The organism is Streptomyces sp. NPDC015125, from assembly GCF_043080045.1.
In the GTDB taxonomy this organism is placed as follows: Bacteria; Actinomycetota; Actinomycetes; order Streptomycetales; family Streptomycetaceae; genus Streptomyces.
Genome location: NZ_JBIBVF010000028.1, coordinates 1 through 57,067 on the forward strand (window position 1 = coordinate 1; position 57,067 = coordinate 57,067).

Consider the following 57,067-nt stretch of genomic DNA (forward strand, 5'->3'; position numbering starts at 1 on the left):
GACGTAAAGCGAAGCAGTCCGGACACCCACCCGCGCAGGCCCGTCACCGCACCCCAACAGCCCCGCGCAGCGGACCCGCCCCGCGCAGCGGCAACGCCCCGCGCAGCGGACCCGCCCCGCGCAGCGGCAACGCCCCGCGCAGCGGACCCGCCCCGCGCAGCGGCAACGCCCCGCGCAGCGGACCCGCCCGCCGCCAGGCGCAGGCGCAGGCGCAACGGCGAGAAGCACCCACGGCGGGAAAGCCGAAAACGCGTGCCGAGGCAAAGCGCAGCGGACCGGCGGGGGAAGCCGGAGGCTTAGGCCGGCTCGCGTCGGCGCTGCGCGTGGTCGCTGATGCGCAACAGCAGGGCCACCATCACCCAGTTCGCGACGAGTGACGAGCCGCCCTTGGCGAGGAACGGCAGTGCTTTGCCGGTCAGCGGGATCAGGCCGGTGACGCCGCCGGCGACCACGAAGACCTGGAGCAGCAGCGCTCCGGAGAGCCCGACCGCGAGGAGTTTGCCGAACGGGTCGCGGGCGGTCAGCCCCACCCGCAGGCCGCGCTGGGCGAGCAGCACGTACAGCATGATCACGGCCATCACCCCGGCCAGCCCCAGCTCCTCGCCGACGGTGGTGAGGATGAAGTCGCTGTTGCCGGCGAAGCCGATCAGCTCCGGGTGGCCCTGGCCGAGGCCGCTGCCCGAGATGCCGCCGCTGCCGAAGCCGAACAGCGCCTGCGCGGCCTGGTTGGAGATCAGTCCCGGCGGTCGCTGTTTCTCCGGCAGGAAGATGTCCATCGGATGCAGCCAGGCCATGATCCGGCCCTTGACGTGCGGTTCCGTGGAGCCCACGACCGTGGCGCCGACCGCGGCCATGGCCAGGCCGCAGAGCACCCAACTGGTGCGCTCGGTGGCCATGTACAGCATGATCACGAAGACGCCGAAGAAGATCAGCGAAGTGCCCAGGTCCCGTTCGAAGACCAGCACCAGCAGGCTGATCACCCAGATGGTGAAGATCGGTGCGAGCTGCCGCCCCGGGGGCAGTTGGACGCCCAGGACGCGGCGTCCGGCCAGCGCCAGGGCATCGCGGTTGACGGTCAGATAGCCGGCGAAGAACACCGAGATCATGATCTTCACGAATTCGCCGGGCTGCAGCGACAGCGGCCCGAGCAGGATCCAGCGCTTGGCGCCGTACATATCGGCGCCGAAGAAGGCCGGGGCCATCAGCAGCACCAGCGCGACCACCATGGTCAGGTAGATGTAGCGCTGCAGAATGCGGTGATCGCGCACCACCAGCAGGATCGCGATGCAGACCGCCACCCCGATCACCGTCCACACCAGCTGCCCGCTCGCCGCCTCAGCGATCTTGAGCCGCGGCGTCTGCGCATAGGTGACGTCCAGGCGGTGCAGCAGCACCAGGCCGATCCCGGTCAGCAGCGTCGCCAGCGGCAGGATCAGCGGATCGGCGCGGGGCGCGAAGCGGCGCAGGACCAGGTGCGGGACCAGCGCCACGAAGAACATGCTGATGGCGAAGCCGGCCAGCCCGCCGGGCAGCCGGCCGGTCATCGACAGCCCGGTGCAGGCGTACCCGAAGTCCGCGATCAGTACGGCGAGGGCAAGCAGCCATGCCTCGGTCCGCCGGCGGTCCGGTGCCTGGGCCAGCGCGGCGAACGTCATGGTGCGCTCGGCGTCACTCTCCCGCTGCCGGGCCGCCCGGGGAACGCTGGTCTGTCCACGCACGGGTCTCCTCCGCCACTGATCGTCAAGGCCGCGGGCCGGCCGGGAGGTGCCCGGTTCGTCGGCTCGGCAGTCGGGGAGGTAGACGAGGCAGCCGGTGGCGTGGTTGCGAGGGAAGGGGAAGGTGTGTCCGATTTGATGGGAATGTGCCCGTCGTTCGGCTTCTGCCCTGCCCCGATCCCGCCGTGGAAGGCCCTGGTCGGCGGGGTGCGGCCCGTCGGCGGCCACGACTTCGGACGGCCGGTCAACCGGAGCGGAGTGCAAGCGCACCCCGCCGCGCTGGCACTCCGCTTGACCGAGTGCTAACCGCGTCATAGTCTCGGCGTTGGCACTCTCCAGTGGGGAGTGCCAGACACACAGCGACGGGCAGGTCCGGCACCCGCGACGACGGATCGACCTGGTCGCCACCTCAGACAGTTAACCCCGTGAGATCTCCGAAGGGGGAGGTCGGATCGTGACGACCACCAGCTCCAAGGTTGCCATCAAGCCGCTTGAGGACCGCATTGTGGTCCAGCCGCTCGACGCCGAGCAGACCACGGCCTCGGGCCTGGTCATTCCGGACACCGCCAAGGAGAAGCCCCAGGAGGGCGTCGTCCTGGCCGTGGGCCCGGGCCGTGTCGAGGACGGCAAGCGCGTCGAGCTCGACGTCAACGTCGGCGACGTCGTGCTCTACAGCAAGTACGGCGGCACCGAGGTGAAGTACAACAACGAGGACTACCTCGTTCTCTCGGCTCGCGACGTTCTCGCGATCGTCGAGAAGTAAGTCACCCAGTTTTGCCGTGATCTGCGCCCCTGGTTCCCGCGTCTAATCAACCCGGGGCAGGGGCGCAGTTCGTTTGAGCGACAGCGGTCCCCACGTCGTGGCCGAGGATCGCAATGAGAGGACTTGAAGCAACCCATGGCGAAGATCCTGAAGTTCGACGAGGACGCCCGTCGCGCCCTTGAGCGCGGCGTCAACAAGCTTGCCGACACGGTCAAGGTGACGATCGGCCCCAAGGGCCGCAACGTCGTCATCGACAAGAAGTTCGGCGCGCCCACGATCACCAACGACGGTGTCACCATCGCGCGTGAGGTCGAGGTCGACGACCCGTACGAGAACCTGGGTGCCCAGCTCGTCAAGGAGGTGGCGACCAAGACCAACGACATCGCGGGTGACGGCACCACCACCGCCACCGTGCTGGCCCAGGCGCTGGTCCGCGAGGGTCTGCGCAACGTCGCCGCCGGCGCCTCCCCGGCCGCCCTGAAGAAGGGCATCGACGCCGCCGTCAAGGCCGTCTCCGACGAGCTCCTCGCGACCGCCCGTCCGATCGACGACAAGACCGACATCGCCGCCGTGGCCGGTCTGTCCGCGCAGGACAAGCAGGTCGGCGAGCTCATCGCCGAGGCGATGGACAAGGTCGGCAAGGACGGTGTCATCACCGTCGAGGAGTCCAACACCTTCGGCCTGGAGCTGGACTTCACCGAGGGCATGGCCTTCGACAAGGGCTACCTGTCGCCGTACATGGTCACCGACCAGGAGCGGATGGAGGCCGTCCTCGAGGACCCGTACATCCTGATCCACCAGGGCAAGATCGCCTCGATCCAGGACCTGCTGCCGCTGCTGGAGAAGGTCATCCAGGCGGGTGCCTCCAAGCCGCTGCTGATCATCGCCGAGGACGTCGAGGGCGAGGCCCTGTCGACCCTGGTCGTCAACAAGATCCGTGGCACCTTCAACGCCGTGGCCGTCAAGGCCCCGGGCTTCGGTGACCGCCGCAAGGCCATGCTCGGCGACATCGCCACCCTCACCGGTGCGACCGTCATCGCCGAGGAGGTCGGCCTCAAGCTCGACCAGGCCGGCCTGGACGTGCTCGGCACCGCCCGCCGGGTGACCGTCACCAAGGACGACACCACCATCGTCGACGGTGGCGGCAAGTCCGAGGACGTCACCGGTCGCGTCGCCCAGATCAAGGCCGAGATCGAGTCCACCGACTCCGACTGGGACCGCGAGAAGCTCCAGGAGCGCCTCGCCAAGCTCGCCGGTGGCGTGTGCGTCATCCGCGTGGGTGCGGCCACCGAGGTCGAGCTCAAGGAGAAGAAGCACCGTCTGGAGGACGCCATCTCCGCGACCCGCGCCGCGGTCGAGGAGGGCATCGTCTCCGGTGGTGGCTCCGCTCTGGTCCACGCCGCCAAGGTGCTGGAAGGCTCCCTGGGCAAGGAGGGCGACGAGGCCACCGGTGTCGCCGTCGTCCGCCGCGCCGTCGTCGAGCCGCTGCGCTGGATCGCGGAGAACGCCGGTCTGGAGGGCTACGTCATCACCGCGAAGGTTGCCGAGCAGGAGAAGGGCAACGGCTTCAACGCCGCCACCGGCGAGTACGGCGACCTGGTCAAGGCCGGCGTCATCGACCCGGTGAAGGTCACCCGCTCCGCCCTGGAGAACGCCGCGTCCATCGCCTCGCTGCTCCTGACGACCGAGACCCTGGTCGTCGAGAAGCCCGCGGAGGACGACGCGGCCGAGGCCGGTCACGGTCACGGGCACGCGCACTGACGTGAGCTGACACGGTGACGGTGGGCCTGCCGGCCTGCCGTGGACCGCATACCGAAGACCCGGTTTCCGCTGTGGCGGGGGCCGGGTCTTCGGGGTTTTTGGGGGCCCGGGGTGGTGTCTTCGGTTGCTCGCCCCGGGGGTGGTGTCTTTCGCCGCTCGCCCCCAGGTGTGTTGTTTCCCCGCCGCCCACCCCCCTTCGGGGGGTGGGCGGGTCTGGAGGGGGCCCCGCGTGAGGAGCCCCGTGTGAGGAGCCCCGTCCTGAGGCAGGGCGTACGAGGAGGCCGCCTCGCCTGAGGCGTGCGAGCCAGAGGGCCACCTCGCGTGAGGCCGCGCGGGCGCCGAGGCCCCCTCCCGTGAACGCCCGGGCGCCCGCGGTCCGTCGTGCTCATGCTGAACAGCGCCCCGGGCCCGTCGTGCTCATGGCGAGCGGCGCCCTCCGGCCCCGTTGCGCTATGCCGAGTGGTGCAGATGCTCCGGCAGCACCGGGCCGTTGAAAGGCCGGCCGTGTGCATAGCGTTCGAGTTCGTCCAGGGCGTGGTCGGCCAGGCGGTGGAGTTCGGTGCCCAGGGACCCCGCCACGTGGGGGGTCAGCAGGACGTTCGGGAGGTCCCACAACGGCGAGCCGGGCGGCGGGAGTTCGGGCTGGGTGACGTCGAGGACGGCGTGCAGGCGGCCGGAGACCAGCTCGGGGAGCAGGGCCGCCCCGTCGACCAGCGAGCCGCGGGCGGTATTGATCAACGTCGCGCCGTCGGGCAGCAGGGCCAGTTCGGGTGCGCCGAGCAGATGGCGGGTGGCGGGCAGCTGGGGGGCGTGCACGGTGACGAGGTCGCTGCCGGCGCAGAGGGCGTGGAGGGGGACCGGCCGCACACCGAGCCGGGTGGCGTCGGCGTCGGTCACGTAGGGGTCGTGCAGCAGGACGCGCAGATCGAACGGCCGCAGCAGCTCGATGACCCGGCGGCCGATGCGGGAGGCGCCGATGACGCCGACGGTGCGGCGGTAGTTGCCGGTGGTGCCGAGTTCGTGGTGCCAGTCGTGCGCGGTGCGCAGGCCGCGGTAGCGGTGGGCGGCGTGCAGCACGCGCTTGTTGGCGAACAGGATCGCGGCGAGGGTGTATTCGGCGACCGGGAGGGCGTTGGGGGCGGCGGCCGAGGTGACGGCGATCCCGCGCTCCCAGCAGGCGTCGGTGAGGTGGTGTTTGACCGAACCGGCGGCGTGCACGACGGCGCGCAGCCGTGGGGCGGCGTCCAGCACCCGGCCGGTGAGCTGTGGGGCGCCCCAGCAGGTGAGCAGCACCTCGGCGTCGGCGAGGGCGGCGGCGACGGCGGGGGTGGGGTCGGCCAGCTCGTGTGCGACGAGGTGCGGGTCGGTACGGGCGAGGGCCGCGAGACGGGTGTGGTGGCGGGTGTCGAGGAGCCGTTCGGCGATGCCGGGGCCCATCGACAGGAGCAGGGTGGGCCGGTTCGCCGCGCCGGGCGTGCTCACCGCTCTTTCGGCCTGCCGGTCGTGATGGTGTGCCGCCGTGGCGCCTGCGGCGGCGGGCGGGGGTGCGCCGGGTGTGGTGACGGCGCCGCGGGCCGGGGCCTTCGGCCCTCCCCGAGCTGCCGCCGGGAGGTCCCCGGATCCTCCGGTGGGTGGGGAGTGGGGGCCGGTGGCGGACGGTGGGGTCATGCGATCTCCTCCTCCGTGTTCCCTTGACGTGCGGCGTTCTCTTGACGTGCGGCGTTCCCTTGACGTCCGGTCAGCCGCACCTGAAGGATTCCCGGCGGTCGGCCGTCATTCCTCCGTCCCGGCCGGCCGTCATCCTCCGTCCCAGGGGACGCCATGCCCGAGCACCCCCACCACCTCCGCCCCCAGCACCCTCACCCCTTCCCCCTCCCGCCCGAGGACCGCCGCCGCAGCGCGTACACCGGCTGGACCCGCGCCCACTGGGAGGCGACGGCCGACGGGCTGCTCCACGCCACCGCCCCCTACGCCTCCCCGCGCCACGGCCTGATCACCCTGCCGGGCCCCCGTCCCAGCTCCTCCGGCCCCCGCTCGGACGGCCTCGAAGGCTTCGCCCGCACCTTCCTGCTCGCCGCCCTCAGAGTCGCCGGCAGCAACGGCCGCGACCCGCACGCCCACCTCTCCCGCTACGCCGAGGGCCTGGCCGCGGGCACCCGAAGCCCCACCACCGCACGGGAGCTGACGCCCGCGGACCCCGACTCCTGGCCCCGTATCGGCACCATCCGCCAGGCCCGTGTCGAAGCCGCCTCGCTCGCCCTCGGCCTGCGCCTGACCCGCCCCTGGCTGTGGGACACCCTCGACGACAGCGTCCGCGCCCGTGTCGCCGACTGGCTGCTGCCCGCCCTCGGCCCGTCCCCCGTGGACAACAACTGGTGGCTCTTCGGCCTCACCGTCGGCGGCTTCCTCCGCGCAGCGGGCATCGAGACCGTCCGCGCGCAGGCCGCCATCGACCGCGCGCTGACCCGTATCGAGGACTGGTACCGCGGCGACGGCTGGTACTCGGACGGCGACAACCGCGCATTCGACCACTACAACGCCTGGGCGATGCACTTCTACCCGGTCCTGCACGCCCACCTCGCCGGCGACCTGACGCTCCTGGCCACCTACGGCGCCCGCCTGCACGCCCAACTGGACGACTGCACCCGCCCCTTCGACGCCAACGGGGCACCCCTGCCGTTCGGCCGCTCCCTCACCTACCGCTTCGCCGCCACCGCCGCCCCGTGGCTGGGCGCCCTCACCGGCCACACCCCGCTCACCCCCGGTGCCACCCGCCGTCTCGCCTCCGGGACCCTGCGCCACTTCCTCGACCGGGGAGCCGTCACCCGGGACGGTCTGCTACCGCTCGGCTGGTACGGCCCCTACGTGCCGATGCTCCAGAGCTACTCGGGTCCGGCCTCCCCCTACTGGGCGGCCAAGGGCTTCCTCGGCCTCCTGCTCCCCGCCGGCCACCCCGCCTGGACCGACCCCGAGGCCCCGCTCCCGGCCGAAACCGCGGACACCGCCCGGCCCCTCGGCCCCACCGGCCTGCTCCTGCAGTCCACCGCCTCCGACGGCCTGGTCCGCCTCCACAACCACGGCAGCAACTCCACCCTCGCCGCCCCCGACCCCTACTACGCCCGCTTCGCCTACTCCACCCGCACTGGCCCCACCGCCGACGGCGAGCCGCTGTCCGACGGCGAGCCGCTGCCCGACCACCAGCCCCTGCCCGACAACCACTTCGGCCTGCTCCTCGACGGTCACCTCACCACCCGCGGCCCCGCCACCCCGCACGCCACCGGCCCCGACCGGGCCTCCTCCACCCACACCCCCCGCCACGCCGACGGCAGCGACCTCCCGGGCATCCGGATCCTGTCCGCCACCCTCGTCCACGGCCGCGCCGAACTCCGCGTCCACCTGGTCACCGGCGCCGCCCCGGGCACCCGCGTACGCCAGACGGGCTGGGCCACCACGCCCGACGGCCCCACCGCTCAACTCCACCCCGTCCACGGCTACGACACCCCGCCGCACCCCACCCCGACGGGGAGCACCCTGTTCGGCCCCGGCACCCGGACCGCAGTCCTGGAGGGCAGCACCACCTCAGGCCCCGGGGGGACCCTCTTCGTAGCCCTGGCCTCCCTGACGGGAGACCCGGATCCCGCCCCCGTACACACCCTGGCGACCACACACCTCACGGGCCACGGCATCCACGTCACCTGGCAAGACGGCACCCGCGCCCAGCTGGCCCTGCCCCGCCCGCCCACGGGAGATGACGGGCGGGAGGGGCAGGGCCCAGGAGGTAAGAGGTAAGCGGCAGTCCTGTACCGGACGTCACACCGCGTCAGCGGGGCCCGTACTTCCGCCCGGTACGGGACGTCAGGCCGCCCAGCACTCCACGAGGCGCCAGCTTCACGGCGCCCATGAGCGCCTTGTACCGCGGGTCCGGAACGGAAAGGGACTTGCCCCGGGTCAGATCCTTCATCGCGGCATCGACCAGCTTGTCCGCGTCCAGCCACATCCACCCGGGGATGTTGTCCGTGCCCATCCCGGCCCGCTGGTGGAACTCGGTCCGCACAAACCCCGGGCACAGCGCCATCAGCCGGACGCCGCTGCCCGCCAGATCCCGCGCGGCCCCCTGGGTGAACTGCACGACCCACGCCTTGCTCGCGCCGTAGGTGCCGCGCGGCACGAACGCCGCCACCGACGCCACATTGACCACCGCACCCCGCCGGCGGTCCCGCATCCCGCGCACCGCGGCCGTGGTCAGCCGCAGCACCGCCTCGCAGTGCACCTTCAGCATCGTCAGCTCGTCGGCCATCGAGACTTCGAGGTACTCGCCCTTGTTGCCGAACCCGGCGTTGTTCACCAGCAGATCCACCGGGTGCCTGGTGTCCGAGAGCCGCGCCTCGACGGCGGCGATGCCCTCCTCGGTGGACAGATCGGCGCTCAGCACCTCGGCCTCGATGCCGTGCCGGTCGTGCAACTCGGTGGCCTGCTCGTGCAGTCGCTTCTCGCTGCGCGCTACCAGCACCACGCTGTGGCCGTCACTCGCGAGCCGCCGGGCGAACGCCGCCCCGATGCCCGCCGTCGCTCCCGTGATCAATGCAGTCGTCATACCGGCACGCTATCCGCCCGGGGCACGCCACCCGAGCCCCTCCCCCCGGTGGCGCGGCCGCCCGCGCAGACGAGCAACCCGCCCTCCGGCAACCGGGACAAAGGCCCGCCGCCCCGGCCCGCTGCCGCCCCCGGCTCCCGGGGCGCCACCCGGCTCCCGCTGCCGGCCCGTCTCCCGGTGTCCTGATCCGCACTCCCGGAGCCCCGCCCCGCCCCCGTGGCCGCCCCCCTCGTGGCCACCCCGCCCCGCCCCCGCGGTCAACCCCCCTGCCGCTCCACGTACTTCAGCGCCGTCCCCCGGGCCTCCTCCGCGAGCGCCCCACCCGTCTCAAGCAGCCGCGGCAGCAGCTCCCGCCGGATGGTCAGCGCCTGGAACGCCAGCCCGATCGTCACCTCGTGATCCGGGCGGTGCACCACCTCCACCGCGTCCCCCGCACGGATCTCGCCCGCCTCGATCACCCGGAGAAACGCGCCGGGCACCGCAGCCTGGGTGAACCGCTTGATCCAGCCGTGCTCGCCCATCCACCCGTGGAACGTACGGCAGGGGATCCGCGGTGAGCTGACCTCCAGCAGCAGCTGCGGGCCGACCCGCCAGCGTTCGCCGATGAGGGCGCCGGTGACGTCGACGCCCGACGTGGTGAGGTTCTCCCCGAAGCAGCCGTTGGCCAGCTCGCGGCCCAGCTCCCGCTGCCACTCGTCCAGGTCCTCGCGCGCGTAGGCGTAGACGGCCTGGTCGTCGCCGCCGTGAAAGCGCAGATCGACCACCGCGTCACCGGCCAGCCCGCTGCCTGCGGTGCCCCGGGGGCCGGGGGCGGTGACCCGCACCGGGCCGTCCACGGGCCTCTTGTCGATACCCGTGCCGCCCTCCGCATCGGTGTGCTCGGACGGGGCGGGCCGTCCCAGATTTACGGTCAGCAGCTGCATACGGTGCTCCGTTGCTCGATCGGCGTGGTCCACGGGAAGGCCCGTGGGGGCGTCCCCTCTCACGTCTCACGCATGCCCTCGATCCGGGGCAACGCCGGCCATCCCGTCCAAAAGCATGGACTCCTTTTTCCCCGGCCAACCCAAGACTCGCTTATGCTCGAAACATGATCGAGGCCCGTCATCTCCGTGTGCTGCGTGCCGTCGCCACGACCGGCTCCTTCTCCGCCGCCGCGCGCGAGCTGGGCTGCACCCAGCCGGCCGTCAGCCAGCAGATGAAGGCCCTGGAACAGTCCGCCGGCACCCCGCTGCTGGTCCGTGCGGGCCGCGAGATGAGGCTGACCCAGGCGGGTGAGGCGCTCGTACGCCACGCCGTGGGCATCCTGGCCGGGCTCACCGCCGCCGAGGAGGAGATCGCGGCCATCGCGGGTCTGCGCGCGGGGCGGGTGCGGCTGGTGTCCTTCCCCTCCGGCAGCTCGACGCTGGTGCCGACCGCCCTCGCGAAGATGCGCGCCGCCCACCCGGGTACCCGGGTCTCGCTGGTCGAGGCCGAGCCACCGCGCTCCATCGAGATGCTGCGCAACGGCGACTGCGAGATCGCGCTGGCCTTCCGCTATCCGGAGGTGCGCGGCGCGGACCCGGCGGCCGGAGCGGAGTGGGACGACCTGGTGGTCCGGCCGATCCTGGCGGACCGGCTGATCGGCCTGGTGCCGGACGGCCACCGGCTGGCGAAGGCGGGCACCGCGCAGTTCGCCGAGCTGGCCGACGAGGCGTGGATCGCGGGCTGTCCCCGCTGCCGCCGGCATCTGGTGGAGGTCTGTGAGAGTGCGGGCTTCACCCCGCGCATCGACTTCGCGACGGACGACTATCCGGCGGTGATCGGCCTGGTCGGCGCGGGCCTGGGGGTCGCCGCGCTGCCGGAACTCACCCTGGAGTCGGTACGCCCCAAGGGGGCCACGGCGATACGGATGGAGCCCGCCGTGCACCGCGAGATCGTCGCGCTCACCCTGCCGGATCTGGCGAAGGTCCCCGCCGTCGGAGCGACGCTCGACCGGCTGGCGGATGCCGCGGGGCGCTGAGGGAACCGAGCGCCCCGCCCGGCCGTAGCTGCCGGGCAGCACCGTGGTGTCGAAAGCTTCCGGCCGACTGGTCACGTCGGGCCCCTTCGTCGGACCCGTTCGCCGAGCCCGTGGGAGAAGCCCGGCCGCACCGGCCCCGTGGGAGGGACCCGGCCGCACCGGCCCCGTACGGGCCCTGGATCCCCGTCGCAGCGCTCTCACCTGCCACCACCCCGCGGGCAGGCGGCTGCGCAGCCATGCAGAAACGTTTCTTCGGGAACGATGCGCTCCCGAAGGTCAGGCGCCGGAGACGCCCGCGGGACCGGTCATGGAGGACGCGGGGATCAGCCGGTGGCGGGCCCGGCCCATGAGCTCCTCGCGTTCGTCCTCCGTCAGGCCGCCCCACACCCCGTAGGGCTCGCGGACCGCCAGTGCATGCGCCGCGCACTCGGCCCGTACCGGGCAGCGCATGCAGACCTCCTTCGCCGATGTCTCACGCGCGCTGCGGGCCGCTCCGCGTTCACCCTCGGGATGGAAGAAGAGAGAGCTGTCCACGCCGCGGCAGGCGGCGAGCAGCTGCCAGTCCCAGAGATCTGCGTTCGGGCCCGGGAGGCGGGAGAAATCTGCCATTGCTTGTCCCCTCGAAGCGGTGCTGATTCGGCCTCGGTGCTCACGACGGTACATCTACTGTCGAAGTAGATGTAAATATGACTCATTGCGAATCTAGTCATAGTCACCATGAAAATGGAAGAAAGAGAGCCAAATAGGGCATAGGGTGCACGCGCGGATGCCGGTCGCCCGATGAGTCGTCTGCGTATCCGGCCCCTTACGGAGCGTGCTGAACTCGGTCGCCGAAGCCGTAACTCTTTCGGGTGACCGTCGTTGAGAGTGCGGAGGCGATTGGCAGAGGTAGCCGTCGGGCAGATGTCCGAGGCCGCCAATCGCACAGGTGACGATACGTACCAGCCTGGAGGCTCAAGGTGACGCGCATCAGCTGCGGAGGGCGGTCATGACATCCGTCCTCGTCTGCGACGACTCCCCGCTTGCCCGAGAGGCGCTCCGTCGGGCGGTGGCAACCGTGCCCGGCGTCGAGCGTGTGACGACCGCGGCCAACGGCGAGGAAGTCCTCCGCCGCTGGGGTGCCGATCGCTCGGATCTGATTTTGATGGACGTACGGATGCCCGGTCTCGGCGGTGTCGAGACCGTGCGCCGGCTGCTGTCCGCCGACCCCGGCGCCCGGATCATCATGCTCACGGTGGCCGAGGACCTGGACGGTGTCGCGCTCGCGGTCGCCGCCGGTGCCCGCGGCTATCTGCACAAGGACGCCTCGCGCGCCGAGCTGCGGGCGACGGTGACCCAGGCGCTCGCCGACCCGACGTGGCGGCTCGCCCCGCGCCGGCTGCGGTCCGCCGAGATGGGTGCCGCGCCGACGCTGACCGCGCGCGAGATCCAGGTGCTGGAGGGCATGAGTCACGGCCGCTCGAACGCCGAGATCGGCCGTGAGCTGTTCTTGTCGGAGGACACGGTCAAGACCCACGCGCGGCGCCTTTTCAAGAAACTCGGCGCCTCCGACCGGGCGCATGCGGTGGCCCTGGGCTTCCGCTGGGGACTGGTCCGCTAAGGCGTTGTGACGTGCAGCGATGCGGGGGAGTGAAGATCCCCGCCCGTCCTGCGGCGGGCGGGGCCGTGGGGTGCCCCGCAGGCCGCCGCGTCCTTCGGCGGTCCGATTCCCCGCGCGGTGCCGCATCCTTGAGGTATGGAGTTCCTCGGGGACGGGTCGGTCGGGCACGAGGGGAGGGCGCAGGACATGACAGCCGGCGCACCTGCCGCGCATAACGCTTCAGCGCACAAGTTCGGACCTGATGCCGCGGATCGTGCGGCGCCAAGGCACCATGGTCCGATGCGTGATGACGGGAAGCAGGAAATCGGCGCTCTCGTCGCACGTGCTGTCGAGGGGGACCAGCGGGCCACCCACGATCTGCTGGCTCATGTGCACCCCCTCGCCCTGCGCTACTGCCGCACCCGGCTGTCGAGACTGCCGGGTGACGCACGGCACTTCGTCGAGGACCTGGCGCAGGAAGTCTGTGTCGCGGTGCTCTGCGCGCTGCCGCGCTACCGCGACACCGGCAAGCCCTTCGAGGCGTTCGTCTTCGCCATCGCCGGCCACAAGGTCGCCGATCTGCAGCGCGCTGCGATGCGGCATCCGGGCAGCACGGCCGTGCCGTCCGACGAGATGCCCGAGCAGCCGGACGACTCCCTCGGCCCCGAGGAGCGGGCGCTGCTGAGCAGCGACGCCGAGTGGGCCAAGAAGCTGCTGGCGAATCTTCCGGAGAACCAGCGTGAGCTGGTCCTGCTGCGGGTCGCCGTCGGGCTGACGGCCGAGGAGACCGGGCAGATGCTGGGGATGTCGCCCGGGGCGGTGCGGGTCGCCCAGCACCGCGCCCTGAGCAGGCTGCGGGCGCTCGCCGAGCAGTAGCAGCTTCCCGCTGTCCACGGCGGAATATCGCCGTAGAAATACACAAGTGACAAGGCCCTCATCGCTCGTGGATTGGGACACTTCCTTAGGCCGTTAGCATGGGAGTCCGCGCTGAGGCAAGAGCATTGGGGAAGGTGTCATGAGTGACAACGTCGACGGTATGCCCGCCAAATTCGCCATGCTCGGGCTGACATACGACGACGTGCTGCTGCTGCCCGGCGCGTCGGAGGTGCTGCCGAACGCGGTGAGCACCGCTTCCCGGGTCTCGCGCAACGTCGCGGTGAACATCCCGCTGCTGTCCGCGGCGATGGACAAGGTCACCGAGGCGCGGATGGCCATCGCCATGGCGCGGCAGGGTGGCGCGGGCGTACTGCACCGCAACCTGTCCATCGAGGACCAGGCCAACCAGGTCGACCTGGTCAAGCGCTCCGAGTCCGGCATGGTCACCGACCCGATCACGGTCCGCCCGGATGCCTCGCTCGCCGACGCCGATGCGCTGTGTGCCAAATTCCGTATCAGCGGGGTGCCGGTCACCGATGCCGCGGGCAAGCTGCTGGGCATCGTGACCAACCGCGATATGGCCTTCGAGATGGACCGCAGCCGCCAGGTCCGCGAGGTCATGACGCCGATGCCGCTGGTCACCGGCAAGGTCGGCATCTCCGGCGAGGACGCCATCGAGCTGCTGCGCCGCCACAAGATCGAGAAGCTGCCGCTGGTCGACGACGCGGGTGTGCTCAAGGGCCTGATCACGGTCAAGGACTTCGTCAAGGCCGAGAAGTACCCGAACGCCGCCAAGGACGCCGAGGGCCGGCTGGTCGTCGGCGCGGCGGTGGGCGTCGGCGACGCGGCGTACGACCGGGCGCAGGCGCTGGTCGAGGCCGGTGCCGACTTCCTCGTCATCGACAGTGCGCACGGCCACAGCCGCGGCATCCTCGACATGATCGCCAAGGTCAAGTCCAACATCACCGTCGATGTCGTCGGCGGCAATGTCGCCACCCGTGACGGCGCCCAGGCGCTGATCGACGCGGGCGCGGACGGCATCAAGGTCGGCGTCGGCCCCGGCTCCATCTGCACCACCCGCGTCGTCGCCGGCGTCGGCGTGCCGCAGGTCACCGCGATCTACGAAGCGGCGAAGGCCGCGAACGCCGCGGGCGTACCGCTGATCGGTGACGGCGGTCTGCAGTTCTCCGGCGACATCGCCAAGGCCATCGCGGCCGGTGCGGACACCGTCATGCTGGGCTCGCTGCTGGCCGGCTGCGAGGAGTCGCCCGGCGAGATGGTCTTCATCAACGGCAAGCAGTTCAAGTCGTACCGCGGCATGGGCTCGCTCGGCGCGATGCAGTCCCGCGGCCAGGGCCGGTCCTTCTCCAAGGACCGCTACTTCCAGGACAACGTCCTCTCCGAGGACAAGCTGGTCCCCGAGGGCATCGAGGGCCAGGTGCCCTACCGCGGCCCGCTCTCCTCGGTCGCCCACCAGCTCGTCGGCGGCCTGCGTGCCTCCATGGGTTACGTCGGCTCCGCCGACATCCCCGAGCTCAAGGAGAAGGGCCACTTCGTCCGCATCACCTCCGCGGGCCTCAAGGAGAGCCACCCGCACGACATCCAGATGACCACCGAGGCGCCGAACTACTCCCGTCGCTGAGTTCCCGCGAGGGGGTCGGATGACTACTGAGGCGCGTCACTACACACGTCGCTAGCACGGCCCTACCGTGAAGCCCGCGGCCGCTCCCCGGCCGCGGGCTTCGGTGTGTCGGGGATACTGGAGCCGCAGACGTAGAGGGAAAGGCCACACACGTGACTGAGATCGAGATCGGGCGCGGCAAGCGCGGCCGCCGGGCATACGCATTCGACGACATCGCCGTCGTACCCAGTCGCCGCACCCGCGACCCGAAGGAGGTCTCGATCGCCTGGCAGATCGACGCCTACCGCTTCGAGCTGCCGTTCCTGGCCGCTCCCATGGACTCGGTGGTCTCCCCGCAGACCGCGATCCGCATCGGTGAGCTGGGCGGTCTGGGCGTCCTCAACCTGGAAGGCCTCTGGACCCGGTACGAGGACCCGGAGCCGCTGCTCGCCGAGATCGCGGAGCTGGACGGCCCCACGGCCACCAAGCGGCTCCAGGAGATCTACGCCGCGCCGATCAAGGAAGAGCTGATCGGGCAGCGGATCAAGGAGGTGCGGGACGCCGGCGTGGTGACCGCCGCCGCGCTGTCGCCGCAGCGCACGGCGCAGTTCTCCAAGGCCGTCGTGGACGCCGGCGTGGACATCTTCGTGATCCGCGGGACCACCGTCTCCGCCGAGCACGTCTCCTCCGCGGCCGAGCCGCTGAACCTCAAGCAGTTCATCTACGAGCTGGACGTCCCGGTCATCGTCGGCGGCTGCGCCACGTACACCGCGGCGCTGCACCTGATGCGGACCGGCGCGGCCGGTGTGCTGGTCGGCTTCGGCGGCGGCGCCGCGCACACCACGCGCAACGTCCTCGGCATCCAGGTCCCGATGGCGACCGCGGTCGCCGATGTCGCGGCCGCGCGCCGTGACTACATGGACGAGTCCGGCGGCCGCTACGTCCATGTCATCGCCGACGGCGGTGTGGGCTGGTCCGGCGACCTCCCGAAGGCGATCGCCTGCGGCGCCGACGCCGTGATGATGGGCTCCCCGCTGGCCCGTGCCACGGACGCGCCCGGCCGCGGCCACCACTGGGGCATGGAAGCGGTGCACGAGGACGTGCCGCGCGGCAAGCGGATGGACCTCGGTGCGGTCGGCACCACGGAAGAGGTGCTGCTGGGGCCGTCCACGGTCCCCGACGGCTCCATGAACTTCTTCGGTGCGTTGCGCAGGGCGATGGCGACGACGGGGTACTCGGAGCTGAAGGAATTCCAGCGGGTCGAGGTGACGGTCGCGCCACGGCGCTGACGCTTTTTGCTTCCCACGTTGCCGGGTGACCCGCCGTTTTTGTTGCTGTTGTCCTTTTCCCGCCTTCGGCGGGAGCGGGGTTGGTTGTGTGGGGTGGGGGAGCAGGAGAAAACCAAAGACCAGAAGCTCGGCCATGCCACGGCGCGGCCGAGCTTCTGGTTTTTGAAAACCTTTCCCCACACAGGGCGGGGGTCGCGTTCCCGGGCGGGAGGTGGTGGGCCGGAGGGGCCGGGTGTGCGGGCTTTGCTTCCAAAGGTCCGAATAAGGAGCAAAGGCGGAGCGCAGCGGAGCGTAAAGCGAAGCAGTCCACCCCGCAGGCCCCGGAGGCCCGCCACCGGCCCCACCACGGACAGCAAGCGGCCCCCGCCCAAACCCGCCACCCCGCCGGAGGACGGGCGGCTACAACCGATGGGCGGCACCCGTAGGAGTCGCCCCCCGCGTATCCAGCAACAACTGCGCCTTCACGGACAGCCCCTGAAGGTCGTACGTCCGGTGTGCCTGCACCAGCACCGTCAGGTCCGCGGCGGCCGCGGCTTCGTACAAGGAGTCGGCCCTGGGGACGGGCCGACCCAGCACGGTCCACTGGGGGACGTAGGGGTCGTGGTACGTGAGGTGCGCGCCGAGTTCCGTCAGGCGGGAGGCGATTTCGAGGGCCGGTGCGCCGGTCTGGTCGGCGATGTCCGGCTTGTAGGTGACGCCGAGCAGCAGGACGCGGGCGCCGCGGGCGGATTTGCCGTGTTCGTTGAGGAGGGTGGCGCAGCGCTGGATGACGTAGCGCGGCATCCGGCCGTTCACCTCCTGGGCGAGTTCGACCATGCGCAGCGGGTGACCCGGGGAACGGCCTTTGTAGGAGAGGTAGTTGGGGTCGACGGGGGCGGCGTGACCGCCCACTCCGGGGCCGGGGCGGAAGGACTGGAAGCCGAACGGCTTGGTCTCCGCGCAGCGGATGACGTCCCACAGGTCGACGCCGATGTCGTGGCAGAAGACCGCCATCTCGTTCATCAGGGCGATGTTGATGTGGCGGTAGTTGGTCTCCAGGAGCTTGGCGGTCTCGGCCTCGCGGGGGCCGCGGGCGCGTACGACCTTGTCGGTGAGGCGGCTGTAGAACGCGGCGGCGGCCTCCGTGCAGGCGGGGGTGAGGCCGCCGATGACCTTGGGGGTGTTGGCGTACCGGTGGGTGCGGTTGCCGGGGTCGTGGCGGCCGGGGGAGCAGGCGAGGTGGAAGTCGCGGCCGGCCGTGAGGCCCGAGCCCTCCTCCAGGAGGGGGCGCAGGAATTCCTCGGTGGTGCCCGGGTAGGCGGTGGATTCGAGGATCACCGTGGTGTGCGGGCGCAGCTGTGCGGCCAGGGTGCGGGCGGCGTCGGCGAGGGCGGTGAGGTCCAGCGTGCGGTCCTCGCCGAGAGGCGTGGGCGCGCAGAGGACCGCGGTACGGACCCGGCCGAGGGTGGTGGGGTCGGTGGTGGTGCGGAAGCCGGCGGAGAGCAGGCGGCGGAGTTCGGTGGCGGAGAGCGGCCCGTCGGCGCCGGAGAGGGCGGCGGTGTGCGGGTCGGGGTCGTATCCGATGGTGCCGATGCCGGCGGTGGTGGCGGCCTGGGCGAGGGGGAGGCCGAGGTGACCGAGTCCGATGACGGCGAGGTCTGCGGGCATGCTGCGGCCGTCCTTCCCGAGCGACTGCGAATGACGTGTGCGCATGACGTAAGCGGCTGGCGATCGCGCATAAGTAGACTAAGCGGATATTTGACCCAGAATAGGGATTGATGGATCAAGGCGGCGGGGTGTTGTCGTCATGAGCGGAGGGTGGATACCGGAACGCGGCGCGGACAGAATCGACGGACGGGGGGTGTGGCCCCGATCACAGCGGGAGGCAGCGGTGAAGACAGCGATACTGGGACCGGCGCAGCGGGCCGAGGCGCTCGCCCGAATGGCGGAGCGGGAGCTGGACGTTCTTGTGGTCGGCGGCGGAGTCGTCGGCGCGGGGACGGCGCTGGACGCCGCGACCCGTGGCCTGTCCACCGGACTCGTCGAGGCGCGCGACTGGGCCTCGGGCACCTCCAGCCGGTCGAGCAAGCTCATCCACGGCGGTCTGCGGTATCTGGAAATGCTGGACTTCGCGCTGGTGCGAGAGGCGCTGAAGGAGCGGGGGCTGTTGCTGGAGCGGCTGGCGCCGCATCTGGTCAAGCCGGTGCCGTTTCTGTATCCGCTGCAGCACAAGGGGTGGGAGCGCCCGTACGCGGGCTCGGGCGTGGCGCTGTACGACGCGATGTCCGTCTCGTCGGGGCACGGGCGCGGGCTGCCCCTGCACCGGCATCTGTCGCACAAGCGGGCCCTGCAGGTGGCGCCCTGCCTGAAGAAGGACGCGCTGGTCGGCGCGCTGCAGTACTACGACGCGCAGATGGACGACGCGCGCTATGTGGCGACCATGGTGCGGACCGCGGCCGCCTACGACGCACAGGTCGCCAACCGGGCGCGGGTGGTGGGTTTTCTGCGTGAGGGCGAGCGGGTGGTCGGCGCCCGGGTACAGGACGTCGAGGGCGGCGGCGAGTACGAGATCCGGGCACAGCAGGTCGTCAATGCCACCGGGGTGTGGACGGACGACACCCAGGCGCTGATCGGTGAGCGCGGGCAGTTCCATGTCCGGGCGTCGAAGGGAATCCACCTGGTCGTCCCCAAGGACCGGATCCATTCGACGACCGGGCTGATCCTGCGGACGGAGAAGAGCGTCCTGTTCGTCATCCCGTGGGGACGGCACTGGATCGTGGGGACGACCGACACGGAATGGAATCTGGACAAGGCGCACCCGGCGGCCTCCAGCGCGGATATCGACTATCTGCTGGAGCATGTGAATGCGGTGCTGGCGACTCCGCTGACCAGGGACGATGTGGAGGGGGTGTATGCGGGGCTGCGTCCGCTGCTGGCCGGGGAGTCGGATGCCACCAGCAAGCTGTCGCGCGAGCACACCGTGGCCCATCCGGTACCGGGGCTGGTCGTGGTCGCGGGCGGCAAGTACACGACGTACCGGGTGATGGCGAAGGACGCGGTGGACGAGGCGGTGCACGCCCTCGACCAGCGGGTCGCGGAGAGTGTCACCGAGGACATTCCGCTGGTCGGAGCCGAGGGGTACCGGGCGCTGTGGAACGCGCGGGCCCGGATCGCGGCGCGCGCCGGACTCCATGTGGCGCGCATCGAGCATCTGTTGAACCGGTACGGTTCGCTGACCGAGGAGCTGCTGGAGCTGGTGGTGGCCGATCCTTCGCTGGGTGAACCGCTGGCGGCCGCGGACGACTATCTGCGGGCCGAGGCGGTCTACGCCTGTACGCACGAGGGCGCCCGCCATCTCGACGACGTACTGACCCGGCGCACCCGCATCTCCATCGAGACCTTCGACCGGGGCACCCGCAGCGCCCGCGAGGTGGCGGAGCTGATCGCTCCCGCGCTGGGCTGGGACAACGACCAGATCGAGAAGGAGATCACGCACTACCGGAAGCGGGTCGAGGCGGAGCGCGAATCCCAGCGGCAGCCGGACGATCTGACGGCGGATGCGGCGCGGCTGGGGGCTCCGGACATCGTGCCGCTGTAGGCCTGTGAAGACCCCGTAGGGGGTGTCTCCCTAGGGGCGCCGGGGTGCGCAGAACTCCGCGGTCAGCACCGCCGTGCCGTGTGCCGGGTCGGCCAGGGTGTCGGTGTTGAGGCGGTAGCTGACGATGCGATGGCCGTCGGCGGTGCCCGCGGTCCGGACGTAGGAGCCGTTGATGTCGCCGTTGTGGCCCCAGACCGTGATGCCGCAGGGCAGCCTGGTCGCGTACAGGCCGAGGCCGTAGGCGCCGCCGGTGCTCTTCTCGTTGCGTATCTGGGTCAGCTGGCGCGGTGCCAGGAGCCTGCCGCCGAGCAGTGCGGAGAAGAACCGGTTGAGATCGCCCAGGGTGGTGACCATCTCGCCGGCCGAGCCCGCCCGGCTGGGGTCCAGGGTTGTGGCGTCCACCCGCCGGCCACCGGCCTGGGAGTAGGCGCGGCCGTGCGGCTCGGGCAGTACCGGGTCGGTGCCGGGGAAGGAGGTGTGGTCGAGCCGGGCGGGGACGAGGATGCGGCGGCGGATCTCCGTGGCGTACGGGTTTTTGGTGACCGCCTGGATGACCAGGCCGAGCACGAGGTAGTTGGTGTTGGAGTAGGCGTAGTGGGTGCCCGGAGCGGCCACCGGCGGGTGGCCGAGGGCGATCCGCAGCAGCTCGGCCGGGGTGTGGCTGTCGTAGCGGTGGGCGCCGAAGCCCTTGCCGAAGAGCTGCTGGGAGAGCCGGGGGTCCCGGGTGTAGTTGAACAATCCACTCGTGTGGTCCAGCAGCTGGCGGATCGTCACCCTGCGGAGGTCGCTGCGGTCGCCGTCCCCCCTGGCGGGCACGCCCGGTGGGAGGTGTGCGGCCGCGCTGTCGTGCAGGGACAGCCGGCCCTCGGCGACGAGCTGCAGGACGACCGTCGCGACCAGGGTTTTGGTGAGGCTGCCGGCCCGGAAGTGGTCCCGCGGGCCCATCGTGCGGCCGCTGCGCAGATCGGCCACGCCGGCCGTGGCATAGCGCGCGGCGGGGGAGCCCGCGCGGGTGGTGAGGGAGGCGGCGCCCGGGGCTCCGTCGTCGACCAGCCGGTGCAGCGCATGCCGCGTCGTCGCGGGCGGCCGGGTGGATGCCCCGCTCGCGAGGGCGGCCGGGTGGGGCGTACCGGTGCAGGCGGTCAGGGCGAGTACGGTCAGGGCGGCGAGGGCACCCGAACGGAGCAGTGCGCGGCGGCGGCCGGCGACCGGCGGCGCGGAGGGAAGTGCGGCGGTCGCGGCCGGGCGAGGTGAGCGCTTCGGCATCGGGACTCCCGTTCGTCGGGGCCATCATGACGGGTACGAGGTGTCGTCCGGCACAGACCCGGGCCTTCCGCATGGCCGCGGATGAGGGAGAATGAAGGCTCTGCCAGGGTGGGTTGTCCGAGTTGGGCCAGTTTGGTGATCGATGGGACGTCGAAGCTGCCAACTCGGCTGGATTGCAGAGGGGATTCAGTGGGCGACGAGGTCGAGATGGACGGCAAAGGGGGCAGGCTGCTCGCCGGGCGGTACCGGCTCGCCGATGTTCTCGGCCGGGGCGGCATGGGCACCGTGTGGCGGGCGCGCGACGAGGTCCTGGGCCGCACGGTCGCGGTCAAGGAGCTGCGCTTTCCGGGCGGGGTCGAGGAGGACGAGAAGCGTCGTCTGATCACCCGCACACTGCGCGAGGCCAAGGCGATCGCCCGGATCCGGAACAACGGCGCGGTGACGGTCTACGACGTGGTCGACGAGGACGACCGTCCGTGGATCGTGATGGAGCTGGTCGAGGGCCGCTCGCTGGCCGAGGTCGTCCGCGATGACGGCCCGCTCACCCCGCGCCGCGCCGCCGAGGTCGGGCTGGTCGTGCTCGATGTGCTGCGCGCCGCGCACGCCGAGGGCATCCTGCACCGCGATGTGAAGCCGTCCAACGTCCTGATCTCCGATGACGGCCGGGTCGTGCTGACCGACTTCGGTATCGCCCAGGTCGAGGGCGACCCCTCCGTGACCTCGACCGGCATGCTCGTCGGTGCCCCCTCCTACATCTCCCCGGAGCGCGCCCGCGGCCACAAGCCGGGCCCGCCGGCCGACATGTGGTCGCTGGGCGGCCTGCTGTACGCCTGTGTCGAGGGCGTTCCGCCGTACGACAAGGGCTCCGCGATCGCCACGCTGACCGCGGTGATGACCGAGCCGGTCGAGCCGCCGAAGAGCGCCGGCGCGCTGGAAGAGGTCATCTACGGCCTGCTGGTGAAGGACCCGGCAGGCCGGCTGGACGACGCCGGTGCGCGGGTGCTGCTGGAGGACGTGGTCCACGCTCCCGAGGCGCAGACGCCGGAGCCCCCGATGGACGCGACCCGGGCGATGGCGCTGCCGACGGTGCCCCGGGAGCGGGCGGAGCCGAAGGCCGCGCCGACGCCGAAACCGAAGCCGAGGACCACACCGAAGTCGAAGGCCGCACAGAAGTCGAAGCCCGCTCCGAAGCCGCCGGTGGCGGAGCCGGCGGCCGGGAACGCGAGCGCCGACGGCGGTGGCCAGGCGGGTGCCGAGCCGTCCGCGGCGGGTGCCAAGGCGGGCAAAAGCAAGGCCGGTGGAAGCAAGGCCGGTGGAAGCAAGGCCAAGGCCGGTGGAAGCAAGGGGGTCGGTGCCGGCGAGGCCGGCGCGGCGAGCGCACCGGTGCGGACCGAGCGTCCGCAGGCGAAGGCGGCCCGCTCGACGGCCGGTGAGGCGACCGGTCCGGACGCGGCGGATGCCGGCGGTACGGCGGGTTCGGCCGGCCCGGACGCGGCCCGTCCGGCGGGCGCCCGTCCCGGGTTCGACGCCGAGGCCGCCAAGGAGAAGGTGCGCGGCGCCCTGCAGTCCGTCCGCAGCGCCGCCGCCGCGATGGCGGCCCGTCCGGATTCCAGCTCCGGCGGCGGGAGCCGTCCGACGGCGCGTGCGTCGGTGACCGACGTCGTTCCGCGCCGCACGCTGATCATCGTGGCCGTGGTCGTCGTCCTGGCGGTGCTGGGCACGGTGCTGGCCGTCACCCTGGGCGGCGACGACTCGGCGCAGAAGAGCGGCAAGGCGTCCGGCAAGCCGGACAAGTCCTCGTCCGCGAGCCGGGCGAAGCCCTCGACGGATGCGGCCGGTGCGGGCGGGGACCAGGCAAAGGACCAGGCCCCGTCGAACCCGCAGCCGCCGAATCTCACCCCGGCCGAGGACAGCGGCGGCAAGGGCGACAACGGCGGCGAGGGTGGCAAGGGGGGCAAGGCCCTGCCGGGCGGCTTCGCCGAGCTCACCAACGACAAGTTCCACTTCCGTATGGCGATGCCCAAGGGCTTCCACCAGACCGACACCGCGGGCGAGGGGTCCGGCGCCATATACAGCGCCTCGGGCGGCTTCCCGCGCATCCAGATCGACTACAACGCCGAGCCCGGCACCGATGCGGCGGCCTCCTGGCGCAGCCTGGAGCCGGCCGTGCGCTCCTCCAGCGAGGACTACCACCTCATCGGCATCAAGTCGGTGAAGTGGCGGGACTATCCGACCGTCGCCGACTGGTCGTTCACCCGTCGGCAGAGCGGCGACAAGGTACGGGTCCTCGACCGCGGCTTCCGGGCCGATGACCACCACGGCTACGCCATCATGATCACCTGCAAGGCGGACGCCTGGTCGGACAAGGCCTGCCAGCAGATGATCACGACCGCGTTCAAGACCTTCGCGCTGAAGGACTGAGCGGGGCCGGTCGAGGGCCCGGGGCGGGGGGCCGGACGGGGAGCGGAGAGGTCGCGCGCGAAGAGGTTGCGCGCGGAGAGGTTGCGTGCGGAGAGTTGCGCGTCGTTGCGCCGAGCGGGCCGCAAGGTCCGATGCGGGCACGTATCGTGAGACAGCGAAGACCGTACGCATCCGCAATCGGCGGGACGACGACCGGAAGTGACCGGAGGCGCCAGCGCCGACGGGCGGCTCCGGCGCGACGGTAGACACAGCGCGCGCTGCGGGGAGGCGTCGTGGACGAGTACGCGGGAAGGGTGCTCGCCGAGCGATACCGCCTGCCGTTGCGGCCCCTCGGCGACGACGACGTCACCGAGACCCGGGCGTTCGACACCTTCAGCGGACAGGAGGTGCTGATCCGTCAGGTGCCGCTGCCGGAGGTCGTCGAAGCCGAGGTCGTCGGAGCGAAGGCCGTGGGGGCGGAGACGGCAGGTCCCGCCGAGCGGGGGCCCGGCGCCGGCCGCTTCGGTGCCGCGCGGGTGACGGCGGGGGGCACGGCCGGGGTTGCCGACCGCAGCCCCCGCGATCCCGCCGTACGACGCGCGCTGGAGGCCGCGACGACTGCCGCCCAGCTGGCCGACCACCCCCGGCTGGAGCAGGTCTTCGATGCTTTTGCGCAGGACGGCAGCCTCTGGATCGTCGCCGAACTCCTCACCGCCCGCCCGCTGTCCGCGCTCCTCGCCCAGCGGCCGCTCTCCCCGCACCGCGCCGCGGAGATCGCCGCGGATCTGCTCGCCGCGCTGCGGGTGCTGCATACGAACGGCCGGCTCCACCGCAATATCACCGCCCGTACGGTCCTGGTCTGTGAAGACGGCCGGGCCATCCTGACCGGCCTGGCGGTGGGCGCGGCCCAGGAGGCGCTGTGCGGAGACGAGGCGGCCGCCGGGGCCGGGCCCGGGGCAGGGGCCGGGGGCCCAAAGGCCGGGCCGGTCGCGGAGGGGCACGGCGCCGACGACTCCGCCGCGGACGGGCCTGCTTCTGGCGCAGCTGCAGCTGCAGCTGACCGGCCCGCGTCCGCCACGACGTCGCTGACCAAGTCCGCAGCCGACGGCGCCGCCGCCACCGCGCCGGGCGAGGCCTCCCCATACGGCCGGCCCACCGCCGGGCTCGCCGCCGAGCGGGCGCGGCAGACGCGGCTGACCGTCATCGGCCCGGTCACCGAGCGCTGGGCACCGGAGCAGGCGGGGCCGGTCCATGAGAACTGGCAGTTGGCGCCGCCGGTCGGCCCGGCCACCGACCTCTGGGCGGTCGGTGCCCTCCTCTACCGGAGCGTGCAGGGGCAGCCGCCGTTCCCGGAGGACAGCGCCGTCGAACTGGCGCAGCTGGTCTGTTCGCAGCCGCCCGCGGTCGCCGAGGAGTGCGGGGCGCTGCGTCCCGTCGTCGAGTCCCTGCTGCGCCGGGACCCCGCCGAACGCCCGGATTTCGAGGAGCTGAGCGGCTGGCTGCGCTCGTTGATCCGTACGGCACCGGAGCCGGAGGCCGGCAGCCGGCTGGTGACGATGCCGGCCTCGCAGGGCGCCGATCCGCGGCGGCTGCCGATCGTGCGGCGCCGCGGTGAACTCGTCCGGAAGGGGCGTCACAAGAAGACCCGGGCGTCCCGGCGGGCACGGCCGCCGTCGGCACCGGCCGTCGTCGGGGCGGACGGGACGCCGGCCGCCGCGGCCGCACCGACCGTCCCGCAGGCGCCGGACCAGGAGCGGTCCGCCCCGCTCGCCCCCGCCCCCCGTCCGCCCCGTCCCCCGAAGCAGCCCAAGCCGCTCCGGCCGCCCAGGGCTGCCCGGGCGGAGCGGCGTGCCGAGCCTGCCGAACCCTGGGGGTACAGCGGGGCCGCGGACGGGGATCCGTACGAACAGCAGACGCTGGGCCAGGTCGGGCAGGTCGGGCAGGTCGGGCAGGTCGGCCAGGTCGGCCAGGTCGGGCAGGTCGGCTTGGGAGACGCGCCGCGCCCGGCGCACCCGGCGCGTGTGCCGCGCCCTCTCGGCCGGCTGCTGCTGACCGTGATCCTGCTCCTCCTCGTCGGCGCGGTCATCTATGCGATGGCGTTCCTGCCCAGGTCGGGCGAGGACTCCAAGGCCGGCGGGGGAGGCGCGGACCGCGCGGGCACCTCGGGCGCGGCGCCCGGCGCGAGCCCCACTCCGCCCGGCGACCGGGGAGAGGCGGACGGCGGCTCGCCCGGCACCGGCGCGCCGCAGACCACCAGGCCGACCGAGGTCGCCAAGGGCTTCGAGGTCCGCACCGACCCCGAGGGCTTCCGGGTCGCGGTCCGCAAGGGCTGGCAGCGGCGCGGGGCGAACGACCGGGGCCAGGTGCGGTACGTGGGCGGGGACTACGAGCTGGTGGTGGTGCCCGGCCGTGACACGACGGCGCACTCCGGCACCGACCCGATGGCGTATATGCAGAACAAGGAAGCCGAGCTGGCGCCGTACCGCTCCTCCGGCTGGGCCTCGGCCTCCGGTTTGCAGCGGATCGACGTCGGGAAGACGGCGATGGCCGAGGGCACCTTCTCCTGGCGTGACGGCAGCGGACGCGAGGTGTACGTGCGTAACCTCGCGATGATCCACAACGGCCGCTACCACCTCGTCCTCGTCATCGGCCCGGACAGCGGGCGGCACGAGGTGGACGAGCTGTACGAGCAGGCGACGAGCGCTTACCGCCCGGGCTGAGGCGGCCGCCCGGGCTGAGGCGGCCGCCCGGGCTGGGGCGTCCGCCCGGGCTGGGCGGTCGGCCGGTGGCGCGGCCGGTGGCGCGGCCGTTGGCCGTCACCCGCTCAACCCCGGCTACCCGTTCAACCCCGGCTACCCGTTCAACCCTGTCGCCCGCTCGCCCCCTGTCGCCCGCTCGCCCCCCGTCACCCGCTCAACTCCCGCTCCAGCGGAGTCCGGATGCGCGGGGTGACACGGACGTCCCCGATCCAGGCCGCCAGCCGGGCCGCCTCGGCCGTCACCGCAGCGGCGGCCTCGCTGCCCCCATCGTCCGTCAGCAGCCGCCAGACGATCTCGCCGTTGGCGCGCTGGGCCCAGCCGCCGATGATCCGGCCGTGCCACCACACCGTCGGCCCGATGTTGCCGCTGCGGTCGAAGAGCTGCGGTACATGGTCCGGGTCGAGGTACCAGTCGCGGGCCTTCCAGCCCATCGCCGTGGGGTCGAGGGCCGGCAGCAGGGCGGCCCAGGGTTCGGGTGCGGCGACCGGTGCGAGGTCACCGGGCAGGGCGACGCCGGAGGTGCCGTCGTCCAGGTCCACCTCGACCGCGCCGGCGGCGGCCAGCGCCTGCCGGGTGGCGGTGAGCGTCCATCCCGTCCACCACTTGAAGTCGTCGACGGTCGCCGGCCCGTACGAGGCGAGCCAGCGGCCGGTGAGGGCGGCGCGCGCCTCGGGAGCCGGCGGCGCGGGCAGCTCGGCGAACGCGGTGCCCGGCCTCCAGCGGTAGGAGCTGCTGGTCCAGCCGCCGCGCGGCCGCCCGCGCCGGATGCGGCCCTCGGCGGCCAGTACCCGCAGAATCCGGCTGGAGACGGCGACCGTGGCCTGGTACGGCTTTCCGGGGGAGTTCACGATGGTGTCGCGCAGGTCGGGCACCTCGGCGGAGAGTTCGGCCGCGGTCGCCTCTCCGCGTGCGCTCAGCGCGGCCAGCGTCCTCTCCTCGACCTCGGCCAGCCGCCGTTCGTCCCACCCCGGGGCGCCCTCGGTGAGCCACTTGACCATCCCCGCCCGCTCCCTGGCGGCGATCGCCTCCGCGGTGGACGAGGCGACGACCGGTGCCAGCGCGGCGCCGACCGCGAAGAGCGTGCGGCGCATGCACAACAGCCGGACCAGCGACCCCTCGTCGTACAGCGCGCGCTCCACATCGGCCGGGTCCGGGGCGGCCAGCCGGGCGCAGGCCGCCAGATGGACGGTCGCCGGATCGGTGGCATGCAGCCCCACGACCGCATCGGCCACCTCCTCGGTACGGGCCGCCCGGTACGCGGGCGCGAGCAGGTGCCGCCGCCCGAGGCGGGCACGGCGCGCGGCGGTGTCGATACGGGGTCGCGAGTGGCTCATGGGGTGACCGTAGGGGGTGAGGAGGACAGCGGGTGTCCGCATTGCGGGGCCCCCGGCGGCCGGCACCTCCAGCTGTTCCGGGAGCTGGTGCGGGGCAAGGCCCCGGGAGGAGGTGGGGCGACGCCGCTTCGAGCGTCGACTCCGCTGTTCCCGCCGGGCGACCAGGCCCCAGAGCGTGGCGCCGGTCATCCGCCCTCCTCGCCTCCGCAGAACTGACGCCACGTCAGATTGGGTGCCGAGGGTGGAGTCCGGCGCCTTGTCGGTCCAGAGGGGCCGGGGCTAGCCTTTTTCTGACGGGCCATCAGAATTTTGGTGAGGGGACAATGATGGGGAACGTGATGGAGTTGCCGCGGGACGGGGTGCGCGAGCCGGTCTCCGAACCGCCTTCCGCCTCCTGCGCTCTCGACGGCGGCGATCCGCCCGGTCGGCGGACCCTCTGCCGCTTCGTCTGCTGCTTCTTCCGCGGCTAGCCCCCATGGACCTCACCTACTCACCGGAAGAGGAAGACTTCCGGGCCAGGCTGCGCACCTGGCTCGGCGAGGTGCTGCCGCGGCTCCCCGCGAAGCCCGCCGCGTCCGACTGGCCCGGCCGGCGGGCCTATGACACCGCCTGGCAGCGGATGCTGTACGACGCCGGATACGCGGGCCTGCACTGGCCGCGGGACGCCGGCGGGCAGGGTGCCACCCCCACCCAGCACCTGATCTTCCTGGAGGAGACCGAGCGTGCCGGGGCGCCCTACGTCGGCGCGAACTTCGTCGGGCTGCTGCACGCGGGGCCGACCCTCGCCGTCGAGGGCAGCGCTGCACAGCGCGCCCGCTGGCTGCCACCGATCCTGCGCGGCGACGAGATCTGGTGCCAGGGCTTCAGCGAACCGGACGCCGGGTCCGACCTCGCCGCGCTGCGGACCAGGGCCGTACGCGACGGGGACAGCTACGTCGTCAGCGGCGCCAAGATCTGGACCTCGCACGCCGAGGTCGCCGACTGGTGCGAACTCCTCGTCCGCACCGACCCGGCCGCGCCCAGGCACCGCGGCATCACCTGGCTGGCGATGCCCATGGACGCACCGGGGGTGACGGTCCGGCCGCTGCGCACCCTGGCCGGCTCGGCGGAGTTCGCCGAGGTGTTCCTCGACGAGGTGCGGGTGCCGGTCGGCAACCGCGTCGGCGCGGAGAACGACGGCTGGCGGGTGACGATGGTGACGCTGTCCTTCGAGCGCGGCACCGCCTTCGTCGGCGAGGTGGTGGCCTGCCGCCGGGTGCTCGGCGCGCTGGCCCGGGCCGCGCGGGCCAACGGCCGCTGGGATGATGCCGTGCTGCGCCGCAGGCTGGGCCGGCTGCATGCGGAGTTCGCTGCGCTGTGGCGGCTGACCCAGTGGAATGTCAGCGAGGCGACGGGGGTCCCCCCGCGCGCCGGGCAGCGGGGGAGCGGTGGTGGCGTGCCGGGAATCGGCGGCTCGGTCTTCAAGCTCCGCTATTCGCACCTCCGCCAGGAGCTGTACGACGCGGCGGCCGAGGTGCTCGGGGCCGGCGCGCTGGACGCGGACCACGAGTGGGCCGCGGACCGGCTGTCGTCCCTCTCGTACACCATCGCGGCCGGTACCTCCCAGATCCAGCAGAACATCGTCGCCGAGCGGATCCTCGGCCTGCCGAAGGGGCGGTGACCGGGCCGTGGATTTCCAACTCACCGATGATCAACGGGCGTTGCGGGACGGTACCCGCGAGCTGCTGGCCGGACGGTTCGGCCGGGAGCGGCTGCGGGCCGCGGTGGGGGAACCGGCGCTGGACCGTGCGCTGTGGCGCGAGCTGGGCGCGGCCGGGTTCTTCGCGCTGCGACTGCCGGAGGAGGCCGGCGGAGTGGGGCTCGGACTGCCGGAAGCGGTGCTGGTCTTCGAGGAGGCCGGGCGGGCGCTGCTGCCGGGGCCGCTGGTGGCGTGCCAGCTGCTGGCCGGGGCGGTGGACGGTGTTGCGGCCGGCGAGAAGATCGTCGGGCTGTGCGAGGCGGAGCGGGAGCCGGTGCTGTGGGAACACCCGGCGGAGTGCGATGAGTTGATCTTGGTGGAGGGGGGCGCGGGCCACGGCGGAACCGGTGGCGGACCTGGCGGCGGAGTCGACGGCGGGGCCGGTGGCGGACCTGGTGGCGGGCCCGGGGGTGAGGCCGGGAGTGAGGTCCGGGGTGACGCCGGGGGTGAGGCCCGGGGCGAGCCCAGGGGCGTACAGGGGCGCACGGGCGGCGCCTACCGGAGTGCGCCGGACCGGGTGGTCTGCGCCTCGTTCGCCTCCATCGATCCCCTCACCCCGCTCGCCCGCGTCATGGCTCTGCCGCGCACCGCGCCCCTGGCCCTGGACGTTCCCCGGCTCCGCCGCGAGGCCGCGCTGCTCACCGCTGCCCAGCAACTCGGAAGCGCGGCCCGCACGGTCGAGATGGCGGTGGGCCACGCCCGCGAGCGCGAGCAGTTCGGCGTGCCCATCGGCTCGTTCCAGGCGGTCAAGCACCTGTGCGCACAGATGCTCGTACGGGCGGAAATCGCCCGAAGTGCGGTATATGCGGCGTCGGTCACGGACCGTGTTCTCGACGTCACGGCCGCGAAGTTGCTGGCCGACGAGGCCGCAGTGGGGAACGCACGGGATTGTCTGCAGGTCCACGGCGGAATGGGCTTCACCTGGGAAGCCGATGTTCATCTGCATCTCAAGCGGGCCTGGCTGCGGGCCGAGCGCTGGGAAGTGGCGCGCGAGGCGGAAGAGCTGCTGGCGGCGGGCCTGATCGCCTGACGGCGACGGTGCGATGGTCACGGTGGCGGAGCGTGGCGGCGCGTGGTGGTGCGTCGTGCCCGGCGATGTCGGACCCTGGCAACTCGTATACGAAATGTCGGACTCACCACGCAGAAGTGGTCACGGAGGGTCGATATCGGGTTGTGTCCTAGGCGTGACTCGTCACAGGGGGGAGTCGGCGTTCCGCTCGGGTACCCTCCGTTGGGTGCGAGTGGTTCTGTGGCGCAACGGGTCCGGTGTCGTCGGAAAGACGACTCCGGGGTACGGACTGCGCGCCGCTCGCCCTTGGGCGGGGCCCGGTCGCCCCCCTTGTTCGACTCCCCGCAAAGTGCGTCGCACAGTATGCAGGATGCATACTCCCTTGCGCTGGAATATGCCCGAAGCGCTTGTTGGGGTGACTCAACGTCAACCATGCTGTGCTCCACCGGGGTCACGCACCGTGACTCCGTGGAGGCGCGAGGCGATGTTTCCGCCGGTTCGGATGGTGTGAGCGGTGCAGGTGCTTCAGGTTCAGTTGGACGTACGGCCCGACCCCGCGGAGGTGGGCAGGGCCCGGCGGTGGGCCAGGTCGCGGCTCGTGGGTTCCGGTATAGGGGCCGACGAGCCACTTGCGGAGACGCTGATCCTTTTGATCTCCGAGCTCGTCACCAACGCCGTGGTGCACACCGGCGCGGCGGCCGAGCTGCGGATGTGTTTCTCCGGATCGGGCGCCGTCGTCGGGACGGTCCGGGTCGAAGTGGTGGACGCCAGCGCCCGCCCGCCACGCCAGCGGCACGCCGACGGCGACGACACCAACGGTCGCGGCCTGGAGCTGGTCGACGGCCTGGCCGACCGCTGGGGGTGGCAGCAGGAGGGCGGCGGCAAGCGGATCTGGTGCGAGGTGGACCGCGGCCAGTCACTGCTGATGGCGGCAGGGTCCGATCTGGGGGCTTATGAGCCCTCTCGCGCAGCGCCGCGCGCCGTGACGCACCAGGCCTGATCCGCTCCGGGCGGTGCGACGGTGCGACGGTGCGGCGGCACTACGGTACAGCGCTATAGCGCTATAGAGGCGTTGTTTTGCCGATGGCTGCGTAGGTGTAGAGCTGCATAGATTCGCAGCTGCGGCAAAACGGGTGTAACGACACGAGTCCGGACCAGGTGTTGACGTGGCGTGCCCAGTTGATCACTCGTGGGTGAAGCGATGTGCTGCGAGGGGACGCCGACGGCGTGGGGGGATCGCCCTGGTCCGGTGAGGGGATCGTCGACGGCCCGGTCAGAGGATTGCCACGGGCGCGACCGGCGCCCCGGATCCCCCGACGAACGGTTCGGCCACCGCGGACAGCAGGAACGTCCACCGTCCCGCTGCCGCGCAGGCCGTCGACAGCTCCTCCAGATTCCAGTTCTGGCCCTGCGGCATGCCCATCTCGACGAGATCGAGCGCATGTACCGGCATCCAGAGGTTCTCGATCTCCGGCGGGAAGATCTCGAAGGTCAGGGTGTCGTTGGCGACCGCCGCGACATCGCGCGCGTGGAACCACTCCGGGGTGCGCAGCGACAGGCCGGGTGACGGGAAGGCGTAGGCCTGCCGGTCGCCGGCGAGGTAGTGCCGCAGCTGCCCGGTCCGTACGAGGACGATATCGCCGGCCCGTACCGCCGTTCCGGCCCGTTCCTCGGCGGCGTCCAGGTCTTCCGGCGTGATGGCGTAACCGCCGGGCAACTGCTCGGTGCGGTGTGCGCGGGCCACGTCCAGGAGGACTCCGCGGGAGACGATCGGGGTGGCTTTTTCCACGCCGAGGCAGGTGGCGCCGTGGTGTGCGGTGACCGAGTCCGCGGGCCGGTTGTTGTAGAGCCGCCCGGAGTGGGAGACGTGGGCGAGGCCGTCCCAGTGGGTGGCGGCCTGGAGGCCCATCGTGACCGCGTCGTCCGTCGTTGCGACCGTGCCGGGGCCGAAGATCTCCTGGTTGATGGCGGTCATGGTGTGCAGCGGGTTGACCCGGCCGGGGATCACGCCGGTCTGTACGCCGTCCTGCCGGAGGGGGAGGGCGAGCGGGATGCGGCGGCCGCTGCGGACGCAGCCGGCGGCCTCCCGTACGACCTGCTCGGTGATCAGATTGAGGGTCCCGATCTCGTCGTCCGGCCCCCAACGCCCCCAGTTGTTCACGCGTTCGGCGATGTCATGGAACTCCTGCGGCAGGGGCATGGGCCCTCCTCGGGGTGGCTGGGTTCGGTACGCCCGGGGTCTTGTGTTCGTCCCGTGTCTGCTCAAAAATCTAACGGTCCGTCAGAAACTGCGGGAAGGGTCACGGCATGGGGAACTTCTTGGCCGGCAAAGTGATCGCCGTAACGGGGGCGGGCCGCGGTATCGGCCGGGCGGTGGCTCTCGCCTGTGCGGACCAGGGCGCCAAGGTGATCGTCAACGACTACGGGGTCTCCGTCGACGGCGCCGGACCCAGCAGCGAGGTCGCCGAATCGGTGGTGAAGGAGATCGAGGCGGCCGGGGGCCTGGCGGTCGCGGTGGCCGACGACGTGTCCACCATGGCCGGCGGGCAGCGGATCGTGGACACCGCGCTGGCGCAGTACGGACGGATCGACGGTGTGGTGTGCGTGGCCGGGATCCTGCGGGAACGGATGCTCTTCAACATGTCCGAGGAGGAGTGGGACCCGGTGCTCGCCACCCACCTGAAGGGGACGTTCACGGTCTTCCGGGCGGCGTCGGCCGTCATGCGCCGACAAGGTGCGGGAACCCTGGTGGGCTTCACCAGCGGGAACCACCAGGGGTCGGTGTCGCAGGCCAACTATGCGTCCGCGAAGGGCGGGATCATCTCGCTGGTGCGGAGCGCCGCGCTGGGGCTGCACAAGTACGGAGTGACGGCCAATGCGGTGGCGCCCGTGGCGCGGACGCGGATGTCGGCGAATGTGCCGATGGAGCTGACGGAGATCGGCGAGCCGGAAGATGTGGCGGCGCTGGTCGTCTATCTGCTGAGTGACCAGGCCCGGGAGGTCACCGGGCAGGTGTACACGGTTGCCGGGCCGAAGATCGCCGTGTGGGCCCAGCCGAGGGAGCTTCGCTCCGTGTACGCCGACGGGGGCGGCTGGACGCCGGAGCGGGTGGCGGAGGTGCTGCCGGGGTCGGTCGGGGTCGACCCTATGCCGATGTTGGGGCAGCTGTCGGAGATGGCGAGGGCTGCGGGGGCGAAGGGGCGGCCCAACGCGTAGGGCTTTTCTTCCCACGTTTTCGGGTCTCCCGCCGTGGGGGTCGCTCGCCGTTTGTCGCCCGCTGCGCTTTGGCGCCGCACGCGTCTTCGGCTGCCCCGCCGTGGGGCTGCCCGCCGTTGCGCCTGGCGGCGGGCGGGGTCCGCTGCGCGGGCCCGTCCCCTCCCGTGGGTGGAGTTGGTGAAGGTGAGTGGGGGCGGGCGTGGGAGGTCTTCGTGGACTTTGGGTTCGGGAGTGGGGACGAGGCGTTCCGGGCGGAGGCTCGTGAATGGCTGGAAGGGCATCTCGTGGGCGACTTCGCCGAGTTGGCGGGGCGCGGCGGGCCCGGGAGTGAGCACGAGGGGGCCCAGGAGCGGCGGGCGTGGGAGCGGGAGCTGGGGGCCGGTGGATGGATCGGGCTCGGGTGGGACGGTGCGGAGGGGGCGTACGGGAACCGTACGGCGAGCCTGACCCGGCAGGTGGTGTGGGCCGAGGAGTATGCGCGGGCCAGGGCGCCGGGGCGGGTGGGGCACATCGGGGAGAACCTGTTGGCGCCGACGCTGCTCGCGTACGGGGACGAGGTGCAGCGGCGGCGGTTTCTGCCGGCCATTGCCCGGGGCGAGGAGCTGTGGTGCCAGGGCTACAGCGAGCCCGACGCGGGGTCGGATCTGGCGGGGCTGCGGACGGTGGCGGTCCGGGACGGTGCCGGCTATCGCGTCAGCGGGCAGAAGATCTGGACGTCGCTGGCCGGGGAGGCCGACTGGTGCTTCGTGCTGGCGCGGACGGATCCGGCCGGGCGGCGCCATCGTGGGCTCTCGTTCCTGCTGGTGCCGATGGATCAGCCGGGGCGCATCGAGGTGCGGCCGATCCGGCAGATGTCGGGGACGGCGGAGTTCAACGAGGTGTTCTTCGACGGTGCGGCGGCCGGGCATGTGGTGGGCGGGGAGGGCGCGGGCTGGCGGGTGGCCATGGGGCTGCTCGCGCGGGAGCGCGGGGTGTCCACCCTCGTCCAGCAGATCGGGTTCGCGGCGGAGCTGGCCGAGGTCGTCGGGGAGGCGGTGCGCTGCGGTGCCCTGCGGGACCCGGTGCTGCGTGACCAACTCGTCGGACAGTGGGCCGAGTTGAAGGTCATGCGGTGGAACGCGCTGCGCACGCTGGGAGCGGCCGGGGACGCCGGCGCGCCGAGTGTGGCGAAGCTGCTGTGGGGTGGCTGGCACCAGCGGCTCGGGGAGCTGGCGATGCGGGTGCGCGGGGCCGCCGCGGCGCTGGGCCCCGCCGACTGGACGGCGCAGGCGCCGTACGAACTCGATGCACTGCAACGGCTGTTCCTGTTCACCCGGGCCGACACCCTCTACGGCGGCTCGGACGAGATCCAGCGCAACATCATCGCCGAGCGGGTGCTCGGCCTGCCCAGAGTGGAGCGGATATGAGGGGCGTCATCTTCGACGGCGAACAGCCCCGGGTCGTGGACGATCTGGAGGTGCGCGAGCCGGGCCCGGGCGAGGTGCTGGTCGGTATCCGGGCCGCGGGGTTGTGCCACAGCGATCTGTCGGTGGTCGACGGGACCATTCCGTTCCCGGTGCCGGTGGTGCTGGGGCACGAGGGGGCGGGGGTGGTCGAGGCCGTGGGCGCGGGCGTCGGTCATGTGGTGCCCGGCGACCATGTCGCGCTGTCGACGCTGGCCAACTGCGGGGCGTGCGCGGAGTGCGACCGGGGACGGCCGACGATGTGCCGGAAGGCGATCGGGATGCCCCAGAAGCCGTTCCGCCGCGGCGATACCGAGCTGTTCAGCTTCGCGTCGAACTCGGCGTTCGCGGCGCGTACGGTCGTCAAGGCGGTGCAGGCGGTGAAGATCGCCGAGGATATTCCGCTGACGTCGGCCGCGCTGATCGGGTGCGGGGTGCTGACCGGGGTCGGGGCGGTGCTCAACCGGGCGAGGGTGGACCGGGGGGACTCGGTCGTGGTGATCGGGGCCGGCGGTATCGGCCTCAATGTGCTCCAGGGGGCACGGATCGCCGGGGCGTCGGTGATCGTGGCGGTGGACGCCAACCCGGCGAAGGAGGTGGTGGCGCGGCAGTTCGGGGCGACACATTTCATCGATGCGTCGGCGGTGCCGGACGGCGTCAAGGCGGTGAAGGAGATCCTGCCCACCGGTGCCGACCATGCCTTCGAGTGCGTGGGCAGCACCCGGCTGATCCGGCAGGCCATCGAGCTGCTGGACCGGCACGGACAGGCGGTGCTGCTCGGGGTGCCGCCGGCCACCGCGGAGGCCTCGTTCCGGGTGTCGTCGATGTATCTGGACAAGTCGATCCTGGGCTGCCGTTACGGGTCGGCCCGCCCGCAGCGGGACATCGCGCTCTATGCCCGGCTCTACCGTGAAGGAAGGCTGCTGCTCGACGAGTTGGTGACGAAGACATATCCGGTGGAGGACTTCGCGAAGGCGGCGGACGATGCTCATCACGGGCGGGTGGCGCGGGCGGTGCTGACCTTCGGGCAGGAGCCCTGACCGGCCCTGGCCCGATCCGGATGAACCCTGGCCTCCCGGCCACTCGTGCCGCCCGGGGCACGGAGGAAGCTGCTCCGGTGAACCGGACCCTGCGCCGCGGGTTCCACCGGTTGCGCGGCACCCTCGGCTTCGCGGTGTCGGTGAACCTCGCGCTCTACGGGCTGACGGCCAGGACGGCCAGGGCGGCCAGGGCGGCCAGGACGGCGCGATCGTCTTCGGCCGGGTGCCGGAAGCCCACCAGGTGGGCGCTGCCGTGATCGCCTTCCTCGGCGGCCTGGCGCGCTACCCCTTCGGCACCTGCAACCCGGTCCGGTACGCCTCGGGTGCACTGTGTGCCGTCGCGGCGCTGGTGGCCCCGGTCATCGGGCAGCGGCGCGCGGGAGGGGGAGTGGGAGTGGGGAGGGGAGGGGAAGGGAGGAGGAGCGGCTGGCCGTTGCGTAGTGCGCAGGGCGCGCCCCCCCCGGCGCTTCAGTGCGCCATCGCGCCGGCCGCGCTCACCCTCGGAGCTGCCCGAAGGCGCCCCGGTGGAAGAGGAGCGGGCCGCCCTCGGCGGCGGCCGGGTCCGTGCCGAGGGCGTCGACCCGGCCGACCACGATCAGATGGTCGCCGCCGGTGTGCACGGCCTGGACCGTGCAGTCGATCCAGGCGGGAACGTCCGCCAGCCGAGGCGAACCGGTCGCGGGTGCGGCCCCGTAGCGGACCCCGGCGAACTTGTCGCCGCCGCTGACCGCGAACCCCCGGCAGAGCTCGCCCTGTCCGGCGCCGAGGATGTTGACGCAGAACACCCCGGCACGGGCGATCCGCGGCCAGCTGGTCGATGTACGCGCCACCATGAACGCCACCAGCGGCGGGTCGAGGGAGAGCGAGCTGAAGGACTGGCAGGCGAAACCGGCCGGTCCCGGCTCCCCGGGAGACGTGACGACCGTGACGCCGCTGGCGAAGTGGCCCAGGACGGAGCGGAATGCGGCCGGGTCCAACGGAGCACGCTCGTCGTCGCGTACGGCCCGCAGCGCGGGGCGCGGACATGGCCCGCCGGGTGCGGTGGCCGGTGCGGTGGCCGGTGCGGCGGCCGTGGTGGGCGCGCCGACGGAACGCAGATACCGCACGGCCGTGGCCGCCATTGCAGCGTGTCCCATCATGCCCTCATTGAATCTGATGGTGCATCAGATGTGAAGGTGTGCGGAGCGGCGACCACCCACACGTGTGGTTTGCCGGGCGATCGGGGTCGGTCTCGGGGGATTCGCGGGAGATTGGGAAGCAGATTCCTGATTGCGTGTCGACCGCACGGGTAGCGTCCGACTCGGCCGCGTCCGTAGCCGAACACGGGGGAGAGTTCCGGTACATGGCCGATGCGACACCGTCGTCAGCTCCGTCTGCCGCGTCACCCACCTTCGACGAGGTCTTCTGCGGGCTGTTGCCCCGGCTCTACCGGCGGGCGGTGATGCTGGCCGGATCGAGACAGTCCGCGGAGGATGTGGTGCATGAGGCGTATCTCAAACTCGCCGCCCGTCCGCAGCGCTTCCTCGCCCATCCGGAGCCTTACGCCTACGCCTTCACCGCCGTGCTCAACGTCGCCCGGGACGCCCACCGCAAGGACCGGCGCCAGGTGCTGGTCGACGGGATGGACGGGGTCGAGGAATCCGGTGCGGGCGGGGTGGGCGGTGGCGCCGGTGCGGGGGCCGGTGGGGTGCCCGGCGGTTGGGACGGCGGGGTGGAGCGGAGGCAGGCCGAGATCGAAGCGGTGCGGCTGCTGGGGAAGCTGTCGCACCGGCAGGCCGGCATCGTCATCCTCGTCGATCTCGACGGTTACACCATCGACCAGGCCGCGAAGATCATGAAGGTGCATCGTGGTACCGCCGCCCGCCATCGCGCCCGTGCGTTGGACAGGCTGCGCGCCTACCTCGTCGAATCGGAGCACGGGCAGGCGGGGAGGTGAGCGGCGCGGTGGGCGTGGGGCCACGGTACGACGGTGGTGCGGGCGGAGCGGGCGGCGGCCGGGACTTCGGCGGCGGCCGGGGTGGCGGTGCCGGGGACGATGCCGAGGCGCTGCTGCGTGCCCGGCTCAGGCTCGCGGACGAACAGATCGAGACACCGCCCGGCCTGTGGGACCGCATCAGGGAATCCGGCGCCCCGGCGCCCGCGGTGGTCGCGCTGCCCCGGAGGCGGCCGTACGCGGTCGCGCTCGTGGTGGCGGCCGCGGTGGCCGCGGTGGCGTTGGGGGTGTGGTGGCTGGTGCGTCCCGGGCCGGTCACACTCCGGCCGGCCGGCCCGCCCCCGACGGTGAAGGTCACGGTCTACAACAGTGAACAGGCCTGCCGTACGGGCCGCTCCCTGGAGTGCGCCTTACGGCTGGCCAGGGACCCGCGCGCCGAGTACGCCGCGCGCGGCAACTCCGCCGGCCGGGTCTGGCACGGCGATGACCTGGCCGCGCGCTGTGTGGTGACCGACGGCCGGATGGTCCGCGACGAAGCGGGCGTCACCTCCACCCGCTGGTATCTGGTCACCAGCGGGCAGGGGGCGCGGGGCTGGCTGCCGGGGGTGCGGACGCGGAACACCCGTGAGGTGCCGGAGTGTTCGGCCGGGCAGAAGTAGGTGGTTTCCCGCGTCGGGTTGCTCGGGTCTTCGGGCCCCGGCGCGTCGGGCCCGGCCTCCGGACCCCGGCGCGTCGGGCCCGGCGTGTCCGGATCGGGGTCTTCGGTGCGGGCACGTCCGGCTCGGGTCACCGCCCGCGATAGGCCGGGTTGCGTCGCTGCACGAACGAGGCGACCCCCTCCTGTGCGTCCGCCGTCGTCATATTGATCTCCTGGGCAGTGGCCTCGGCGGCGAAGGCCGCGGCCCGGCCGGCGTCGAGCGAGGCGTTGACCAGCTGTTTGGTCAGGGCCAGCGCCAGGGTCGGGCCCGCCGCCAGCCGCTCCGCCCACTCCCGGGCCGTCTTCGCCAGCTCGCAGTCCGGGACCACGCGGTTGACCAGTCCCAGCCGAGCCGCCTCGGTGGCCGGTACGGCGTCACCGAAGAACATCAGCTCCTTGGCACGCTGCGGGCCGATCAGCCGGGGCAGGAGGTAGGCGCCGCCGCCGTCCGGGACCAGGCCGCGGCGTACGAACACCTCGATGAAGCACGCCGATTCGGCAGCCAGCACCAGATCGCAGGCGAGCGCGAGATGGGCGCCGAGCCCGGCCGCGGTGCCGTTGACGGCGGCGATGACCGGCTTCTCGCAGTCCAGCACCGCCGTGATGAGCCGCTGGGCACCGTCGCGGATCATCCGGGCGACATCGCCGGCGACCCGTTCGCCCGACGACGGCGCTCCGCGGAGGTCGGCGCCCGCGCAGAAGCCCCGGCCGGTCGCGGTGATGACCACGGCCCGTACGTCCGGGTCGGCGGAGGCCTCGGCGAGCCGTCCGATGAGGTGTTCGCGCTGCTCACGGGTGACGGCGTTCATCGCCTCCGGCCGGTTGAGGGTGATCCACGAGACGCCGTTGTCAGTGGCGTGCAGTATCAATGAATCGACGGTGTCCGCGCGGTCGGGGGGATCTGCGTGGTCGGGGGGATCGACACGGGCGGTGCCGTCGGCGGGCCGGCCGGGCCCGGCGGGCTCGACGCGGCCTGCGGGCCCGGCGGCGGGGGGAACGGAAGCGGGGGACGGTGAGGGCGTCATGGGGGAGCGGCTCCCAAGGGTGCGGTCATGGTGGGGGCGGCGGGCCGCGGCGTGGCGGGTACCGACGTGGTGGCTGACGGCGTTCGTGTGGGTGTGGGTGCGCCTGTGCTTGCGGGTGCGGGTGCGGGTCTGGTTGCGGTGGTGTGGGAGGTCAAGGGCAGATGGCCAGGGCGTCGAGGGCCACGGCGCCCTCCCCGCGTGGCAGGACCACCAGCGGATTGATGTCCAACTCGGCCAACTGGCCGTCGAGTTCGAGCGCCATGCGCTGCACCCTGAGCACGACCTCGACCAGCGCATCGATATCCGCGGGCGGTCCGCCGCGTACTCCGTCCAGGAGGGCGCGGCCGCGGAGCTCGCCGAGCATCGCGCGCGCCTGGTCCTCGCCGAAGGGCGGGATGCCCACCGCAACGTCCTGCAGGACCTCCACGAGCACTCCGCCGAGCCCGACCGTGACCGTCGGCCCGAAGAGGCTGTCGTGGGTGATGCCGACGACCGTCTCGACGCCTCGCTCGATCATCTGGCAGACCAGTACACCGTCCAGCGGAACGTCCTCGTAACGGGCGATGTCGGTGAGCTCGCGGTACGCGTCCCTGACCTGGCTGGCCGAGGTCAGTTGGACCTTGACCAGGCCGAGTTCGGTCTTGTGCGCCAGCTGCGGCCCGGAAGCCTTCATGACCACGGGGTAGCCGACCAGGCTCGCCGACCGTACGGCCGCCGCCGCGCTGGTCACCAGCTGTTCGCGCGGGACCCGGATGCCGTAGGCGCGCAGCAGCTGCTTGGCCGCGTGCTCACTGAGCGGCTCGCCCGGACGCATCAGGGCCTGTGCCTTGCGCGCGGACGGGGACGGTATGCGGGGGGCGTCCTCGAAGGGGGAGCGGTAGCCGGCGGCGAAGCGGTGGTGGTCCAGATAGGCGCGGACGGCGGTGATGCAGTTGGCGAAGGTGCGGAAGGTCGCCACCCGCGAGGAGCCGAGGAGAGTGCTGCGATAGGCGTCCTCGGTACCGACCGGCGAGCCCCACACCACACACACCAGCTTGTCCGTCTGCTCCGCCGCATCCACCAGATCCCGGGCGAGCTTGTCGCTCATGGGCGGGAAGGGGCCGGTGATCGGACAGATCAGTACGCCGATGGACGGGTCGGCCAGGATCGCGTCGATGATCTTGCGGCCGCGCCAGTCGCCGACCGGATGCCCGCCGTTGTCGATCGGATTGGCGACGCTCAGGTAGTCCGGTATCCACTGGTGCAGCTCGGCCTGCTTGGTGTCACCGAGGGTGGGCAGCCGCAACCCTGCCGCCGTCGCCAGGTCGGAGAAGTGGGCGCCGGTGCCCCCGGAGATCGAATAGACGGCTATGCCCTCCGCGGTGGGCCTCTTGGCACGGGCCAGCAGCGCCGCGGTGTCCTGCAGCTCGTCGAGCCCGTCCACCCGGATGACGCCGAACTGCCGCATCGCCGCGTCCACGACGCTGTCGGCGCCGGTGAGCTTGCCGGTGTGCGAGAGGGCCATCCGGGCGCCGGTCTCGGTGCGTCCGACCTTGACGGCGACGACGGGCACCCGGTGACGGGCGGCGCGGTCGGCGGCCAGCAGGAAACTGCGGCCGTCCTTGAGACCTTCCACATACGCGGCGATGGCGCCCACCTCGGGGCGGGTGGCGAAGTAGGAGAGAAAGTCGGCGGTCTCCAGATCGGCCTCGTTGCCGGTGGGGGCCCAGTGCGAGAGGCGGATACCCAGTTCCTGAAGGCTGAAGACGGGACGGCCCTGGTGGCCTGACTGCGTGATCAGGGCGATGGCCGGACCGCCCAGATCCTCGCGGAACCTCTCGAAGGCGTTGAGGTTGGTGTTCGGCCCGAGCAGCCGCAGACCGGAGCGCTCGACGACCTCGGCCAGCCGGGCCTGGGCGGCCGCGCCACGCTCGCCGGTCTCGGCGAACCCGGAAGCGAAGGCCACGGCGAACTTCACCTTCGCCTCGGCGAGTTGCTCGATGACCGGCAGCGGGTCGCCGACGAGGAGCACGGCGAGATCGATGGCCTCCGGCAGCTCGGCGACGGCTGCGTGGCAAGGCCGCCCGAAGACCTGGGCGCGTCCCGGGTTGACGAGGTGGAGCCGGGCATCGACGCGCTCCGCCCAGGCGATCAGCTGGCGGGTGATCCCCGTGTTGGGCCGGCCCTCGCTGTCCGAGGCGCCGATCACCGCCACGGACTCGGGCCGGAAGAACCGGTCCAGGTCGAGCGCCGGGGCGTGCAGCGGGCGCCCGCTGACATCGCGGTCGACCGCCCCGGCGCCCTGTCCCCCGTCGCCGGGGTGCGGTTCACTGATGCCGTGGACGGTGTGTGGTGGTTGCTCCCCACAGGCCATGACGCGGGCCGGCCGGGAGTGAGTGGTGAGGGTGCCGTGAGTCGATCCAAGCATCGCAGACGCCCGCTCCTGTGTGAGGCCTCTCGTTCTCATCAACTGACGCACAGTCAGATTACTGAACTGACGCCATGTCAGGAATGGGTGTGCACGGCAAAGCTTGCGGATACGGGGCTCGTATGGGATCTCAGCGGTGGGTTTCGACCCTCGGGTCGCCGTGGGTCACCGCGCGCATCCTGTCGCCGGCGAGCAGGTCGTGCGGGAACAACCGGCCGGCCGAGGGGAGCGTTCACGGGGCCACCAGCTGCTGCACGAATGCCTTTGCGTCATATTCGTCAGGTTGCCGCGGGTTTGTGTCCTGCACTGCGATGCTCGGCTCATGTCTTCGAAACCTGCCGTGAACTCCTGGCCTGCCGACATCGGCACCTCCAGGCTCCTGCTGCGTCCCGCTGAGCCCACCGACGTGCAGGAGTTCACGCGGCTCTGGACGGATCCCGAGGTCCGGCGCTTCCTCGGCGGGCCGTTGGCCGAGCAGAAGCTTCGCTTCTACCAGCAGCAATTCGCGCACCGGCCCAACCTGTTCACGGTGACCACGCGGGAGGGCGCGACCGTCGTCGGCTCTGTGGTGATCGATCCGGCGTCGCGGTTCGACGACCGGCGGGAGGTGTCCTATGGGTTCCTGCCCGAACACTGGGGACAGGGGTACGCCCGTGAAGCCGTGGGAGCCGTCGTTGACTGGGCCCTCGTGAACGTCCCCTCGGACAGTCCGTCGGTCATCGCGGTCACGCAAGAGGCCAACACCCGTTCGTGCCGCCTCCTTGAGGCCATCGGCATGTGTCAGATCGACAGCTTCGTGGAGTTCGACGCGCCCCAGGCGATGTATTCCGTCGATCGCCAGGGGCTCCGTCGTGGGGAGTAGCTGCCGGTCTCGGCTCCCGAGAGGGGCGTGGATTGCGCAGGGCCCCTTGCGCATCGAGTTCCGTATCGGGTGAACTGACGTACCGTCAGATGCGGTGAGGTGCCGCGACGCGTCCACAGCCGGGTGGAATGGGGGGAGAGCGCGCCATGGTGGCGCCGATGTCCCGAATCTCCTTGGTTCGCCCTGTTCGCGAAGAGGTGGCCCGGCCTCGTCAGGCGTGATCGCTCGTTGGATCGGTGGGGGTGTTCGCGTAATGGCCGGAACTGCTGGGGCGAGAGGGGCGCAGCATGCTGTGCCACATGTGGCGCGGAGCGCGGCGCGCTTTGATCTGCCGGAGGTGGATGCCTTCACCAGGCCGTACTGGGACGCTGCGGCCGAGGGGCGACTGCTGCTGCGTCGCTGCCGGGCGGAGGGGTGCGGTGCGGCGCATCACTATCCGCGTGAGTTCTGCCCGTACTGCTGGAGCGAGGATGTCGGCTGGGTACCGGCCACCGGACGCGCCACCCTCTATACCTGGTCCGTCGTGCACCGCAACGACCTGCCGCCGTTCGGCCACCGGGTCCCGTACATCGCAGCCGTGGTCGATCTCGTCGAAGGCCCACGAATGATGACCGAGATCACCGACTGCCCGGAGTCGGAGTTACGGATCGGGATGCCGCTCGCGGTGCACTTCCGACGCGAGGGCGGGGGTGAGGGTGAGGGCGGGGGTGAGGGCGAGAGCGCGGGTGCAGGTGAGGGTGCGGGCGGGAGGGTCGCCATCCCTGTCTTCCGGCCCGAGTGATGCCCGCCCGTTCCTGGGTTCCGGCCTCTGGGTTCCGGCCTTTGGGTTCCCGCCCCTGGGTTCCCGCGTCGTCGTGCCTGAGCCCCGGCGCTGCTCCTGGGGCTCACGCGCCCCCCCCCGTGTCGCTGTTCAGGGCCGCGGCGAATTCCGGTGGCGGGCCCGCCGGGTCCGCGGGATGCTGTGGCCGTGTTGATTCGTGAGGCGACCGCGGGCGACTGGCCCGCCATCTGGCCCTTCCTCCACGCCATCGTGGCGGCCGGCGAGACCTATACCTACCCGCGGGACCTCGACGAGGCGACGGCCCGCGAGATGTGGATGCTGACGGCGCCCGGCCGCACGGTCGTCGCCGTCGACGAGTCCGGAACGGTGCTCGGTACGGCCAAGATGAACCCCAACCACATGGGCGGCGCCGCGCATATCGCCGGTGCGAGTTTCATGGTCGATCCGCAGTGCGCAGGACGCGGCGTCGGCCGGGCCCTGGGGGAGCACGTAGTGGCCTGGGCCCGCGCCGAGGGCTATCGCGCGATGCAGTTCAACGCCGTCGTGGAGACCAATACCGGTGCCGTCGCCCTCTGGGAGTCCTTGGGTTTCCGGATCATGACGACCCTCCCCGAGGGCTTCCTGCACCCCACCAAGGGCTATGTGGGGCTGCACATCATGTATCGGCAGCTGTGAGGGCGAGCGGACCGGCCGGTGGAGACGGGGCGAGCGGACCGGCCGGTGGAGACGGGGGTGAGGGGACCGGCCGGTGGCGACGTGGTCGCGGCGCCGGTGGCGGTGGTGCCGCTGGTGGTGGCAGTGGCGGCGGTGGTGCCGGGCCGGCTCGCTCCGTGGCTCACGGCCAGAGCAGCTCCTTCAGCCAGCCGTCACTCCCGTAGCGGTAGTTGAGACGTACATGACGGCGCTGTGCATCGCCCTGGAAGAACTCGACTTCCTCGGCACGCAGCACATACAGCGTCCAGCTCGGCACCGGTGCCTCCGGCTCGCGACGGGCGCGCTCCCATGCGGCTTCCGAGGCACGCGCCAGCTCCGCCGTCGAGCCGAGCAGCTCGCTCTGCCGGCCGACCAGCGCCGCGGCCAGCGCGCCCGTGGAACGATGGTGCAGATCGGCCGCGCTCTCCTCGGGACCCGCCGCGGTCACCGACCCCCGGACCCGCACTTGACGGCCGACCGCCGCCCAGTAGAAACCGAGCGCAGCCCGCGGCCGTACGGCCAGTTCGTGGCCCTTACGGCTCCCGCGATGCGAGGCGAAGTGCCAGCCGCGCTCATCGGCGTCGTGCAGCATCAGGGTCCGCACGGAGGGGTCACCGGCCGCGTCCGCCGTGGCGAGCGTCATGGTGTGGGGCTCGGGTACACCGGCCTCGGCGGCCTCCCGCAACCACTGCCGGAACAGTGGCAGCGGGTCGTCCGGTGCCGTGGCCACGTCGAACGCCGGCAGCTCGACGTCCCAGACCCGCAGCCCGCGCAGCAGCTCCCGGAACGCGCGGGCGTCCGCGGCGTCGGAGTGGTGCGCGGTGACGCCGGCGGGAACGGCATCCGGCGTGTCCTGGTGCCCGGGATGATCAGTCATGTCAGGCAGCGTACGTGGGCCGTACGGCGGCCGGAGCGGGACCGGCGGCACCGACCGGTACCGGATGGTCCTTGAGCGTGATCGCGTGGGCTCCACGCTGCACGTCCTCGGCGATCTTCAGTCGCTCGCCTCGCTCGCCTCGCTCGCCTCGCGGGCCGCCGCGAGCCGTCCTGGGACCGCATGCCGGCCTCCGGCCGGAGGGACGCCCGCCTCCGCGTCCTGCCGGCGGACGGTGTCCGAGGTCGCGGACACCGCGAGCTGGTGGCCCGGGCCTTCGAGGTGGCCTTCAGTGCCATCACCCGCCCGGCGCGCGCCAGTTAAGCGCGGTCACCGTTGGCAGCCCCCATGCCACCACGCGCGCCACCCTCCCCGAAAACCATTCGCTTCGTCCCGGCGCGCCCACCTACGCTTGCCTCATGCACTTCCACCAGATCTACGGCTGACACGGCCGAGGGCGTTTCACCGCCCCGCCCGCACCCAGGCGCGCCCGCAGCGCGCCCGCAGCGCGGCCGCTTCGTCGCCGACTTCGTTGCCGGGCTCGTTGGGCCGGTGTCGTGCGGCGCCGCCTGGGCCGTCGGGCTTCCGAGTCCCCGTTCCGTAGCTCTGTATCGAAGGAAGTCCTGTTCCCATGCGTCTTTCTGCCCGCGCCGCTGCCCCGGCGCCCGCCCATATCGCCATGATCGGCGCGCCCATGGTCAGCCATGTGCTGCCCAGCCTGGAGATCATCCGTGCGCTGGTGGCCCGCGGCCATCGTGTGACGTACGCCAACACCGACCACGCGGCCGAGCTGATCGCCCCCACCGGTGCCGAGTTCGTCCGCTACACCTCCACCCTGCCGGTCGCCGACAACGACTGGCCGCAGGATCCCGTCGCCGCCTCCTCGCTCTTCCTCGACGACGCGATCGCGGTGCTGCCGCAGTTGCATGCCGCCTACGACGACGACCCCGCCGACCTCTACCTCTATGACGTCGCCGCCTACGCCGCCCGTGCGCTGGCCGAGTCGCAGGGCCGCGACCTCGTTCAACTGTCACCGACCTATGTGGGCTGGGAGGGGGCCCAGGAGGAGGTCGCCGCGCTGTTCGCCGGGCTGCCGGGAGCGGACGTCTACCGTGCGAGGTTCGCCGACTGGCTGGCCCGGTGCGGTGCCGTCACCACGGATGTGGACGAGTTCTCCGGCAGGCCGCGGCGGGCGTTGGCCATGATCCCGCGCGCCATGCAGCCGTGTGCGGAGCGGGTCGATGCCGCCGCGGTGACCTTCGTCGGTCCGTGCTTCGGCAGCCGCGCGGAGCAGGGCGGCTGGACGCGGCCGGCCGGCGCCGACAAGGTGCTGCTGGTGTCGCTGGGCTCGGCGTTCACACGGCAGCCGGAGTTCTACCGGCAGTGCGTGGCGGCGTTCGGAGACCTGCCGGGGTGGCATGTGGTGCTGCAGATCGGCAAGTACACCGATCCGGCGGAGCTGGGGGACCGGATCCCGGCGAACATCGAAGTGCGCTCGTGGGTACCGCAGTTGGCGGTACTGGAGCAGGCCGATGCGTTCGTGACGCATGCGGGGATGGGCGGCAGCAGTGAGGGGCTGTACGCCGGTGTGCCGATGATCGCCGTCCCGCAGGGCGCGGAGCAGTTCCACAACGCCGACCGGCTGGTGGAGCTGGGCGTCGCCCGGCGCCTCGACACCGCGGACGCCACGGCAACGGCCTTGCACAGCACACTGAGGGAACTCACCGCCGACCCGCGGGTCGCCGTACGTTCGGCCGAGCTGCGGGCGGAGGCCCGCGCAGAGGGGGGCGTACGCCGGGCCGTGGAGCTGATCGAGGAGCGCCTGGGCTGACGCCCGGGCAGGGCCGAGGGGGTCGAGGGCGGCGAGGGGGGTGACGGGCGCGGGCGCAGCCCCGTCGCTCCCCGTTCCCTCTCCCCGTTCCCTCTCCCCGTTCCCTCTCCGCGCTCCCTGACCCTGCCCTGCCTTGCCCTGCCCCCTGCTCCTGCCCTGACCTTGCTCTGGTGGTGCTCCGGCCCCCTACCCCCGCCCCAGCACCACCGTCCCCGACGAACAGAACCAGCCGCCCGTGCCCGAGGCGACCGCAAGCTGGGGCAATGCGCCGCCGGGCTTGCGTACCTGGCGGTCCGGGCCGGCCTCGCCACGGAGCTGGCGTACCGCCTCGACCAGCAGGAACAGGCCGCGCATGCCGGGATGGCAGGCGGCCAGCCCACCTCCGTCGGTATTGACCGGCAACTCCCCGTCCCGCAGCAGCCGCCCCTTCTCGACGAAGGCGCCGCCCTCGCCCTTGGCGCAGAAGCCAAGATCCTCCAGCGTCACCAGGGTCATATACGTGAAGGCGTCGTAGAGCTCGGCGAGGTCGATCTCGGAGGGGCGGACACCGGCGCGTTCGAAGGCCAGCCGGCCGGAGACCGCCGCGGGCGAGACGGTGAAGTCGTCCCACTCCGACATGGTGGTGTGCGAGACCGAGGTGCCGGAACCGAGTACCCATACCGGGGGCTTGGCGAGGTCGTGGACATAGTCCTCGGAGACGAGCAGAACCGCGCAGCCGCCATCGGAGCGGATGCAGCAGTGCAGCTTGGTGAACGGGTCGGCGATCACCGGGCCGGAGAGCACCTCGTCGACGGTGATCGGGTCGCGGTACATGGCGTCCGGGTTGCCCGCCGCATTGGCCCGTGCCTGGACGGCTATCTGGGCCAACTGCTCCAGGGTGGTGCCGTATTGGTGCATATGGCGGCGCGCGGACATGGCGTATTTGGCGATCAGGGTGTGCCCGTAGGGGACCTCGAACTGGAGCGGGCCGCGGGCCCCGAAGGAGAGGTTCGCGGTACGGCGCCCGGCCTTGATGTCGGCGCGGGCGGTGGAGCCGTAAACGAGGAGTACGGCGCCCGCGTGGCCGGCGGCGATCGCGTCGGCGGCATGCGCGGCCAGCACTTCCCAGGTGGATCCGCCGACCGAGGTCGAGTCGACCCAGGTGGGGCGCAGTCCCAGGTATTCGGCGACTTCGACGGGGGCGAGGGCGCCCAGGCCCGCCGAGGCGAAGCCGTCGATCACCGAACGGTCCAGGCCGCTGTCGGCGAGTGCCCGGCGGGCGGCCTGGGCGTGCAGGGCATACGGGGTGGCCTCGTCCACGCGCCCGCAGTCGGACAGGGCCACTCCGGCGACGGCGACCTTGCGATTTCCGTAACGGGTCCCTGGAGTCATGAATCTGACGGTACATCAGATACGGGAGGGCCGGCAGGGCGCGGCGAGGGACAGGTGTCGGATGCTCCGGCCGGTCCGGACGCCACGGCAGGTCCGGCGGGCCACCAGGGGGCATCAGGAGCCGCCAGGGGTCGGCAGTGAGCCGTCCCGGGATGGCGGTGTGAAGTGATTATCGGAGAATCGGAGATAATGGCTTGGTCTTTCCATGCTTTCTCGGGGCGGGTATTCTCCATTCGCTGTGTGAATTTCACCGGTCCGATTGGGGCCGGCTGACTGCTCACTGTTGCCCATGCGGTGGAGCAGGCATTTCCGTGTGCGGGATGAGAAGTTCCTGCTTGCCTCGGGGAGTGTCATGTTCGCCTTCGTCTTCGCCTCCGCCCTCGTCTCTACCTTCGTTTGCGCCTGCGCCTGCGCCTGCGCCTTCACCTTCGCCTTCGCCTTTGCCTTTGCATTCACCTTTGCGTGGCGATGGTTGACGCCTTTTCGGGCGTGCCGCCCCGGGATTTTCGACGGACTCTTGGCGGGGAGGTCATTCCCGGAATTTGCAGCCTTCCCTTCCCGGCGGTTTGTCCACCCATGTGAGTCGGTCGGAATGTGTGAGTGATACGCGAGCGGCATTTCTGGAACGGCGGCCCCGGAGCGGCGACCCCGAAGAGGTGTCCCCGGGGCGACGGCACGGGAATGTCGATCTCCCGGCATATGTGCGCCGCCAGGCTATCCGGCTGGTCGGATAGTCGGTTGGCCGGTCCGACGAAATTCGTGAAGTAGGGCGCCGTCGTGCCCTCATGTCGTCCGCATGATATCGGACCGGAAGGATTTATTTCATCTCATGGCAAATGGTCAGTGAATTCCCCTTCCAGCCTCACAGGAGAAAACCATGCGTCACTTCAAGCATGTCGCCCTGAGCGCGGTCACCGGATTTGCCGCCCTCCTTTTCTGTGCACCCTCGGCCTCGGCGTCCACCGGCAGCGGACCCGGGCCCAATCCCCCGAGAGAGGAAGTCTTCCAGCTGGTCGCGAAGCAGACTCAGGGCGGCTTTGTCGATGTGGACGGGTCGGGTGGGCCGAGCCTGGGGGACGAATACGTCGTCAGCGGGAATCTCTTCCGCGGTAGCAGCGCGGCCGGCACCTACAGCGAGATCTGCACGCTGACCCGATTCGTCCCCACCGATCAGTTCGACCTGCAGTGCGCGGCCGATCTTTCCCTCTCTCAGGGGCAGCTCACCGTGCAAGGCCGGTTCACCGTCACCACCGCCGGCCCCGGCAACATCGACCTGGCGATCACCGGGGGCACGGGTCGCTACCGCACAGCCCACGGCTACATCCACGCCGTCAATGCCACTGACACGGAAACGCACTTCACGGTCCATCTCATCCTCTGACGGGAAGGATGACGCCTCGCCCTCACCCTCGCCCTCGCCCTCGGCCGCGCCGGCGAGGGCGGGGGCGAGCGCCATCATTGGGCGCTGTCACTGGGCGCTGTCACTGGGCGCCGTCATTGGGCGTCGTCGCGCGTCGCCGTCGGGCCTCGCCTCCTGGGCCTCGCCGTCGGGCCTCGCCTCCTGGGCCTCGCCTCCTGGGCCTCGCCTCCTGGGCCTCGCCGTCGGGCGTCGCCTTTGGGCCTCACCTTTGGGCGTCGTCATCGGCTCTCGTCATCGTGGGCGTGAAGAGCGCGTGCGCCCCAGGGTCTGGGGGACGACTTGTGAACTCGGCCTAGGAAAGTGCACCCCCCGTCCCTACGATGACGGCCCGTCAGATCGATAGCGGGAGTGAGACCAGCCCGTCGGACCGGACGGGGGTGTCGCACGGCCGGGAGGAGCCCGCGATGGATGCCGCGTTCACCGAGGAGCAGCACGAGATCCGCCGCACCCTGCGCGAACTGCTGCTCAAACACTGTGGTCCGGAGCAGGTCAAAGCGGCGGTGCGCACCCCGCCCGGGTACGACGCACCGCTGTGGCGCCGGCTCGCCGCTGAGCTCGGCCTGTCCGGCCTGGCGCTGCCCGCCGCATACGGCGGGGTGGACTGCGGGCCCACCGAACTCGCCCTGGCTTGTGAGGAGACCGGTCGTGCCGTCCTTCCCTCGCCGCTGATCTCCACCGCCGCGCTGGCCGCGCCGCTGATCCTCGCGCTGGGCAGCGAACGCCAGCGCAGCGAACTGCTGCCGGGCCTCGCCACCGGCGAGCTGACCGGAACGCTCGCCGTACCGGGCGGGCAGCTGTCCACCGCGCTGGGGCTGACCGGGCCGAATGACGGCGACTGGGCGGGCGGCGGACGGGCCGGTGGGATCCAGGCGCGGATGCAGGACGGAACGTGGCGGCTGTACGGGGAGGCCGGGCAGGTGCTGAACGGCCACACCGCGGAGGTGCTGGTGGTGGCCGCACACACCGGTGGGTTCGCGCGCAGCCGTACCCTGCTCTTTCTCGTACGGACGGCGGCACTCGGCCCGGCGGCCCGGCCGGACACCCGGCACGCCGAGGGGACAGGTGCGACCGGTACGGACGGTACGGACGGTACGGACGGTAGGACCGGTGTGTCCGGTAGCGCCGGTCTGCTGCGGATCCGGCAGACCGCGCTGGACGAGACCCGTCCGCAGGCACGGCTCGAACTGCGCGAGGTTCCGGCCGAGTTGCTTGGGGACGTGGACGGGTACGTGGGCGGGTACGGGCGCGGGGATGGGTACGGGGCCGGGGCGGCGGTGGCCGCCGCGCTCGCCGCGACCGGGGTGACGGCGGCCGCGGCGCTGGCCGCCGAGGCGGTCGGGGCGGCCGATGCGGCGCTGGCCCGTACCGTCGCCTACGTCCGGGAGCGCGAGCAGTTCGGCCGCCCCATCGGCTCCTTCCAGGCGGTGCAGCACCGGCTCGCCGATCTGTATGTGGGGCTGCAGGCGGCGCGCTCGGCGGCGTACTACGCGGCCTGGGCGGCGGGTGGCGGACGGCCCGGGGGGCAGGGTGCCCCGGGCCCGTACGGCGCGGCCGAGCCCGGCGCGGCCCGGCCGGGCGCGGCCCGGCCGGGGGTGGCCGAGCCCGGCGCGGCCGAGCCCGGTGTGGGGGCGCTGGCCTTGGCGCAGGCTCTGGAGGCGCTGCGTGCGGTGGCGGCCGAGGCGGTGCAACTGCACGGGGGCATCGGCTTCACCTGGGAGCACGAGGCGCATCTGTACTTCAAGCGTGCGGCCGGCGACGAACTGCTGCTGGGGCCTGTGCACCGGCTCCGGGCGCGGGCCGCCGAGGAGGCGGGGCTGTTCACGGGCGGGGTGGGGGAGGCCGGTGGAGGCAGAGGGCTCGGCGGTAGCCGTGGGGGCGACGGAAGTGGAGAGCGGCTCAGTGGGAGCCGTGGGGCGGGCGGAAGCGGAGGGCAGCTCAGTGGGGGCCGTGGGCCGGGCGGAAGCGGGGTGACACCCGCGCGCCGGGCCACCGGTGGTGCGCCGGCGGGAGCCCGTACGTCAGAGGCGGTGGAGGCCTGATGCCGCGGGGCGAGCGAGTGCTCCAGAAGGTCTCCGCGACCCGCACGTTCGCCCGGATCGCGCCGCGCGTCATCCCTGCTCTGGACCGTGCGGTGCACCGGCTGACCCGTGGAAAGGTGCTGCTCAGCGCCCGGATGCTGCCCGGTGTGGTGTTGACCTCGACCGGGGCCAGGAGCGGGCTGCCGCGGCGTACTCCACTGGCGTGCCTGCCGGAGGAGGGCGGCTGGCTGCTGATCGGCAGCAATTTCGGGCGGCCCGGGCATCCGGCCTGGACCGGCAATCTCCTCAAGAATCCGGCGGCCGAGGTGAGTTGGCACGGCCGGGACATCCCGGTGCGGGCCCGGCTGCTCACCGGTGAGGAACGGGCGCAGGCCTGGCGGGCGGCGCTGGTGTTCTGGCCGCCGTATGCCACGTACCAGGCGCGGGTGGCGCGGGAGATCCGGCTGTTCCGGCTGGAGCGGCGGTGAGTCGGCCGCTGTGCAGCGGGGCTTCACTCTTGCGCATCCGCTTCGCCTCGACCACCCCTGCTTCGCCCCGCCCCTCCGTTCGGCCTCGCCCACCCGCTGCTTCGCCTCGCCCACCCTCTTCGCCCCGCCCCTCCGCTGTCCGGTTCCCCATACACACAGCGGGCGTCGCGGCGAACCCCTGAGGGGCCGCGCGACGCCCGCTGCGTGTGCGGTACAGCTATGGCAGGACGGATAGCGGACCGACGGCGAACCACTGCGGCATCTCCGGGACTTCGAGGCGCGGCAGCCTCTACGGCAGCTTCTGCGGCCGCTTCCCCGGATGCTTTCTCGGTGGCTTCGCTATTTCGCTATTTGGTCGGCTTCTTGCCGGTGACGCCGAGGTGCACCAGCAGCGCCAGATTCGGCTTGAGCTCGGCCTGCTTCACGCCCCAGCTCTGGAAACCCTTCTGGTGCCCGGCGACCGCCGCCAGCATCGCGACGAGTGAGCCGGCCATCGCGGGCGCACTCATGTCCTTGTCGACCTTGCCCTTGCTCTGCAGTTCCTTGATCGAATCCGTAAGGGAGTTGGTGACGGCATTAAGGATCTTCATGCGGATCTTGTAGAACCGCTTGTCGCCCTCGGCCGCGCCCAGGTCGATCACGCGCAAAATCGCGTCGTGCTTCCGCCAGAAGGAGAGGAAGCCCTCGACCAGGTCCTCTGCCGCCTGCCATGCGGACTTGCCCACCCAGGAGCGTCCGGCGACAAGATCGGTCAGAGTGGCGCCTTCTTTGGCCATCTCCTCGGCGATTTCGAGGACGGCGCCCTCGACGTCCGGGAAGTACTGATAGAACGTTGCGGGTGAAGTCCCCGCTTTTCGGGCTACATCGATGACCTTGACGTCCCGATAGGGGGACGAACTGAGCATTTCACTGAGGCAGTCGAGAAGCTTTTGCCGCGTCGCCTGTCCGCGGCGGCCGGCAACTCTGCCGTCGACGGTTCGAACTTGTCCTGTCATGCCGTCAGCTTACCGAGGGGTGATCGGAGCGCGATTTGGCTGCCTGCAAATGGGGATGGGGGAGTTCAGGGTGCGTGGCCCCCGTGAGTGTGCTGGTGGCGGGCCCGCCCGTGGTCGCGCCTCGCGCCGCCCCGCTTGGCCCGAACCGGTGAAGAATGTTATCAACAGGCTGTGGACAACTTTGGTGGATAAGTGGTCGCCACCCGCGCGGCAAGTGTCCCGCGATGGCCGTCAGTTGAACATTGACCCCGCCGCCTCCGCGTCCGCGGACCCCGTCATAATCGGTCGTACGTGCGAATCCCCATCGAGCGAATCGCACAAAACGGCGCTAGCTTGGACATCTGGCTGCCGCGGCGGCCGGCTCTCTGGTCTGCCGGGATGCCTGATAAGGCGCCACGCCAGGTGTCATGACGCCGAAATGACCTTCGAACGCGCAGAATTGAGTCGTTGGGCCGGGAGCGACGACGGGGGTGGCATGACGGGTGGGGATGGCGTGGCCGTGGGATGGCATGACCGGTGGGGGATGGGTGTGTGCAGTCAGAGGAACAGCATGATTTCGGCCACCACGGCCACCACGGCCACCGGGCGTCCGGGAGGGCGAACCGCTCCTTCGGCGGTCCCGTCAAACGGAGTGGTGAACGTCCGCATTTCGGGCGGTGTCGCGCGCGGCAGATCCGTAACTTGCCGGTAACCCGCTCGGTAACCACTCGTCAGGGGACGTATCGCAGCACGTCAGGCGCGGTTGGGTTACGTCGGGTAACGGGCTCGGTGCGGGACGCGGAGGGTATGCCGTGACACGGCGGACAGGCCCCGGGTTCGCAACCATCGGCCCGGCCAGGAACAATCAGCACGCGTACGGCCGTTTCGACAGTCCTCGCCGCAGGCGGGGAGACGCTGCACGGGGCAGTGGCTCTCGGCGGCTCGTGGCTATGGAGAGTCTCTTTTTACGCCCCACGGGGAGGTGGCAGGCAAGTGGTGGAGCAGCTGACGCAGCTGACGCAGCACGATCCCCGGCGGATCGGCCCGTTCGAGGTGCTCGGCCGTCTCGGGGCCGGCGGCATGGGACTGGTCTATCTGGCGCGTTCCGCGTCCGGCCGGCGCGTGGCGATCAAGACGGTGCGTACCGAGCTCGCCGAGGACCAACTGTTCCGGGTCCGCTTCACACGCGAGGTCGAGGCGGCCCGCGCGGTCAGCGGTTTCTACACGGCCGCGGTGGTGGACGCCGACCCGCGCGCGGCGGTGCCCTGGCTCGCGACGGCCTATGTCCCCGCGCCCTCCCTTGAGGAAATAGTCAATGAGTGCGGGCCGCTCCCGGCCCAGGCGGTGCGGTGGCTGGCGGCCGGGATCGCCGAGGCGCTGCAGTCCATCCACGGCGCGGGCCTGGTGCACCGTGACCTGAAGCCGTCGAACGTGCTGGTCGTCGAGGACGGCCCGCGGGTGATCGACTTCGGGATCGCCTCCGGGGTGTCCAACACCCGTCTGACGATGACCAACGTCGCCGTGGGAACACCCGCCTATATGTCGCCCGAGCAGGCCCGTGACTCGCGCAGCGTGACGGGCGCGAGCGATGTCTTCTCCCTCGGCTCGACGCTGGTCTTCGCCGCCACCGGACATGCGCCGTTCCACGGCGCCAACCCCGTCGAGACCGTTTTCATGCTGCTGCGTGAGGGCCCCGACCTGGCCGGGCTGCCGGACGAACTGCGTCCGCTCATGGAGTCCTGTATGCAGATGGAGGCCGGCCAGCGGCCGTCCCCCGCCGATCTGCAGTCCCAGCTCGCACCGCACCTCTTCGGCTCCGGCAGCGACGACAGCGGTACCGCCTCGGCCTGGCTGCCGCCCGGCGCGGTGGCGCTCATCGAAGGCCGCCGCGGCGGCCGCTCCACCGTGGCGAACGGCGGCCAGCGGGCCGGCTCCGGGCGCGGTACCGGCCGTGCGGCCGCGCCGCCGCAGCCGCCCGTCCCGCCGTCCCCGCCCGCGGCGCCCCCGATGCCCGCTCCGCAGCCCGTCCAGGCCCCGCCGCGCCCGGAGAGCGCACCGGCCGGTGCGGAGTCGGGCTGGCCCGGCCATGTCGGCGCGGGCCCCGGCGCACACCGTGGCGGCGACCCGCGCGGTGGCAACCCCGGCCCGATGCCGCAGCCGGCGGCGCTCGGCCCGGACGCCTCGACGGCCCGGGTGACCCCGGTCTCCGCGGCCCCGCCCGCCGCTTCGCCGTCGCGCGCCGCCTCGCCGTCCCCCGCCGCCGGACTGTCCGCCGCGCCGCCGGCCGTCTCCGGGGACGGCGCCGCCGGCCCCGTACACCTGGGTGGCTCGCACGCCCCGATAGGGCCGGGGCCGCGCGCCGACGCCCCGGGCCCGCAGCCGCGTGGGCAGGCCGGTGCCGCGACGAACTGGGTGCGGCCGCCCGGTACCGGACCCGTGACCGGGGTGCCGCCGCAGGGCCCGACGGGCGGTGCCGTGGCCGGGGAGAGCCCAGCCCGCGGCGAGGCCGCACCGCCCCCTCCGCCCGAGGCCCCGCCCGCCGAGCCCGGCCGCTGGCGTCCCTGGCGGTTCCGGATGTCGAACGATGTGTGGGGCACCCCCGCCGTCGCCGGCGACCTGCTGTACGTCACGTCCTTCGAGGTCCATGCGCTCGATGTGGCCAGCGGGCGCCGCAAGTTCAAGACCCGTGACGTCGCCTGGGCGATGGCGGTCGCGGACGGCCGGATCCACGCCTCGGACGGCCCGAGCCTGTACGCGCTGAACGCCGACGACGGCGCCGAGCACTGGCGGCTGCACACCGAGGGCTGGGTCTACGCCCTCCAGGTCGACCGCGGGACCGTGGCCACCAGCACCCGCGGTGGCGGAGTCCAGGCTTGGGAGGCGGCCACCGGCGAACGGCTGTGGGAGATCGGTGGCGTCCAGACCGACTTCGAGACCGCCGAGGCCGGCCCCGTGGTGCACGACGGCACGGTCTTCGTCTGGGCCGATGCGCGGCTGAAGGCGCTGGAGGCGCGGACCGGCGCCGAGCGCTGGTCGTACCCGGTGGGCGACGCCGCGTCCTGCGGAGGGGTGCCGGTGCGGCTGCTGCCCGCGTCGGACGGTGCGGTCTACGTCGTGGCCGGCACCCGGGTGCTGGCGATCGACATCGCCCGCGGCGATGTGCGCTGGCACTTCGAGGCGCCCGCGGTGTTCCTGAGCCCGCCCGCCTTCGCCCCCGGCCCGGCCGTCACCGGCGGCGGGGTCTATCTGGCGGACTACCTCGGCACGGTCTACGCGCTGGACGCGGCGGACGGCCGCGACCGCTGGCGGATCGCGACCGAGGCACGGCAGTCCACCGAACCGGTGCTGGTCGCCCATGGCGCGGTCCACCTGGGCAGCGGTAAGGCGCTCTACACCCTGGATGCGGTGACCGGCACCCCGCGCTGGCGGTTCCAGGCCGGCGCGGAGGTCGTCGGCGCACCGGTCGTCGCGGAGGGCCGGGTGCACTTCGGCTCGGCCGACCACTGCCTCTACACGCTCGACGCCATGGGGGGCCAACTGCGCTGGAAGCTGGCTACCGGCGGCGAGATCACCGGTTCACCGGTGGCGGTCGGCGGCGTGGTGTACGCCTGCAGCAAGGACCGCTGTGTGTATGCGCTGGACGCGGCGAAGGGGACGGGGCTGGCGCGGCGGTCGTGACCCGGCTCGGTGGTCGTGACGTGGCGCGGCAGTCGCG

General features: G+C 72.0%; 45 protein-coding genes and 1 pseudogene. 30 read left to right on the top strand and 16 right to left on the bottom strand.

The features are described 5' to 3' along the window. Positions 1-296: 296 nt before the first annotated feature. Positions 297-1,655, bottom strand: a complete 1,359-nt coding sequence (locus tag ACF088_RS36675) for an FtsW/RodA/SpoVE family cell cycle protein (RefSeq protein WP_392380378.1) — start codon at positions 1,653-1,655, stop codon at positions 297-299. Between the two features lie 514 nt (positions 1,656-2,169). On the opposite strand from ACF088_RS36675, the gene groES reads away from it, so the two are divergent. Next, a complete protein-coding gene (gene groES, locus ACF088_RS36680; RefSeq protein WP_030089482.1) occupies positions 2,170-2,478 on the top strand; it encodes a co-chaperone GroES in 309 nt (102 codons plus the stop codon). A 135-nt stretch (positions 2,479-2,613) separates the two neighbouring features. After that, complete coding sequence (gene groL / locus ACF088_RS36685; RefSeq protein ID WP_392380379.1) at positions 2,614-4,239, top strand: chaperonin GroEL; 1,626 nt, start codon at positions 2,614-2,616, stop codon at positions 4,237-4,239. Between the two features lie 450 nt (positions 4,240-4,689). Here groL and ACF088_RS36690 read toward each other — a convergent pair whose 3' ends face one another. Then, positions 4,690-5,676 (bottom strand): hydroxyacid dehydrogenase, encoded by a 987-nt coding sequence (locus ACF088_RS36690; protein WP_392380381.1) that lies wholly within the window; start codon positions 5,674-5,676, stop codon positions 4,690-4,692. Positions 5,677-6,060: 384 nt separating this feature from the next. Between ACF088_RS36690 and ACF088_RS36695 the strand changes: the two genes are divergently transcribed. Continuing rightward, entirely contained in the window at positions 6,061-8,028 is a 1,968-nt protein-coding gene (locus ACF088_RS36695; protein ID WP_392380268.1) for a DUF2264 domain-containing protein, read from the top strand. A gap of 31 nt (positions 8,029-8,059) precedes the next feature. On the opposite strand, the gene ACF088_RS36700 is transcribed toward ACF088_RS36695, so the two are convergent. After that, positions 8,060-8,833 (bottom strand): SDR family NAD(P)-dependent oxidoreductase, encoded by a 774-nt coding sequence (locus ACF088_RS36700; protein WP_392380269.1) that lies wholly within the window; start codon positions 8,831-8,833, stop codon positions 8,060-8,062. A gap of 257 nt (positions 8,834-9,090) precedes the next feature. Beyond that, positions 9,091-9,756 carry an MOSC domain-containing protein gene (locus ACF088_RS36705; RefSeq protein WP_392380270.1) on the bottom strand — a complete coding sequence of 222 codons (666 nt, stop codon included), beginning with the start codon at positions 9,754-9,756 and terminating at the stop codon, positions 9,091-9,093. Positions 9,757-9,920: 164 nt separating this feature from the next. Here ACF088_RS36705 and ACF088_RS36710 point away from each other — a divergent pair, with 164 nt between their 5' ends. Then, positions 9,921-10,832 carry a LysR family transcriptional regulator gene (locus tag ACF088_RS36710; protein WP_392380271.1) on the top strand — a complete coding sequence of 304 codons (912 nt, stop codon included), beginning with the start codon at positions 9,921-9,923 and terminating at the stop codon, positions 10,830-10,832. Positions 10,833-11,108: 276 nt separating this feature from the next. Here the strand turns inward: ACF088_RS36710 and ACF088_RS36715 are convergent, their stop codons facing one another. Next, positions 11,109-11,441, bottom strand: a complete 333-nt coding sequence (locus ACF088_RS36715) for a WhiB family transcriptional regulator (RefSeq protein ID WP_159481459.1) — start codon at positions 11,439-11,441, stop codon at positions 11,109-11,111. A 379-nt stretch (positions 11,442-11,820) separates the two neighbouring features. Here ACF088_RS36715 and ACF088_RS36720 point away from each other — a divergent pair, with 379 nt between their 5' ends. From ACF088_RS36720 to ACF088_RS36735, 4 genes are all read left to right on the top strand, one after another. After that, the gene (locus ACF088_RS36720; RefSeq protein WP_003948568.1) at positions 11,821-12,432 is read left to right on the top strand and encodes a response regulator transcription factor; all 612 of its coding nucleotides are present in this window, start codon (positions 11,821-11,823) and stop codon (positions 12,430-12,432) included. Positions 12,433-12,711: 279 nt separating this feature from the next. Further along, positions 12,712-13,287, top strand: coding sequence for a sigma-70 family RNA polymerase sigma factor (locus ACF088_RS36725; RefSeq protein WP_043264857.1), 576 nt, complete (start codon positions 12,712-12,714; stop codon positions 13,285-13,287). 139 nt (positions 13,288-13,426) lie between these two features. After that, a complete protein-coding gene (guaB, locus tag ACF088_RS36730; RefSeq protein WP_392380274.1) occupies positions 13,427-14,929 on the top strand; it encodes an IMP dehydrogenase in 1,503 nt (500 codons plus the stop codon). Positions 14,930-15,081: 152 nt separating this feature from the next. Further along, the gene (locus tag ACF088_RS36735; RefSeq protein WP_088798368.1) at positions 15,082-16,197 is read left to right on the top strand and encodes a GuaB3 family IMP dehydrogenase-related protein; all 1,116 of its coding nucleotides are present in this window, start codon (positions 15,082-15,084) and stop codon (positions 16,195-16,197) included. Between the two features lie 399 nt (positions 16,198-16,596). Here the strand turns inward: ACF088_RS36735 and ACF088_RS36740 are convergent, their stop codons facing one another. Continuing rightward, positions 16,597-17,844 (bottom strand): nucleotide sugar dehydrogenase, encoded by a 1,248-nt coding sequence (locus tag ACF088_RS36740; protein ID WP_392380275.1) that lies wholly within the window; start codon positions 17,842-17,844, stop codon positions 16,597-16,599. A 223-nt stretch (positions 17,845-18,067) separates the two neighbouring features. Here ACF088_RS36740 and ACF088_RS36745 point away from each other — a divergent pair, with 223 nt between their 5' ends. Then, positions 18,068-19,774 carry a glycerol-3-phosphate dehydrogenase/oxidase gene (locus ACF088_RS36745; RefSeq protein WP_392380276.1) on the top strand — a complete coding sequence of 569 codons (1,707 nt, stop codon included), beginning with the start codon at positions 18,068-18,070 and terminating at the stop codon, positions 19,772-19,774. A gap of 30 nt (positions 19,775-19,804) precedes the next feature. On the opposite strand, the gene ACF088_RS36750 is transcribed toward ACF088_RS36745, so the two are convergent. Next, entirely contained in the window at positions 19,805-21,040 is a 1,236-nt protein-coding gene (locus ACF088_RS36750; RefSeq protein ID WP_392380277.1) for a serine hydrolase domain-containing protein, read from the bottom strand. 207 nt (positions 21,041-21,247) lie between these two features. On the opposite strand from ACF088_RS36750, the gene ACF088_RS36755 reads away from it, so the two are divergent. Beyond that, positions 21,248-23,461, top strand: a complete 2,214-nt coding sequence (locus ACF088_RS36755; protein WP_392380382.1) for a protein kinase — start codon at positions 21,248-21,250, stop codon at positions 23,459-23,461. Positions 23,462-23,733: 272 nt separating this feature from the next. Beyond that, a complete protein-coding gene (locus ACF088_RS36760) occupies positions 23,734-26,160 on the top strand; it encodes a protein kinase (protein WP_392380278.1) in 2,427 nt (808 codons plus the stop codon). Between the two features lie 185 nt (positions 26,161-26,345). On the opposite strand, the gene ACF088_RS36765 is transcribed toward ACF088_RS36760, so the two are convergent. Continuing rightward, a complete protein-coding gene (locus ACF088_RS36765; protein WP_392380279.1) occupies positions 26,346-27,533 on the bottom strand; it encodes a winged helix DNA-binding domain-containing protein in 1,188 nt (395 codons plus the stop codon). Positions 27,534-27,859: 326 nt separating this feature from the next. On the opposite strand from ACF088_RS36765, the gene ACF088_RS36770 reads away from it, so the two are divergent. From ACF088_RS36770 to ACF088_RS36785, 4 genes are all read left to right on the top strand, one after another. Beyond that, positions 27,860-28,003 (top strand): hypothetical protein, encoded by a 144-nt coding sequence (locus ACF088_RS36770; RefSeq protein WP_392380280.1) that lies wholly within the window; start codon positions 27,860-27,862, stop codon positions 28,001-28,003. 5 nt (positions 28,004-28,008) lie between these two features. After that, complete coding sequence (locus ACF088_RS36775; RefSeq protein ID WP_392380281.1) at positions 28,009-29,193, top strand: acyl-CoA dehydrogenase family protein; 1,185 nt, start codon at positions 28,009-28,011, stop codon at positions 29,191-29,193. 7 nt (positions 29,194-29,200) lie between these two features. Then, complete coding sequence (locus ACF088_RS36780; protein ID WP_392380282.1) at positions 29,201-30,301, top strand: acyl-CoA dehydrogenase family protein; 1,101 nt, start codon at positions 29,201-29,203, stop codon at positions 30,299-30,301. Positions 30,302-30,794: 493 nt separating this feature from the next. Continuing rightward, positions 30,795-31,280, top strand: a complete 486-nt coding sequence (locus ACF088_RS36785) for an ATP-binding protein (protein ID WP_392380283.1) — start codon at positions 30,795-30,797, stop codon at positions 31,278-31,280. A 273-nt stretch (positions 31,281-31,553) separates the two neighbouring features. On the opposite strand, the gene ACF088_RS36790 is transcribed toward ACF088_RS36785, so the two are convergent. Continuing rightward, complete coding sequence (locus ACF088_RS36790) at positions 31,554-32,480, bottom strand: cyclase family protein (protein ID WP_392380284.1); 927 nt, start codon at positions 32,478-32,480, stop codon at positions 31,554-31,556. Between the two features lie 107 nt (positions 32,481-32,587). Here ACF088_RS36790 and ACF088_RS36795 point away from each other — a divergent pair, with 107 nt between their 5' ends. The 5 genes and pseudogenes from ACF088_RS36795 to ACF088_RS36815 form a co-directional block, all read left to right on the top strand. Continuing rightward, entirely contained in the window at positions 32,588-33,496 is a 909-nt protein-coding gene (locus ACF088_RS36795) for an SDR family oxidoreductase (protein WP_392380285.1), read from the top strand. 212 nt (positions 33,497-33,708) lie between these two features. Continuing rightward, the gene (locus tag ACF088_RS36800) at positions 33,709-34,902 is read left to right on the top strand and encodes an acyl-CoA dehydrogenase family protein (protein ID WP_392380286.1); all 1,194 of its coding nucleotides are present in this window, start codon (positions 33,709-33,711) and stop codon (positions 34,900-34,902) included. After that, positions 34,899-35,978, top strand: a complete 1,080-nt coding sequence (locus ACF088_RS36805; protein WP_392380287.1) for a Zn-dependent alcohol dehydrogenase — start codon at positions 34,899-34,901, stop codon at positions 35,976-35,978. The genes ACF088_RS36800 and ACF088_RS36805 overlap by 4 nt, the downstream gene beginning before the upstream one ends. A gap of 77 nt (positions 35,979-36,055) precedes the next feature. Beyond that, the gene (locus ACF088_RS36810; protein ID WP_392380288.1) at positions 36,056-36,235 is read left to right on the top strand and encodes a hypothetical protein; all 180 of its coding nucleotides are present in this window, start codon (positions 36,056-36,058) and stop codon (positions 36,233-36,235) included. Beyond that, a pseudogene (locus ACF088_RS36815) lies at positions 36,172-36,354 on the top strand (MFS transporter); the annotation flags it as partial. The gene ACF088_RS36810 and the pseudogene ACF088_RS36815, both read left to right, overlap by 64 nt. 118 nt (positions 36,355-36,472) lie before the next feature. On the opposite strand, the gene ACF088_RS36820 reads toward ACF088_RS36815, so the two are convergent. Next, positions 36,473-37,099 (bottom strand): flavin reductase family protein, encoded by a 627-nt coding sequence (locus tag ACF088_RS36820; RefSeq protein ID WP_392380384.1) that lies wholly within the window; start codon positions 37,097-37,099, stop codon positions 36,473-36,475. 221 nt (positions 37,100-37,320) lie between these two features. Here ACF088_RS36820 and ACF088_RS36825 point away from each other — a divergent pair, with 221 nt between their 5' ends. Together ACF088_RS36825 and ACF088_RS36830 are read left to right on the top strand one after the other, a co-directional pair. Beyond that, the gene (locus tag ACF088_RS36825) at positions 37,321-37,914 is read left to right on the top strand and encodes an RNA polymerase sigma factor (RefSeq protein ID WP_392380289.1); all 594 of its coding nucleotides are present in this window, start codon (positions 37,321-37,323) and stop codon (positions 37,912-37,914) included. Then, on the top strand, positions 37,911-38,570 hold the full coding sequence (locus ACF088_RS36830) for a hypothetical protein (RefSeq protein WP_392380290.1): 660 nt from the start codon (positions 37,911-37,913) through the stop codon (positions 38,568-38,570). The genes ACF088_RS36825 and ACF088_RS36830 overlap by 4 nt, the downstream gene beginning before the upstream one ends. Before the next feature lie 127 nt (positions 38,571-38,697). Here the strand turns inward: ACF088_RS36830 and ACF088_RS36835 are convergent, their stop codons facing one another. Together ACF088_RS36835 and ACF088_RS36840 are read right to left on the bottom strand one after the other, a co-directional pair. After that, complete coding sequence (locus ACF088_RS36835; protein ID WP_392380291.1) at positions 38,698-39,633, bottom strand: enoyl-CoA hydratase/isomerase family protein; 936 nt, start codon at positions 39,631-39,633, stop codon at positions 38,698-38,700. A gap of 151 nt (positions 39,634-39,784) precedes the next feature. After that, positions 39,785-42,040: an acetate--CoA ligase family protein gene (locus ACF088_RS36840; RefSeq protein ID WP_392380292.1), complete on the bottom strand. Its 2,256-nt coding sequence runs from the start codon at positions 42,038-42,040 to the stop codon at positions 39,785-39,787. 322 nt (positions 42,041-42,362) lie between these two features. Here ACF088_RS36840 and ACF088_RS36845 point away from each other — a divergent pair, with 322 nt between their 5' ends. From ACF088_RS36845 to ACF088_RS36855, 3 genes are all read left to right on the top strand, one after another. Continuing rightward, the gene (locus ACF088_RS36845) at positions 42,363-42,902 is read left to right on the top strand and encodes a GNAT family N-acetyltransferase (protein WP_392380293.1); all 540 of its coding nucleotides are present in this window, start codon (positions 42,363-42,365) and stop codon (positions 42,900-42,902) included. A 301-nt stretch (positions 42,903-43,203) separates the two neighbouring features. Then, on the top strand, positions 43,204-43,683 hold the full coding sequence (locus ACF088_RS36850) for a Zn-ribbon domain-containing OB-fold protein (protein WP_392380295.1): 480 nt from the start codon (positions 43,204-43,206) through the stop codon (positions 43,681-43,683). Positions 43,684-43,869: 186 nt separating this feature from the next. Then, positions 43,870-44,358, top strand: coding sequence for a GNAT family N-acetyltransferase (locus ACF088_RS36855; RefSeq protein ID WP_392380296.1), 489 nt, complete (start codon positions 43,870-43,872; stop codon positions 44,356-44,358). A 160-nt stretch (positions 44,359-44,518) separates the two neighbouring features. On the opposite strand, the gene ACF088_RS36860 is transcribed toward ACF088_RS36855, so the two are convergent. Next, the gene (locus ACF088_RS36860) at positions 44,519-45,253 is read right to left on the bottom strand and encodes a pyridoxal 5'-phosphate synthase (RefSeq protein ID WP_392380297.1); all 735 of its coding nucleotides are present in this window, start codon (positions 45,251-45,253) and stop codon (positions 44,519-44,521) included. 117 nt (positions 45,254-45,370) lie between these two features. Beyond that, a complete protein-coding gene (locus tag ACF088_RS36865; protein ID WP_392380298.1) occupies positions 45,371-45,505 on the bottom strand; it encodes a hypothetical protein in 135 nt (44 codons plus the stop codon). 376 nt (positions 45,506-45,881) lie between these two features. On the opposite strand from ACF088_RS36865, the gene ACF088_RS36870 reads away from it, so the two are divergent. Then, the gene (locus ACF088_RS36870) at positions 45,882-47,081 is read left to right on the top strand and encodes a macrolide family glycosyltransferase (protein ID WP_392380299.1); all 1,200 of its coding nucleotides are present in this window, start codon (positions 45,882-45,884) and stop codon (positions 47,079-47,081) included. A gap of 186 nt (positions 47,082-47,267) precedes the next feature. Here the strand turns inward: ACF088_RS36870 and ACF088_RS36875 are convergent, their stop codons facing one another. After that, on the bottom strand, positions 47,268-48,452 hold the full coding sequence (locus tag ACF088_RS36875; RefSeq protein ID WP_392380300.1) for an acetyl-CoA acetyltransferase: 1,185 nt from the start codon (positions 48,450-48,452) through the stop codon (positions 47,268-47,270). 877 nt (positions 48,453-49,329) lie between these two features. On the opposite strand from ACF088_RS36875, the gene ACF088_RS36880 reads away from it, so the two are divergent. The 3 genes from ACF088_RS36880 (at position 49,330) to ACF088_RS36890 (ending at position 52,378) form a co-directional block, all read left to right on the top strand. Continuing rightward, a complete protein-coding gene (locus ACF088_RS36880) occupies positions 49,330-49,833 on the top strand; it encodes a hypothetical protein (protein WP_392380301.1) in 504 nt (167 codons plus the stop codon). Between the two features lie 443 nt (positions 49,834-50,276). Continuing rightward, positions 50,277-51,911, top strand: coding sequence for an acyl-CoA dehydrogenase family protein (locus ACF088_RS36885; RefSeq protein ID WP_392380302.1), 1,635 nt, complete (start codon positions 50,277-50,279; stop codon positions 51,909-51,911). Continuing rightward, positions 51,911-52,378: a nitroreductase family deazaflavin-dependent oxidoreductase gene (locus ACF088_RS36890; RefSeq protein ID WP_392380303.1), complete on the top strand. Its 468-nt coding sequence runs from the start codon at positions 51,911-51,913 to the stop codon at positions 52,376-52,378. The genes ACF088_RS36885 and ACF088_RS36890 overlap by 1 nt, the downstream gene beginning before the upstream one ends. A gap of 347 nt (positions 52,379-52,725) precedes the next feature. On the opposite strand, the gene ACF088_RS36895 is transcribed toward ACF088_RS36890, so the two are convergent. Further along, positions 52,726-53,373: a TetR family transcriptional regulator gene (locus ACF088_RS36895; RefSeq protein WP_392380304.1), complete on the bottom strand. Its 648-nt coding sequence runs from the start codon at positions 53,371-53,373 to the stop codon at positions 52,726-52,728. A gap of 972 nt (positions 53,374-54,345) precedes the next feature. Between ACF088_RS36895 and ACF088_RS36900 the strand changes: the two genes are divergently transcribed. Then, positions 54,346-57,030: a PQQ-binding-like beta-propeller repeat protein gene (locus ACF088_RS36900; RefSeq protein ID WP_392380305.1), complete on the top strand. Its 2,685-nt coding sequence runs from the start codon at positions 54,346-54,348 to the stop codon at positions 57,028-57,030. Positions 57,031-57,067: the final 37 nt, after the last annotated feature.

Coding starts and splice junctions, on each gene's coding strand:
- ACF088_RS36820 (WP_392380384.1), bottom strand. CDS start 37,099: ATGGCGGCCACGGCCGTGCGGTATCTGCGTTCCGTCGGCGCGCCCACC.
- ACF088_RS36755 (WP_392380382.1), top strand. CDS start 21,248: ATGGACGGCAAAGGGGGCAGGCTGCTCGCCGGGCGGTACCGGCTCGCC.
- guaB (WP_392380274.1), top strand. CDS start 13,427: ATGAGTGACAACGTCGACGGTATGCCCGCCAAATTCGCCATGCTCGGG.
- ACF088_RS36860 (WP_392380297.1), bottom strand. CDS start 45,253: ATGACTGATCATCCCGGGCACCAGGACACGCCGGATGCCGTTCCCGCC.
- ACF088_RS36835 (WP_392380291.1), bottom strand. CDS start 39,633: ATGACGCCCTCACCGTCCCCCGCTTCCGTTCCCCCCGCCGCCGGGCCC.
- ACF088_RS36690 (WP_392380381.1), bottom strand. CDS start 5,676: ATGGGCCCCGGCATCGCCGAACGGCTCCTCGACACCCGCCACCACACC.
- ACF088_RS36720 (WP_003948568.1), top strand. CDS start 11,821: ATGACATCCGTCCTCGTCTGCGACGACTCCCCGCTTGCCCGAGAGGCG.
- ACF088_RS36840 (WP_392380292.1), bottom strand. CDS start 42,040: ATGCTTGGATCGACTCACGGCACCCTCACCACTCACTCCCGGCCGGCC.
- ACF088_RS36700 (WP_392380269.1), bottom strand. CDS start 8,833: ATGACGACTGCATTGATCACGGGAGCGACGGCGGGCATCGGGGCGGCG.
- ACF088_RS36825 (WP_392380289.1), top strand. CDS start 37,321: ATGGCCGATGCGACACCGTCGTCAGCTCCGTCTGCCGCGTCACCCACC.
- ACF088_RS36795 (WP_392380285.1), top strand. CDS start 32,588: ATGGGGAACTTCTTGGCCGGCAAAGTGATCGCCGTAACGGGGGCGGGC.
- ACF088_RS36805 (WP_392380287.1), top strand. CDS start 34,899: ATGAGGGGCGTCATCTTCGACGGCGAACAGCCCCGGGTCGTGGACGAT.
- ACF088_RS36885 (WP_392380302.1), top strand. CDS start 50,277: ATGGATGCCGCGTTCACCGAGGAGCAGCACGAGATCCGCCGCACCCTG.
- ACF088_RS36775 (WP_392380281.1), top strand. CDS start 28,009: ATGGACCTCACCTACTCACCGGAAGAGGAAGACTTCCGGGCCAGGCTG.
- ACF088_RS36675 (WP_392380378.1), bottom strand. CDS start 1,655: ATGACGTTCGCCGCGCTGGCCCAGGCACCGGACCGCCGGCGGACCGAG.
- ACF088_RS36750 (WP_392380277.1), bottom strand. CDS start 21,040: ATGCCGAAGCGCTCACCTCGCCCGGCCGCGACCGCCGCACTTCCCTCC.
- ACF088_RS36875 (WP_392380300.1), bottom strand. CDS start 48,452: ATGACTCCAGGGACCCGTTACGGAAATCGCAAGGTCGCCGTCGCCGGA.
- ACF088_RS36705 (WP_392380270.1), bottom strand. CDS start 9,756: ATGCAGCTGCTGACCGTAAATCTGGGACGGCCCGCCCCGTCCGAGCAC.
- ACF088_RS36880 (WP_392380301.1), top strand. CDS start 49,330: ATGCGTCACTTCAAGCATGTCGCCCTGAGCGCGGTCACCGGATTTGCC.
- groL (WP_392380379.1), top strand. CDS start 2,614: ATGGCGAAGATCCTGAAGTTCGACGAGGACGCCCGTCGCGCCCTTGAG.
- ACF088_RS36890 (WP_392380303.1), top strand. CDS start 51,911: ATGCCGCGGGGCGAGCGAGTGCTCCAGAAGGTCTCCGCGACCCGCACG.
- ACF088_RS36845 (WP_392380293.1), top strand. CDS start 42,363: ATGTCTTCGAAACCTGCCGTGAACTCCTGGCCTGCCGACATCGGCACC.
- ACF088_RS36740 (WP_392380275.1), bottom strand. CDS start 17,844: ATGCCCGCAGACCTCGCCGTCATCGGACTCGGTCACCTCGGCCTCCCC.
- ACF088_RS36895 (WP_392380304.1), bottom strand. CDS start 53,373: ATGACAGGACAAGTTCGAACCGTCGACGGCAGAGTTGCCGGCCGCCGC.
- ACF088_RS36765 (WP_392380279.1), bottom strand. CDS start 27,533: ATGAGCCACTCGCGACCCCGTATCGACACCGCCGCGCGCCGTGCCCGC.
- ACF088_RS36695 (WP_392380268.1), top strand. CDS start 6,061: ATGCCCGAGCACCCCCACCACCTCCGCCCCCAGCACCCTCACCCCTTC.
- ACF088_RS36710 (WP_392380271.1), top strand. CDS start 9,921: ATGATCGAGGCCCGTCATCTCCGTGTGCTGCGTGCCGTCGCCACGACC.
- ACF088_RS36725 (WP_043264857.1), top strand. CDS start 12,712: ATGCGTGATGACGGGAAGCAGGAAATCGGCGCTCTCGTCGCACGTGCT.
- ACF088_RS36715 (WP_159481459.1), bottom strand. CDS start 11,441: ATGGCAGATTTCTCCCGCCTCCCGGGCCCGAACGCAGATCTCTGGGAC.
- ACF088_RS36790 (WP_392380284.1), bottom strand. CDS start 32,480: ATGCCCCTGCCGCAGGAGTTCCATGACATCGCCGAACGCGTGAACAAC.
- ACF088_RS36770 (WP_392380280.1), top strand. CDS start 27,860: ATGGGGAACGTGATGGAGTTGCCGCGGGACGGGGTGCGCGAGCCGGTC.
- ACF088_RS36870 (WP_392380299.1), top strand. CDS start 45,882: ATGCGTCTTTCTGCCCGCGCCGCTGCCCCGGCGCCCGCCCATATCGCC.